Here is a 42,755-nt window from a genome sequence, read left to right as displayed (position 1 = left end):
GCGCCCGCGTCGAGGTAGGGGTCGGCCGCGGCCCAGGGCTCGGCCGTCGCGGTGTCCGGAGGGCCGGCTGTGGTCGCGGCCTCACGGCGCTCGCCAGGGAGGGCCAGCTTCAGGATCACCCCGAGGCCGAGGCTCACCAGCAGGATCGGCCAGGCCCAGCGCAGGCGCACCACGAGGTCGTCGTCCCCGAACAGGAACACCAGTCCGATCCCGATGAACGCGAGTCCCACGACCAGTGAGAACGGGTCGAGCGCATGCCGTCGCATCAGCCAATCTCCTGGATCTGGGGTTGGATCGGTGGTGTGGGTGTCCCTGGCGGGGGCGGCCACCTGAGCACGCGCACGGCGCCGTAGCCGGCGCTGAGGTCGAGCCTGAGGCGCCCGGCCCGCTCTGAGCCAGCCGTGATCTGGGTCAGCTCGACCTGGATGCCGTCCTCGACGCGGCCGAAGAGCTCCACCTGGCCGGCGCCGGTCCGGCCGTGGGCCTCCACGGGCACGCCTTCGGGCACGTACACGACCACCTCCCCCATGCCGACGCCGGCCCGGATCCGGGCTGGCTCCTCGCCGAACCTCACCTCGTGCAGGTCGACGGTCAGCCTGCCGAACGCGAGCTGGTAGTCGGGGCGGATCTCGGCTGCTGACCGCGGCTGGATCCAGCGGTCGCCGACGCCGCCGCGGAACGGCACGTCGGCGAGGCTGGCCGCGGCCACGGTCGGGACCATCAGCAGCCCGAGGATCACCAGCCCGGCCGACCAGCCCCGCCAGGCGCCGACCACGAGGCCGAGGCCGATCACCACGAGGAACAGCGCGAGCGACCGGCCGAGGGTCATCTCGACCGCCCCGAGGTTGTCGAGCAGGGCCGCCACCCCGACGGCGAGCACCGCCACCGCGACCGTCAGCAGGCCCAGGACCGACGGCGGCCGCCGGCTGCCCCGGCCGCCAGGGGGCGGCACGCCCCACGTACGCGGGGACGGGCGTGATCCGGCCGGAGGTGCGGGCGCCCATCCGGCCGCGGCCGCTCCCCCGCCCCACCCGGCTGGCGGCGGCGCGCCCCAACCGGCTGGCGGCGGCGCGCCCCAACCGGGCGGCGGCCCGCCGGCCGGGCCGGGCCGGTCTGTCTGCCCGGGTCCCATCTGGTCGGGGCGCGCCGGGTCGGACGGGCCAACCGGAGGCGGCCCGCCAGTCGCTTCCTGGCGGAACAGCAGCACTCCGATGGTGATCAGGGCCAGGGCCCAGACGATGCCCGGACGCTGGAACCCGATCGCGCCGGAGAGCAGGAGGGCGGCGAGGCCGAGCAGGGCGACGCCGACCCAGGCCCGGGCGCTCGGCCGGCGGAGCACCGTCTGACCGACCGACTCGGCGCCGGTTGCGGGAGGGAGGAGGATCCAGAGCGCCGCGTACAGCACCAAGCCGGTGCCCCCGGCCAGAGTGAGCACCACGAACATGACCCGGAACAGCAGCGGGTCGACGCCGAAGTACGCGCCGAGCCCGCTCGCCACCCCACCGAGCACCTGACCGTCCGTCCGCCGGGTGAGCCGCCGCTGGCCCGGCCCGGCGGCCGCCGGGCCCCACCCGGGCGGCGGACCGGGCGGCGGCGGACCGGGCGGCGGCGGACCGGGCGGCACGCCCGGCTCATCGCCACCACCAGGGGGCGGGGTCGGGCCCGGCCCACCGGCCTCGCCAGACGGCGGGATCGGGCCTGGTGGTGCGTCCGGGCCGCCGCCGCCCGGGGGCGGGCCTGGTGGTGCGTCCGGGCCGCCGGCACCGCCCGGTGGCGGGCCGGCGAACGCCCCACCGGCGGGCGCCTCCCGGGCCGGCAGCGATTCGCCGCCGAGTTGCTCGGTGTCGGCGGCACGCGCACCGCCGGGTCGGGGCTCCCGAGCGGCGATCCGCTCGGTCACGGCGTCCTCTTCGCTCATCCTTGCATCCTCGCTGCCGGGCGCACGGCCTAGCCGTGCGGCACTCTCATAGCGAGAGCTTCCGCCTCCGCGCGCGCCGCCACCATCGGGGATGTCCCCCGAGCATCCCGGATCCGCCGTGAAGCCGCTGGGGGTCATCACCGATGGTCCCGGGGAAGGCCCCGTGAGAACATCGTCAGGAACGTGGCGGCACCGTCGCCAGCCCCTGGCACCACCGAGGAGGGGCGCCATCAACCAGAACTCGTCACCGACCGCAGGGGTCACGAGACCGACCGCAGGGGTCACGAGACCGACCGTGGGCGTCACGAGCGGCGACTCCCCGGACCAGGACGCGGGCCGGGACGGCGCGCCGTCCCGCCGCCGTGACGCCCTGGTCTTCCAGCGCAGCGCCACCAACCGGGTGGTGGCCGGCGTCGCCGCCGGCCTCGGCGAGCGGCTGGGCATCGACCCGGTGCTCGTCCGGACCGCGCTGGTGGTGCTGGCCCTGGCCGGCGGCGCCGGGGTCGCCCTCTACCTGGCCGGCTGGGCGCTCAGCCACGAGCCCCAGGACGAGCCGGCCGCGGCGCCGGCCCGCCAGGAGCCGACGCTCAGGCAGGCGGTCGCCCTCGGGTGCATCGTGCTCGGGGTCCTGCTCCTGCTCCGCGAGGCCGGCCTCTGGTTCGGCGACGCACTGGTCTGGCCGGTCGCGCTGGCCGCGGCCGGGTTCGCCGTGATCTGGACCCGCAGCGGCTCGACCGACCGGGCGCGGTGGGCGGCGGTCGGCTCCCGCATCCCGGGCAACCCGCTCGAGTCGCTGTTCACCGGCCGGGTGTCGTTCCCCAGGATCGCCTTCGGCGGTCTGCTGGTCTGCAGCGGCATGGCCGTCTTCCTGGCCGCCAACGACGCCCTGACCCTGGCCGCGGTCCGCAACGTCACCCTGTCGGTCGCGGTCACCGCCGCCGGGATCGCGCTCATCTTCGGGCCGTGGATGGCCCGGCTCGCCCGCCAGGTCACCGACGAGCGGCGCGAGCGCATCCGCTCCGAGGAGCGGGCGGAGATGGCCGCCCACCTCCACGACTCGGTGCTCCACACGCTGGCCCTGATCCAGCGGGCCGACGCGCCGCCCGAGGTCGCCACCCTGGCCCGGCGCCAGGAGCGCGAGCTGCGCACCTGGCTGTACGGGCGCGACGCGCCAGCCGGCGAGGAGCGCCTGAGCGCCGCGGTGGAGGCGGTCGCGACCCGGGTCGAGCAGCTCCACAACGTCGTGGTCGACGTGGTGGTGGTGGGCGACGGCCCGATGGACGAGCGGGCCTGGGCGATCGTCCACGCCTGCCAGGAGGCCGCCATCAACGCGGCGAGGCACTCGGGCGCGCAGCTCGTCTCGGTCTACGTCGAGGCCGAGCCGGACACGATCACCGCGTTCGTCCGCGACCAGGGCAAGGGCTTCGACCCCGAGGCCGTGCCCGAGGACCGGCGCGGCATCGCCGAGTCGATCCGCGGCCGCATGCGACGGCATGGCGGGACCGCGGTGATCACCAGCGAGCCCGGGGAGGGGACCGAGGTCCACCTCCGCATCCCCAGGGAGACCCCATGACTCAGGAGGGCGGAGCCATCAGCCGGGAGGACCAGGCGGCCGGGGCTCCGAGGCCCGCCGGCCAGGGCGCGGCGTCAGCCTCGGGCCCTGCCCCGGGCCGCACGCGGGTCTTCCTCGTCGACGACCACCGCTTCTTCCTCTCGGGCCTGCGCGCCGAGCTGGGCGCGGAGTTCGAGATCGTCGGGGACGGCGGCGACGTGGACGCCGCGGTCGAGGGCATCGGGCGGACCGAGCCGGACGTCGTCCTGCTCGACGTGCACCTCCCAGGGGGCGGCGGGCGGTCGGTGATCGAGGCGGTCCAGCGCACCCGGCCGGAGGTCCGCTTCCTCGCCCTGTCGGTGTCCGACGCGGCCGAGGACGTCATCGCGGTGATCCGGGCCGGCGCCCGCGGCTACGTGACCAAGTCGATCTCCCCGGCCGACCTGGCCGCCGCCATCCGCCGGGTGCGCGACGGCGACGCGGTCTTCTCCCCTCGCCTGGCCGGCTTCGTCCTCGACGCCTTCCGGGGACGGCTCGACGGACCGGTCGACCCCGAGCTGGACCAGCTCACCGCCAGGGAGCAGGAGGTCCTGCGCCACATCGCCAGGGGCTACACCTACAAGGAGGTGGGTCGACGGCTGCACCTGTCGGTGAAGACGGTGGAGACCCACGTCTCCTCGGTGCTGCGCAAGCTCCAGCTCTCGAGCCGCCACGAGCTGACCCGCTGGGCGACCGACCGCCGCCTGGTCTGAGGGTCAAAAAGCACCACCCGGAGAGGCAACCGGGAATCCTCTGCCTGTGCTACAGGCACGGGAATCCTCTGCCTGTGCTACAGGCAGAGGAGGATCTCAGGTGTAGCGGGTGATGTAGCCGCGGCGGCGGAAGAGGCGGAGCATCCAGACCAGGAAGGCGAGGGCCGCGGCGGAGACCAGCACGGTGGTGGCGGTGGCGAGGCCCAGCGCGCCCCAGTCCATGCCGCGCCCGTCGACCAGCGCCCGGCCGGCCGCGAACGCGTGGGTGGTGGGGAGCAGCACGCTCACCGGCCGGAGGAACGCGGGCAGCGCGCTCAGCGGGTAGAACACGCCGGACAAGGGCATCACCACGAAGAAGATCCCCCAGGCGAACGCCTCGGCCCCGTTGCCGAAGCGGAGCACCAGCCCCATCACGAACAGCGCCACCGCCCAGCCGGCCACCAGCAGCACCGCGGCGATCGGCACCAGCCCGAGGCCGAGGCTGGTCACGTCGAACGCGTAGAACGCCAGCGCGCTGAGCGCGACCACGGCCACGCCAAGGACGAGCTTGATCAGCCCGAACAGGGCCACCCCGGCGACGAACTCGATTTCCCGGAGGGGCGTGACCATGAGGCTCAGGAGGTTGCGCGACCAGGTCTCCTCAAGGAAGCCGGTCGCGACCGCGATCTGGGCCTGGTAGACGACGTGCCACAGGACGATGCCGGCCAGCAGGTAGCCTGCGGCCGCCTGGGCGCCGCTGCTCGGGCCCCCCTGGCTGGCGAAGAAGATCCCGATCGAGCCGAACAGCACGGTGTCCACCAGCGGCCAGACGGTGACGTCGAACAGCCGGTGCGGGCTGCGCCACAGCGTGTAGGCGTGCCTGCGGGCGACCGCCCGGATGCGCAGCAGCGGGGCCCGCCGCCCGGAAACGCGGACCGCGCTCACGGGCGGGCCCCCTCCTGGTGCTCGCGCGCCTCGCGCTCCCTGGCCAGATGCAGGAAGACCTCTTCCAGGTCGCCCTGGCCGAAGCCGGCCGCCACCTCGGCGGGCGGGCCGTCGGCCACGATGCGGCCGCCGGCCAGGAACACGACCCGCTCGGCGATCCGCTCAACCTCGAGCATGTTGTGGCTGGTGACCAGCAGCGCCGTCCCCTCCTCGTCGCAGAGACGGGCCAGGCCGGTGCGCACCCGCCAGGCGACGTCAGGGTCCAGGGAGGCGGTGGGCTCGTCGAGCACCAGCAGCTCGGGGTCGTGCATGGTCGCCTTCACGATCCCGACCAGGGTCTTCTGGCCCGAGGAGAGCTCGGTGCCCATGGCGACGTCGAGGTGGCCGACGCCGAAGCGCTCGAGCCCCTTGGCGGCTAGCGCTTCGGGGTCGCCGAGCCCGTAGAGCTGGCCGTACATGCGCAGGTACTCCCGCACCCGCAGCCGCTCGGGCAGCGGCAGGTAGCCGGCGGCGAAGCCGACGTGGGTCATCGCCGCGCTGCGGCCCTTGGGCAGGCGGTGGCCGCAGATGACCACCGTGCCGGCGTCCGGCTCGATCACCCCGAGGCACATCAGCAGGGTGGTGGTCTTGCCGGCGCCGTTCGCGCCGAGCAGCGCGACGCGCTCGCCTTCTCGGACGGCGAGGTCGACGTGGTCGACGGCCCGGCCGCGACGGTACTCCTTCACCAGCCCCCGGGCGTCAAGGACATGGGTCATGGAGCCAGAGTGACAGCCATCCCCGGCAGTCCGCCAGGAGGTTTCCGGCCCGGCCGGGGCGACCGCCAGCCGGACCGCAGCGTGGCGGCCGGACCGCAGCGTGGCGGCTGGCCTCAGCGTGGCGGCTGGCCACCGGCGCGCGAGCGGCCCGGCCGGGGCGGACCCCCGGCCGGACCTCAGGGTGGCGGCTGGCCGTCGGCGCGCGAGCGGCCCGGCCGGGGCGGGAGCAGGGCGGTGCGGCCCTCGGGGTCGTCGGGACTGCGGTGGCGGGGCCGGACCGGCTCCACCCGCTGCTCGGAGCGGACGCTGCGGCGCTCGCCCGACCAGGGTGCTGGCACGGCCACGACCTGGTCGGCGAGGAAGTAGGCGGCCGGCTCGTAGTTCACCCGCCAGCCGCGGAAGTGCCGCCAGGCCAGCTCCCGCGGCCGCTCCACCGGGAACCCGACGGCCTCGAGCCGGTCGACCGCCTGGTCGAACTCCTCGTAGGTGAGCATGATGTCGTCGTCGGGCCGGGGGTCGGAGGACACCCTGAACCCGAACACGCCGGCCAGGGCTCGCAGGCCGAGGAAGCCGGTGCGCAGGCAGTGGCGGGCCGCCGAGGGCGCCGTGGACGGCGCCAGCGCGAGCTGGAGCGCGGCCGCGTCCATCACCGCGAGCAGGCTGACCACCCACGACCGGAGCGGGTACGGCGACCGGAACGACAGCAGCCAGGGGTAGTTCACGTGGGACTCGGTGAGGTCGGCGGCCCACCGCTCCCAGTCGGTGTAGAAGGGCCCGAGCGAGTCCAGGCCGCCGATGAGCTGCTCGCGGGCGAGCAGCTCGGCGCCCCAGGCCGGCTCGCCTGCCCGGCTCTCCAGCATGTTCACCAGGGTCTCGCGGCGGTTGTAGGCGCCGTAGATGGTCGGCAGGTAGCCGATCTCGAGGGCGACCACGATGAGCCCGGTGGCGGCGGCGACGAACGTCACCACGGTGGCCGCCCCCTTGGGCGAGGAGGCGATGCCGAGGGTGAACAGCGACGACCCGGCCAGCCGGAAGGCGGTCATGAGGTTGTCGCCGGTCAGCGGCCAGAACACCAGTGCGTAGCCGAGGAAGGCGAGCAGGAGCCAGACGGCGAGCAGGGTGAGCAGGGAGACGGGGCCGAGCAGGCCGAGCAGCCGATCCTTGGCCTCGTAGCTGCGCAGCCGGTCGGACACGGCCATGAACGCGTTGCTGGTCGCCCGCCAGACTGTGTAGGCGATGATCGACCTGACGCCCTTGGGCAGCACGATGGTGGCGACCACGCTGATGAACGTCCCGCCGACGAGCGCCAGGCCGAGCGCGAACCCTGCCCACCTGCCCAGCTCAGCCATGCCAGCTCCCCGATGTCAGCGCGGCTCGACCGGCACCTCGTCCTCGTAGCACCATAGCTGCTCCTCGCGGGGCTGGAACGACCGGACGACGGGGTGATGCTCGGCCCGCCAGTGCCGGGTCGCGTGCCGGTTCGTGGCAGGCATGCGCGCTCCTCTCGGCTGGCCCGTCGGCGGGGTATGGTCGCGTCCCCTCGAACGCCTCCTGGGGGCGTCCTGTTCCCTCTGCTGCGCCCTCCCGGTCGTGGCAGCGCGGCTCGGCTACAGTGCGTCGAGCCGGTTCCCCCGCAGCCTGGAGAGGAGCGTCCGGTGGCAGCAGGCAACCGTGGCGATCGGCCGACCAGCTATCTCATGGACATGGACGGGGTACTCGTCCACGAGGAGCAGCCGGTGCCCGGGGCGGACGAGTTCGTCGCCCGGCTCCGGAAGGCGGGCATCCCGTTCCTGGTACTGACCAACAACTCGATCTACACGCCCCGCGACCTCGCGGCCAGGCTGCGCCTGACCGGCATCGAGGTGCCCCCGGAGTGCATCTGGACTTCGGCGCTGGCCACCGCCAAGTTCCTGCACGACCAGCTGCCGGGCGGGACCGCCTTCGTGGTGGGTGAGTCCGGGCTGACGACGGCGCTCCACGCCATCGACTACGTCCTGAGCGAGCGCAACCCCGACTACGTGGTGCTCGGGGAGACCCGCATCTACAGCTTCGAGGCCATCACCCGCGCGATCCGGCTGGTCCACGCCGGGGCCCGCTTCATCGCCACCAACCCGGACCCCACCGGGCCCTCGCCGGCCGGCCTGCTGCCCGCCACCGGCGCGGTTGCCGCCCTGATCACCCGCGCCACCGGGGTGCAGCCGTACTTCGTGGGCAAGCCCAACCCGCTGATGATGCGGTCGGCGCTGCGTGCGATCGACACCCACTCGGAGTCCACGGTGATGATCGGCGACCGCATGGACACCGACATCGTAGCCGGCATGGAGGCGGGCATGGAGACGATCCTGGTGCTGGCCGGGGTCACCAGCCGGGCCGAGGCCGAGCGCTTCCCCTACCGTCCCTCGCGGATCGTCGACTCGGTGGCCGACCTGGTGGCCGACCTGGAGGTGTGAGCGCGCCGGCCCGCCGATCTCGCTGAAGCGCGCGAGGCCGGCCCGGGGAACCACACCGGATGCCGATATGATCCCGCCCATGGCAAGCGACACGATCGGAAGGGTGGAGACCACGGGCGCACTCGAGCGGCAACAGGGCCCCGAGACCGAGCTGCTCCTCCGCAAGCAGGTCGAGCTCAAGGTCGTGCAGGTGGAGGTGGCAGAGCGCGAGCTGGTGCTGGCCGTGTTCCAGGCCGAGCTGGCCGCGTTCGAGACGCAGTACCGGTGCGCGCTCGGCGCCCGCTACGCGCGGCTCGACGAGCTGACCGACCGGCTCGAGGCCGAGCGCGACGCCGACGCCCCGCCCCCGCTGGCCGAGGGCGAGGCCCCGTCCGCAGACCGCGACCAGGATGGGCAGTGCGGGGAGAACTGGGCCTGGGCGGGGGGCGAGCGCGGCGGCCCGGCCGAGCCGCCAAAGCGCTCGACGGTCGACGAGATCGCCAAGCGCCTGTTCCGCAAGCTCGCGCGGAGCATCCACCCCGACCTCGCCGCCAACCAGGCCGAGCGCGAGCGGCGCACGAACCTGATGGTGGAGGCCAACCACGCCTACGAGCGGGGTGACGTCGCCGCCTTGCGCCGCCTCCTCGAGCGCTGGGAGCGGAGCCCTGACGCGGTGGTCGGCACCACCACCCTTGCCGACCTGGAGCGCACCATGCGCACGATCGACCGGGCCAGGGAGCGCCTGGCCCAGATCGACGGCGAGCTGGCCACGCTGGAGGCCTCGGCCATGGGGTGGCTGCGGCGCCGGGTCCAGAAGGCAGCCGACGAGGGCTGGGACCTGCTGGGCCACATGGCCAGGGAGCTCGACCGCCAGATCGTCGAGGCCGAGGAGGAGCTGACGCGCCGCGCACTCGGCGTGTTGGCCTGACCGGTAGCCGGCAGCCGGGGCGAGGGAGCGAGCCCTCCACGGCCCGCCAACAGCGCCTGTGCCATCGTGTGGTGGATCCGCGGAGCTACCGGACAGGGACACCGATGAGCGACACAGGGGCACCGATGAGCGACGTCCGACTCGGGATCGACGTCGGGGGTACCTTCACCGACCTCGTCGCCCTGGTCGACGGCGGGATCGTCACCGCCAAGGTGCCGTCGACCCCCCGCAACCAGGCCGAGGGGGTGCTCAGGTCGGTCGAGGCGGCACGACTGGGTGACCCGGGTCGAGTGGCCGCGTTCGCCCACGGCACCACGGTGGCCACCAACGCGCTGCTCGAGCGGCGCGGGGCCCGCACCGCCCTGGTCACCACGGAGGGCTTCCGCGACGTGCTCGAGATCGGGCGCCAACAGCGGCCGTCGCTCTACGACCTGACCGCCGACCGCCCGCCTCCGCTGGTACCCAGGGAGCTGCGCTTCACCGTGGCCGAGCGCATGGGCCCGGACGGCGAGGTCGTCCCGCTCGACGAGGAGCGCCTGGCCGCCGCTGTGGCCGCCGTGCGTGACGCCGACGTCGAGGCCGTCGCCGTCTGCCTGCTCTTCTCCTTCCTGCATCCCGAGCACGAGCGCCTTGTCGGCCAGGCCCTGCGCGAGGCGGCGGACCTGGACGGGGTCGCCGTGTCGCTCTCCTCGGAAGTGCTGCCCGAGTTCCGGGAGTACGAGCGCTTCTCGACCGCCGTGGCCGACGCCTACCTGACCCCGCGCCTGGCCGCCTACCTCGAGCGACTGGCGGGCGAGGCGACCGGGCGGGGGCTGCCGGCACCGCTGGTGATGCAGTCCTCGGGCGGGGTGATCGAGGTCGGCGCGGCAGCCGCCCACGCGGCCAGCTGCGTGCTGTCCGGCCCGGCCGGCGGGGTGGTCGGGGCCGCCTACGTGGCCAAGCTGTCGGGCTACGACGACCTGCTCACCTTCGACATGGGCGGCACCTCCACCGACGTGGCGCCCGTGCTCGGCGGCGACGTGCAGACCACCACCGAGTCGGTCGTCGCCGGGGTGCCGATCAAGCTGCCCATGGTCGACGTGCACTCGGTCAGCGCCGGCGGCGGCTCGATCGCCTGGGTGGACGAGGGCGGCGCCCTGCGGGTCGGCCCCTGGTCGGCCGGCGCCGACCCCGGGCCGGCCGCCTACGACCAAGGCGGCGAGGAGCCGACCGTCACCGACGCCAACCTCTTCCTCGGCTACCTGGCCGACGGCGCCGAGCTGGGCGGAGAGCTGCGGCTCCAGCGGGCGCTGGCCGAGCGGGCGCTGGCCAGGGTGGGCGAGCGGCTCGGGGGGGACACCCTGGACGTCGCCCTCGGGGTCGTGCGGGTGGCCAACGCCGAGATGGTGCGCGCCCTGCGGGTCATCAGCGTCGAGCGGGGCCTCGACCCGCGCGAGTTCACCCTGGTCGCCTTCGGCGGCGCGGGTGGCCTGCACGCCTGTGCCCTGGCCGAGGAGATGGGCATGGGGCGGGTGCTCGTCCCGGCCGCGAGCGGGGTGCTGAGCGCCCTCGGCCTGGCAATCTCCGACCTGCGCCGCGACTACGTGCGGCCGCTGCTCGGCCCGCTCACAGAGGTGGACCCGGGCGAGGCCGAGCGGGCCTTCCGGGCCATGGAGGAGCAGGCTCGCCAGGACCTCGCCGGCCCCGACCTCGACCGCCAGGCCGACCTGCGCTACCGCGGCCAGTCCTTCGAGCTGACCGTCGGGGCCGGCGGATGGGAGGAGCTGGAGGAACAGTTCCACGTGGAACACGAGCGCCGCTACGGCTTCCGGATGGACGACGAGACCGTCGAGCTGGTCAGCCTCCGGCTGGTCGCCACCGTGCCCGGCGACAAGCCCGAGGTCCGGGCCGAGGCGCCAGAGAGCGGGCGCGAGCCCGGCCGCCGCGAGATCAACCTGGACGGCAAGTGGCGGGAGGTCGAGGTGGTGCAGCGCCGCAGCCTCGGCCCCGGCGCCAAGCTCGACGGCCCGGCCGTGGTCGAGCTCGCCGAGGCGACCCTCCTGCTGCGACCAACCTGGCGCGCCACCCTGGACGAGGTCGGCACCCTGGTCCTCGAGCGCACCGAGGAGGTCTGATGGACGGTGTGACGTTGTCGGTCCTAACGAGCGCGCTTACGACCATCGCCGAGGAGATGGGGTCGCTGCTGGTCCGTAGCGCCTACTCCTCCAACATCAAGGAGCGGCGGGACTGCTCGACGGCCCTGTTCGACGCCCGCGGGCGGATGGTCGCGCAGGCCGAGCACATCCCGGTCCACCTCGGCGCGATGCCGGAGGCGGTGGCCGCAGTGATGGCCCGCGACCCCGGGCCGGGCGACGTCTTCGCCGTCAACGACCCCTACTCGGGCGGGACCCACCTGCCCGACGTCACGCTGGTCTCCCCGCTCACCGTCGACGGTGAGGCCATGGGCTGGGCGGTGACCCGCGCGCACCACTCCGACATCGGCGGGATGCGGCCGGGGTCGATGCCGAGCGACTCGCGCGAGATCTGGCAGGAGGGGCTGGTCATCCCGCCCGTCCGGCTGGTCAGGGACGGCGAGTACGTGCGCGACGTGTTCGACCTCATCCTGGCCAACTCGCGCACCCCAGCGCTCCGCCGGGGCGACTTCCGGGCTCAGATCGCCGCCAACCGCCTGGCCGGCGAGCGCCTGGCCGAGCTGGTGGGCCGCCGCGGCAGAGACACGGTGCTGGAAGCCTTCGACGAGGTCATCGCCTACGCCGAGCGGCGCACCAGGGACGCGATCGAGGCCCTGCCCGACGGCGAGTACACCGCCGAGAGCGAGATCGAGGGCGACGGCGTGACCGACGACGACATCCCGATCAAGGTGACGGTGACCGTGGCGGGCGACGAGATGACCATCGACCTGGACGGCACGGCGGACGCGGTCGCCGGCAACGTCAACTGCCCGCTGTCGGTCACCCGCTCGGCCTGCTACTTCGCGCTCCGGGTGCTGCTGCCCGACGACGTCCCGGCCAACGCCGGGACCTACGCGCCACTCACCATCCTCGCCCCCGAGGGGAGCCTGGTGCACGCCGCCTCCCCGTCGGCGGTGGTGGCCGGCAACGTGGAGACCAGCCAGCGGGTGGCCGACACCGTGCTGGCCGCCCTGGCCCGCTGCGCCGACCTGCCCGCCCAGGGCCAAGGGACAATGAACAACCTCGTCATCGGCGGGCGGGGCTGGACGTACTACGAGACGATCGCTGGCGGGCAGGGTGCCTCCAGTGCCGGTCCCGGCCCTTCCGGCGTGCACGTCGGCATGACCAACACGCTCAACACGCCGATCGAGGCGCTGGAGCTCGAGTACCCGATGCGGGTCGAGCGCTACGAGCTGCAGTACGGGTCGGGCGGAGCCGGACGCCACCGGGGCGGCGACGGAGTCGTCCGGGCCGTGCGGGTCCTCGAGCCGGCCAGCCTCTCCCTGCTCACCGACCGGCGCCGCCACGCCCCAGCGGGCGCCCGCGGCGGCGAGCCGGGCGCGCCTGGCCGGAACCTCCTCGACGGCGAGGAGCTCCCCCCGAAGGCCAGCCGCGAGCTGGAGGAGGGCTCGGTGGTGACCGTCGTCACGCCGGGCGGAGGCGGCATGGGTGACGGATGACCGGCCCCGCTCATGGTGTGGTCACCGTGCGGCAGGAGCGCCCGCGATGGGCGTCGTGGCTTCAGCTCGGCCGTGGCCGCGCCGAAGCTGACCCCATCACCGCCGCACGTGCTGGGGTTCGGGGAGGTCGCAGGCGGGTATTCCGTAGCGATGCCGCTGTGGCCCGCTCACCGTGGTTCGCCCGGATCCGGAGGCTTACGCGCCCGTTCAGCGGTAAGACCGGCGGGAGCACGGCCGGCACGAGCAGCCGGGAGGAGCCAACCGTCAGCGCTTGGAGGTCATGATGAGCTTACCGACGATCGACACCGTCCGCGGCTGGCAGGACCTGACCCTGGTCGCCACCGACGGTTCGGTGATCGGCAGGATCGAGAGCATCTACGTCGACCGGGAGACCAGGCAGCCGGAGTGGGTCCTCGTGCGGACCGGCCCGACCGGCTCCATCAGGATGTTCGTACCGATCCAGAACGCCGCCCAGGAGGGCGACACGGTGCGTGTCCCCCACCAGGAGGACACCATCCGCACGGCCCCTGGCCTGGACCCGGACGGCGACCTCTCCGAGGACGAGGAGGCGCGCCTCTACGGCCACTACGGGGTCGAGTACTCCACAGCCGCGTCCCCGAGCGGTCTCCCGGCCGGCGAGGCCGACGCCTCCAGCCGCGACCACGACGTCGCAGCGGCCACCGGGACGTTGGCCGGCGCCCGGGGCCGGCTCACCCGGCACCAGGACGCCCCGGCGGCGGCCGCGACCGGGGACGCCGAGACCGTGACGCCCGCAGCGACCGCGCGCGGGGCCGAACCGCCGGCCGGGTCCTGGACCGACGCCACCCCCATTGTGGTCACGACCGCGGCCGGCCGCCGCGACGCCGAGGATGCCGACACGGTGGGCACCACCGGTGTGCTGCCGGAGCCCACGACCGTGCCGCAGGCCGGGACCGACACCGGCATGGCACCCGCCGACCAGCGCCCGGCGGGCCGTGGGAAGCTGGTGAAGGCGCTGGCCGGGGCTGGCGCGGCAGCCGCAGTCGGGAGCGTCGTGCTGAACCGGCGCAGGCAGGCCCGGCGCCGGCCCCGAGGGCTCGCCGCGGCGCTGGTCGCGCTCGGCCTGGCCCGGCCGCCCCGGCGGCGCGGGCTCGCGGCCGTGGTCACCCGCAAGCCGCGCCCCACCGGGGTCGCGGCGGCCCTGTCGAGCGCCGGGCAGGCGCTTGGCGAGGGCACGACCGCGGCGCGCCAGGCGCGGCAGGCGCTCGGCCAGGGGGCGAGTGGCGCGGCCCGTGAGGCCAGGAACCGGGTCGTGGTCGTCAGGCGGCGCATCGGCAGGCGGCCAGCCACGCGAGCGGGCAGGGCGAAGGCGACCGCGCTGGCGGTCGCCACGGCCGCGACGGTGCGGCTGCGGCGCCGCGGGCGGCGGCGCAACCGCGCCAAGGCGCGCAGGCAGGTGGCCGCTCGGCTGGCGGGCGCCCGCGGCGCTTGGGCCTGGGTGATCGGCGAGGCAGCCCGGGCAACCGAGCAGGCGGCCGAGGCGACCAGGCAGGCGACCCACACGGTGGAGAGCGCCGCCGAGTCGGCGCGCGGCGCGCCGGCCGTGGTCACGCGGAAGCTCAGGCGGGAGGCCCGCCGCGCGGACGTGCGGAGCGCCGCCGCACGGACGCGCGGGCGGATGCGGGAAGCTCTCCCGCGACGGCAACGGAGGTCGAGGAAGATGGGGAAGGTCACGGGCAGGCTCGGCTTGGCGCTCGGCGCGGCAACCGGCTACGTGCTCGGCGCCAAGGCGGGCCGGGAGCGGTACGAGCAGATCGTCGAGGCGGTCCGCCGGCTCACGGAGCGGCCTCAGGTGAAGCGGATCGTGGAGCAGGCTCCGAGCACCGTGACGTCAACGGTCGAGCAGGTGGCCGACAAGGCCGCGGACAAGGTGCGCCAGGCCGGCGACAGGGTCGCCGCCGGGAGCAACGGCGCCCCCGACGCGTCCGGGCCGCGCGTCGACGTCCGCGATGGCGCGCGGGCCGGTCGGCGCGGTGTCGTCGAGGACCCGGTCCCGCCACCGGCGCCGGCAGCAGAGGCGTCCAAGGCGCCCAACCCGGCCCCCGAGGAGATCGGCAAGCCGTAGGGCAGGGCGGCCTCGGCGCCGCCAACGTACCGGGCCGGGTGTCCGCGACCACCGCCGGTCGCGGGCACCCGGCCCGTACCCGTGCCGCCCACCCGTGCCGCCCACCCGTGCCGCCCACCCCGTGCCGCGACCACCGCCGGGGTCGCGGCCATCCGGCCCGGTCCCGCCCGCCCACCCCGGCCCCCCCCCCCCCCGGGGGGTCGCGGGCACCCGGCCCAGTCGCGCCTGCCCACCTTCCGCGCCAGGCGGGCGGTGGGAACGTAGACTCCCGGGAGGCGCCCGAGCCGCGCCGCTCGAGTGGAGGCGAGCAGCCATGTGGGAGTACGCGATCCGCGAGTACGCCCAGACGTGGGGGGTGAACGAGGCCGAGTCGGCCGCGGCGTTCCTCGCCGAGCTGAACGAGCTCGGGCGGAACGGGTGGGAGGCCGTGGGCATGACCCCCCGCACCCACTACGACCGCGGCGGAGGCCCGCCCGGGATCGACACCTTCACCTTCGTCGTGCTGCTCAAGCGCCGGGTCGTCACCGAGGAGCCGCTGCCCCCCCACGCCCTGCCGGTCACCCCGAGCCGCAACTGAAGCATCAACTGGCGAGGGAGCCGGGCCGAGCGGAGCTCCAGGCCTCGCGCGCTCGAGGCCAACGCGCCTCGCGCTTCAGCCGACAAGCCCCGGCTCAGCCGCCGGTCAGTTGACTCCCCTCGTTCCCACCGTTGCGCCCGGCTACGCGCGCGAGTAGCGATGTAGCCGACTCGCCCCGGATCGACGCGTCCAGCACCTCCACCACGTGCGCCATCGCGAGGTGCTCGCCCTTGCGCTCGAGGCTGGCCCGGATCTGCAGCAGGCACCCGGGGTTGGAGGTGACCAGCAGGTCGGCGCCGGTGGCGAGCACGTTGGCGGCCTTGCGGGCGCCCAGCTCGCGCGCTGGCTCGGGCTCGACCAGGTTGTAGATGCCGGCCGAGCCGCAGCAGATCTCGGCCTCGTCGATCTCGCGGATCTCGAGCCCGGGCACGGCGCGCAGGCCGTCCCGGGGCGGCTTGCGGATGCCCTGGGCGTGGGCGAGGTGGCAGGCGTCGTGGTAGGCGGCCTTGACCGGGAGCGGGTGGCGCTCGGCTGCCGGCTCCAGCTCGGCCAGGAACTCGGAGATGTCGCGCACGCTGGCCGAGAACCGGGCCGCCCGCTCGGCGTACCTCGGGTCGTCGCGGAGGAGGTGGCCGTACTCCTTCATGGAGGAGCCGCAGCCGGCCGCGTTGACGACCACGGCGTCGACCCCGGCCGCCTCGAACACCTCGATGGTCCGCCTGGCGAACCGCTGAGCCTCCGCCTCCCGGCCCGCGTGCATGCTCAGGGCGCCGCAGCAGCCCTGCCCGGGCGGGGCGACCACCTCGCAGCCGTCGGCGGCCAGGACCCTGGCGGTGGCCGTGTTGACCTGCGGGAAGAACACCGACTGGACACAGCCGACGAGGATGCCGACCCGGCCCCGGCGCTCGCCGCTGGCCGGCGTCACCTCCGGCACCTTCTCCATCGGTCCGAGGTCGGGCAGCAGGGTCTGCATCGACCCGAGGCGGCCGGGCAGGAGCCGCACCAGCCCGGCCCGCTCGACCAGCGTGCGCAGGCCGGCCTTCTGGTAGAGGCGGAGCGGCCCGCGCAGCAGCCGCAGGCGCCGGGGGTAGGGGAAGAGCTTGAACACCAGGGCGCGGAAGGCGCGGTCCCGCCTGGACCTGGGATAGCGCCGCTCGACCTGCTGGCGGGTGGCCTCGATCAGCTTGTCGTACTGGACGCCGGAGGGGCAGGCGGTGACGCACGCCATGCAGCCGAGGCACTGGTCGAAGTGGCGGGCCATCTCGTCGTTCAGGGGCCCGCCGGAGAGCCCGACGTCCATCAGGTAGATGCGGCCCCGCGGCGAGTCCATCTCCTCGCCCCACAGCAGGTAGGTCGGGCAGGTCGGCAGGCAGAAGCCGCAGTGCACGCAGTCGTCGATCAGCATCTTGTCGGGCGGGTGGTGGTCGTCGAAGGCGGGCAGGGCCTGCGCCCCGGACTCGGGCCGGCCATCCCCCATGGTGGCCCTGGCGGCCTGCCGGGGCTCGGCCCCGACCTCCTCGGCGATCCCGGCCGGGCGTGCCGCCCCGACCGCGGCGGCGGTGGCCCGATCGTGCGCGGGCTCGGGAGCGTGGTCGGCCATTCAGATCCCTCCGACGAAGCGCCCCGGGCTGAGCAGGCCCGAGGGGTCGAACCGTTGCTTGACCTTGCGCATCAGCGGCAGGGCGTCGCCGACCGGCCCCCAGGCGTCGACGCCCTGCTTGACCTCGAGCGGCGCCTCGGCAACGACCAGGCCCGCCTGTGCGGGCGCGAGCCGCTCGCGGGCCCCGTTCACGAAGGCGGCCAGGGTCGTCGCGTCCCCGCCGTCGAGGCCCGCCCGCAGCACCCCGGTGCCGGCGTGCGCGGTCGCCCGGGCGGCCAGCCCGTGGGCGGCGGCCACCTCCCAGACGGTGGCGAGCGCGCCCGGCAGCCCGCTCGGTCCCGTGGCCACCTTGACGCCGAGCTGGCCGGCCTCCCAGGGCAGGGCGCCGAGGGCGGCGGCCGCCCGGGTGGCCTCGCCGCCCCGGTCGGCCCCGCCGCCCAGGCCCGCCTCGCCACCCTGGCCGGGCTCGCCGTCGAGGAGCACGCGGGCGCCGGGCGTGCCGGCATCGGCGAGCAGCCGGGCCGTGTTCGCGGCCTGGGCGTCGACGCCCGGGCCGATGCCCTCGAACAGGACCGTGAGCGTGCCCGGCCCGTCCGGGCCGGGCCAGTCCAGCTCGATCGCGCTCGGGACCAGGGCAGAGGCGAGCAGGGCGCGCACCGCCGACCCGGCCTGCCCGGGGGCGGCCACCTCGGCGGTGGCCACGGCGGTGGCGGCCGGTGCCGGGTGCAGGCGGAAGATCGCCTCCACGATCACGCCCAGGGTGCCGAGCGACCCGGCGAACAGCTTGCCGAGGTCGTAGCCGGCCACGTTCTTGACCACCTTGCCGCCCGAGTGGGCCACGGTGCCGTCGGCCAGCACCACCGTGATCCCGATGAGCAGGTCGCGCACGGTGCCGTAGCGGAGCCGGCGCGGCCCCGACGCGTTGGCGGCCACGACCCCGCCGACCGTGGCCCTGGCCTCGGGCGGGTCCAGGCCGAGGAGCTGGCCGGCCGGGGCCAGCGCGGCCTGCAGGTCGGCCAGGCGCACCCCGGCCTCCACCCGGACGACCAGGTCGCCGGCGGCGTGCTCCAGCACGCGGCCGAGCCGCTCGGTGGAGAGGACCAGGTCGACCCCTGCCGGAGGGTTGCCCAACCCGAGCTTGCTGCCGCCGCCTCTCACCACCGTCCGGAACCCGCCCTCGTAGGCGGCCCGCAGGACCTCGGCCGTCTCCGTGGTCGAGCTGGGCGAGACCACCGCCCGCGGCTGCGCCCCGTCGACCGCGTCGGTCGGACCGGCTTCGCGCACCCGCCCTGGAAGGCTCAGGCCAGGCAGGCTCGTCCCATCGGGGGGGCCGCCGGGGGGATCGTTCACTGTGGCGCCCACGTCACACCGCCTCCACCAGTCCGGGCTGCTCGGCCGGGTGCACGTGGCGCTTGCCCGGGGTCTCGCCGCACAGGCGCGGGGTGGGGAACACCTTGCCCGGGTTGCAGCGGCCGTCCGGGTCGAAGGCGCACCGGAGGAGCTGCATGACGTCCAGGTCGTCGGCGGTGAACTGCTTCGGCATGTACTTCTTCTTGTCGGCACCGACGCCGTGCTCGCCGGTGATCGACCCGCCCAGGGCGAGGCAGGCGAACAGGATCTTGGCGGCCAGCTCCTCGGCACGCTCCTCCTCGCCTTCGACGTCGCCGTCGTAGAGGACCAGCGGGTGCAGGTTGCCGTCCCCGGCGTGGAAGACGTTGGCCACCCGCAGCCCGCGCTCCTCGGCCATGTCGGCGATCTCGCGGAGCACCGCGCCGAGCGCCGTGCGGGGGATGACCCCGTCCTGGACGTAGTAGTCGGGGCTGATACGGCCGACCGCAGCGAACGCGGACTTGCGGCCCTTCCAGAACAGCGCCCGCTGGTCGTCGTCCTCGGCGATCTGGATGGTGGTCGAGCCGGCCTCCTGGCAGAGCCGCTCGACCTCCTCGAACTGGTGCGTGCACTCGGCCTCGGGCCCGTCCAGCTCGACGATCAGGACGGCGCCGGCGCCCTCGGGGTAGTGGACGTGCACGGCGGCCTCGGCCGCCTCCATGGCCAGGGCGTCCATGATCTCGACGGCGGCGGGCACGATGCCGGCCGCGATGATCTTGGAGACCGCGTCGCCGGCGGCGTCGGCGCTCTCGAAGGCGGCCATGAGCGTGCGCACCGCCTCGGGCTTGCGCAGCAGGCGCAGGGTGACCTTGGTGGCGATGCCGAGGGTGCCCTCGGAGCCGACGAAGGCGCCGACCAGGTCGTAGCCGGGCGGGTCGGGCGCCTTGCCGCCCAGGTGGACCAGGTCCCCGTCGGGCAGCACGATCTCGAGCCCGGTGACGTGGTTGGTGGTGAACCCGTACTTCAGGCAGTGGGCGCCGCCCGAGTTCTCGGCCACGTTCCCGCCGATCGAGCAGATGAGCTGGCTGGACGGGTCGGGCGCGTAGTAGTAGCCCCTCGGGGCGACCTCCTTGGTCACCCACAGGTTGATCACGCCGGGCTCGACCACGGCGCGCTGGTCGTCGTAGTCGATCTCGAGGATGCGGCGCATGCGGGAGAGCACGATCAGCACGCCGTCCGAGACGGGCAGCGCCCCGCCCGAGAGGCCGGTGCCCGACCCGCGAGCCACGAACGGCACGCCCTCCTCGTGGCAGACGCGCACCGCGCCCTGGACCTGCTCGGTCGTCTCGGGCAGGACGACCAGGGCGGGCACGACCCGGAACGCGGCCAGCCCGTCGCACTCGTAGGTGCGGAGCTGGTTGCGCTCGGCGATCACCCCTCCGGGCCCGAGGACGGCCCGCATCCGCTCGATGAGCCGTTGCCTGTCGACCATGACCCCTCCTCGGGGAACGCGCTGACGGAGGGTGGACCTTTTTGGGAACGAGCTGACGGAGGCGAGACGGTGGGTTGCTAGTCGAGCAGCTCGTAGGCTGGCAGGGTGAGGAACTCGACGAACTCGTCGGACAAGGCGACCCGCTCGAACAGCTCCCTGGACTCCTTGGGGCGCCCCTTGCTGTAGAAGAACTCGTCGCCGACCTGCTCGCGGATCTTCTCCAGCTCCTCTCCTGCGATCTGGCGGACCAGCTCGGCGGTGACGGTCTGGCCCTCGGCCAGCTTCACCGAGTTGTGCACCCACTGCCACACCTGGGAGCGGGCGATCTCCGCGGTGGCCACGTCCTCCATCAGGTTGAAGATGGGCGCCGCGCCCTGGCCCCGCAACCACGAGGAGATGTACTGGATGCCGACGTTGACGTCGTTGCGCAGCCCCTCCTCGGTCGCCTCGCCCGGGGTGTCCTTGACGTTCAGCAGGTCGGCGGCTGCCACGTCGACGTCGTCGCGCCGCCGGTCTATCTGGTTCGGCCGGTCCCCCAGCACCGCGTCGAAGCAGGCCTTGGCCACCTCGACGAGGTCGGGGTGGGCGACCCAGGTGCCGTCGAAGCCGTCGCCCGCCTCGCGCTGCTTGTCCTCGCGGACCTTGGCGATGGCGGTCTTGTTGATCTCGGGGTTCTTGCGGCTGGGGATGAACGCCGACATGCCGCCCATGGCGAACGTACCCCGCCGGTGGCAGGTCTTGACCAGCAGCTGGGTGTAGGCCCGCATGAAGGGCACGGTCATGGTGACCTTGTTGCGGTCGGGCAGGATGAACTCGGGCCGGGTGCGGAACTTCTTGATGATCGAGAACATGTAGTCCCAGCGCCCGGCGTTCAGGCCGGCCGAGTGGTCGCGCAGCTCGTAGAGGATCTCGTCCATCTCGAACGCGGCCGTGATGGTCTCGATCAACACGGTCGCCTTGATCGAGCCGCGGGAGATGCCGAGCCGGTCCTGAGCGAACTGGAACACGTCGTTCCAGAGCCTGGCCTCCAGGTGGCTCTCGAGCTTGGGCAGGTAGAAGTAGGGGCCGCTGCCCCGGTCCAGGAGCCGCCGGGCGTTGTGGAAGAAGCAGAGCCCGAAGTCGACCAGGGAGCCGGCGGCCCGCTCGCCGTCGATCAGGATGTGCTTCTCGGGCAGGTGCCAGCCGCGGGGCCTGGGCATGAGCACCGCGACCACGTCGTTCAGCCGGTACTGCCTGCCGTCGGGGCTCTCGAAGCTGATCGTGCGCTCGATCGCGTCGGTCAGGTTGGCCTGGCCGCCGAGCATGTTCTCCCAGGTCGGGGAGTTGGCGTCCTCGAGGTCGGCCATGAACACCCGCGCCCCGGAGTTGAGCGCGTTGATCAGCATCTTGCGGTCGGTCGGCCCGGTGATCTCCACCCGCCGGTCGGCCAGGTCGTCGGGGTAGGGCGCGACCGTCCAGTCCCCCTCCCGGACCGACGCGGTCCCGGGCAGGAAGTCGGGCAGCTCGCCGGCCTCGAACTCGGCCTGGCGCTCGGCCCGCCGGGCAAGCAGGGAGGCCCGGGTCGGGCCGAACTCGCGCTGCAGGGCAGCCACGAACCCGAGCGCCTCGTCGGTGAGCACCTGCCCGTACTTCTCCCTGGACGGTCCGTGGACCTCGATGCCGTCAGTGGTTCCCATAGCCGCCTCCATCCAACGGACCGACCGGGTTGCCCAGACAGTCTCCTCCACCGTGCCCGGCCAAACACCCTCCTCGCAAGAGTGGGCCCGGACCCGCGGCGCGCAAGGGTACGGGCCCGGCCGGGGCGCCCGCCGGTCAGGGCACGGGCCTGGCCGGGGCGCCGGCCCGGTCAGGGCGCCAGGCGCGCCACCGCCCACTCCTGGCCGGACTGGTCGCGGCTGTAGCGGAACCGGTCGTGGAGGCGGTTCGGACGCCCCTGCCAGAACTCCACGGCGTCGGGCACCAGGCGGTAGCCGCCCCAGAAGTCGGGCAGGGGCACCTCCCCGCCCGGGTAGCCGGCCTCCAGCTCGGCGACCCGCTGGTCGAGGACCTCGCGGCCGGGGATCGGCTGGCTCTGGGCCGAGGCCGCCGCGCCCAGGCGGCTGCCGAGCGGGCGGGAGCGGAAGTAGGCGGCCGACTCCTCCCGGCTGGTCCGCTCCACCCAGCCTTCCACACGGACCTGGCGCTCGAGGGGCGCCCAGTAGAACACCAGCGCGGCCCACGGGTTGACGGCCAGCTCGCCGCCCTTGCGGCTGTCGTAGTTGCTGTAGAAGACGAAGCCGCTGGCGCCGAACTCCTTCAGGAGCACCACCCGGGCCGACGGCCGCCCCCTGGCCGTCGCGGTCGCCAGCGTCATCGCGTTCGGCTCGGGCAGGCCGGCCCGCGCGGCCTCGTCGAACCAGCGCCCGAACTGCACCACCGGGTCGGGGTCGAGGTCGGCCCGGTCCAGGCCGCCCATCCGGTACTCCTTGCGCAGGCTCGGAATGTTCATCTGGGACGCCTCGGGGCTGCTCGCAGTAGACGGGACGCCTCCACTGTGGCAGCCGGCCGGGACGCCGGCCAGCACCGCCACCGCGAAGCGGCGGCGGCCCCGGAAGGCTGGGGCCGGTGCCTGCGGGGACCGACCCGGCCGGTGCCTGCGGGGACCGACCCGGCCGGTACCAGCGGGGACCGGCCTGGTCGGTGCCCGACGTTGACGAGGAGGCTCTACTCCGGAAGCATCGACGCATGCGCGCAGCGGCTGGGATCGACCTCGGCGGGACCAAGGTGCAGGGCGTCGTCGTCGACGACAAGGGCAACCTGCTCGGCCAGGCCAGGGCCAGGACGCCCGCCAAGGGCGGGCCCGGCGCCGTGGTCGACGTCATCGCCGACGTGGTGAAGACGGCGGCCAAGGACGCCAAGCTGTCGAGCGGCAAGCTCGACGGGGTCGGCGTCGGCACCCCGGGGCTGGTCGACGGCACGGCGGGCACCGTCCACGGGGCGGCCAACCTCCCCGGCTTCGACCAGGCGGTCCCACTCGCCAGCCTGGTCGGCCGCGCCCTGGACGTCGACCGGGTCGTGGTCGACAACGACGTGAACGTGAGCACCGTGGCCGAGCACCGGCTCGGCGCCGGCCAGGGCTTCGACGACCTCCTGGTCGTGTTCGTCGGCTCGGGCGTTGGCGGCGGGCTGGTGCTCGGCGGCCGCCTCCATCAAGGCGCCCACGGCGCAGCCGGCGAGATCGGCCACCTGGTGGTCGTCCAGGGCGGCGAGCTGTGCCCGTGCGGCCGGCGCGGCTGCCTCGAGGCCTACGCCGGGCGGGTCGCGCTGGAGCGGGCGGCCAGGATGGCTGCTGAGGCCGGCCGGCCCACCGAGCTGCTCGCCATCCAGGAGCGTTCCGGCCGGCCCCGCATGACCAGCGGGGTGTTCGCCGAGGCGCTCGACGCCGGCGACCCGCTCGCCCACGAGCTGATCGAGCGGGCCGTGCAGGCCCTCGGCACGGGCATCGCCTCGGCCGTGAACCTGCTCGACGTGCAGGCGGTGCTGATCGGCGGCGGCCTCGGGGACAAGCTCGGCGAGCCGTTCGCACGCCGGGTCCAGACCGCGATGGTCCCCCACCTGTTCATGGCTCCCTCCCCGGTCAAGGTGCTGACCTCGGCCCTGGGCGACCTGGCCGGCGCGATGGGCGCGTCGCTGCTGGTCCACCAGGACGCGGCCTGAGCGGGCGGGAAACCCCGCCGATACACGCTCGAAACAGCGGCGCCATGCGCCGCCCCTATGCTCTGAGATCGGGCCGCCGCCGGTAGGAGCGGAGCAGACTGAAGCGGAGGAGGCCCGAGGAGTCGCCATGCCCATCGACGCCAGCACCGGGCTGCGAACCGAGCTGCTCGCGCTTCTGCGCGGCGGGACGGCCGCGTCGTGGGCCGCGTTCGAGCGGACCGGGGCGCTCGCCTGCCACCTCCCCGAGCTGGCCCGGCTGCGCGAGGAGGGCCGCGACCGCCAGGGCGACCACCCGTGGGAACGGCTGGCGGCGCTCGCGGGGCGCCTCGACCCTGGCTCCGACCAGGCCGCCGCGGCGGCCTGGTCGGCCCTGCCCGACCCGGACAGCCTGCTTCTCGCATGCCTGCTGCGGGCGGTCGGCGAGCGGGCCGGCGCGGAGCGCGTGCAGGCGGTTGCCGGGCGGACCGCCGAGCGGCTCGGGCTTGGCGCCGCCGCGGAGCGGGCGGTGGTGGAGCTGGCGGGCGAGGAGGCCGACCTGGCCGAGGTGGCGATGGACACCGACCCCCACGACGAGGAGGAGGTCCTGCGTCTCGCCGCGCGGCTCGGCAGCCCCGAGCGGGCCCGCACCGCCTACCTGCTCGCCCTGGCCGAGCACGACGGAGGTGACCTGGCCGAGCGCGACGGGGACGACGGCTGGCGGGGGTGGCGGCGGGCCCAGCTCGACGAGCTGCTCCGGGTCGTGCTGGCCGCCCTGGCCGAGCCCGGCCTCACCGACCGCGCCGCCGAGGACCTGCTCGGCCAGCGCCGGGCCGAGGTCGAGCGCGTCCTGCGCGACAGGGGCGGCCGCCCCGCCGCCCGGCTTGCCGCGGCCCCCCGCCGCTACCTGCTCGCTCAGCCCGCCGACGCGATCGTCCGTCACCTGGTCATGGCCGAGCCGGCCCCCGCCAGGCGCGAGCTGCGCCTGGCGATCGCGCCCGAACAGCCCGGGGCCTGGCGCATCGACGTCGTCACCCGCGACCGGCCCGGGCTTCTGGCCAGCCTGACCGGGGCGCTCTGCGCCGCGGGCGTCGACATCACCCGGGCACAGGCGTCGACCTGGCCGGACGGCCTCGTCGTCGACGTGTTCCACGTCGCCGGGCCGTCCCCGGACGTGGAGGCGGGCTTCCCGGACCGGGTCGAGCGCATGCTGCGCCGTTCGACCACCGGACGCCTCGACCCGGCCCGCCGGCTCGCCGGCCAGCCCGACCAGACCCGGCCAGGCGCCGGCCCGGTCGTGGTCAGGGTCGACGCCGACGCCTCGCCGTGGCACTCCACGGTCCGGGTGGAGGCCCCGGACCGGCTGGGTCTGCTCTACGAGATCCTCCTCGAGCTGGCCCGCCACCACGTCGACGTCCAGGTGGCCCGGGTCGGGAGCGAGGCGGGTCGGGCCGTCGACCTCTTTCTGGTCGCCGACATGGGCGGGCAACCGCTCGAGCGGGCGGCCGCCGACCGCCTGGGCACCGCCCTGGCCGCCCGCCTGACCGCCTGGGCACCGCCCTGACCACCCGCCCCTGGCCGCCTGGCCGCCCGCCCGGCCGCCCGCCCGCCTGGGCGGCGGTCAGGTCAGCCGGTAGACGCCGCCGTTGAGGGAGAGGGCGTACAGCTCGCCGGACTGGTCCACGCCGAACGAGGAGAGCCCCGGCAGGTTCAGGCCGAAGTCGCGCCGGTCGGCCACAGCGCCGCCCCGTAGGCGCACCCCCCGGATCCAGCCGGCGCAGTAGTCGCCGTAGACGTAGGCGCCGCGCAGGCCGGGCGCGCGCGACCCGCGGTAGACGTAGCCGCCCGTCACCGAGCAGGCACCACCGCTATGGTCGTACTCGAGGACCGGGTCGACCAGGCCGGACCGGGACCCCCCGGCGAACGGGTGCGCCCCCTCGCGCCGGTTCCAGCCGTAGTTGCGCCCGCCCCCGGACCCGCCGGGCTCGTGGTCGATCTCCTCCCAGGTGCCCTGGCCCACGTCGCCGATCCACAGGTCGCCGTTGGCCGGGTCGAACGAGAAGCGCCAGGGGTTGCGAAGCCCGTACGCCCAGATCTCCGGCCTGGCCCCGGCCCGCCCGACGAGCGGGTTCCCCCGCGGGATGCCGTACGGCCGGCCGCCCGAGGGGCGGGGGGTGATCCGAACGATCTTGCCGAGCATCGTCGTGAGGCTCTGGCCGCTGCCGAACGGGTCGCCACCCCCGCCCCCGTCGCCGATCCCGGCCCAGAGGGCGCCGTCGCCGGTCATGACGAGCTGGCCGCCGTTGTGGTTGGAGAACTGGCTGTGCTCGACCTGGAACAGCTGCCGGCGGGACCGAGGGTCGGCCCGCCCGCCGCGCATGGCGAACTCGACCACGCGCACGTCACCGTGGAGGTCGGTGTAGTAGACGTACAGGAACCGCCGGTCGGGCGAGAACGCGAGCCCGAGCAGCCCCTGCTCCCCGCCGCCCGAGACCTCGGAGGACAAGTCGAGCACGGGCGCCGGGTCGACGCGACCCTTGCGGATGGCGCGCACCCGGCCGGTCTTCTCGGCCACGTACAGCGCCGTGTCGCCCGCTGGGGCGGCCATGGCCACCGGCTGCTCCACAGCCGCCACCTTGGCGAGGCGGAGCCGCACGGCCGCGAAGTCGGCCGCGCTCGCGGTCGTGGGCGGGGCGGTGGTGTCGGGCGGGGCGGTGGTCGGGGCCCGGGCGGTCGTGCTGGGCGGCGTGGTGGTGCCCTGGGCGTTCCCCGACCCGGAGGCGGTACCGGAACCGCTTGAGCAGGCGACGAGGAGGAGGCCGGCCGCGAGGGTTGCCGCGGCCCGGCGGGCGGATGTGGGCCTCAGGCGGGCGGATGTGGGCCTCAGGCGAGCAGGCATGGATCTCAGGCGGGCAGGTCAGGTATGGACCTCATTGGTGCATTCTCACCGGACGCAGCGGATTGTGCGCGGCCGCCCGGTGCCCGGCTGCCCGGTACGCGCCCACCCGGTGCACGCCCACCCGGTGCCCGGCTGCCCGGCTGCCCGGTGCACGCCCACCCGGTGCACGGCTGCCCGGTGCACGGCCGCCGGTGGGCACGACGGGCCGCGCCAGCCTTGCGCCGGTTGCCGCCCGCGTCTCCCGGTTCAGCCCTCGCCCGCACCCCAGCGCTGGTGCCCGTCGACCTCGAAGCGGGTTGCCCCCGGCCCGGCGGTGGCGACGCCGAGGCGGTGCAGGAGCTTGCCGACCCTGCGGTCGATCGCGTCCCGGATGTATCGGACGGTGGCCGCGTCCTTGCCGGTGGGGTCGTCGATGCACCAGTCGTCGAAACGCGACAGCCAGCCTCTACATAGAGGACGCCTGAGAGGGCCCACTGGTTCCGCCGGGCACCGAGATTTCGCCGGAAGTTCAACCACCGGTGGGTCTGTCCCTCTGCTCGGCCTTGATGCCGCATTGTGCAAGCTCGGCCCCTCTGGCCTGGGCAGGCTCCTTCTGAGGTGCCATCGTTGCTGAGCGGCAAGCCCTTGGGCTCGGGACCGGCAGGCTCGAAGACCGGCGCTCCGCCGTGAGGCGACCCCGCCAGACCCGCTCAGGACGTCGGCTGGGACTCCAGGACCCTCCGGGCGATCTCGGCCAGGGGGAGCTGGCGGTCCATGGCGGCCCGGCGCATGCGGGTGAACGCCTGCTCCTCGGTGAGCCCGAACTGCTCCATCAGGCGGCCCTTGGCCCGCTCGATCACCTTGCGGGCGGCCAGCTTGGCCTCCAGGTCCTCCACGGTGTGCTGCAGGCCGCGGTGCTCGGCCGCCCTGGCCAGGGCGACGCTCACCGCGGCCAGGAGCTGCGCGGGCTGGAAGGGCTTGACCAGGTAGCCGATCGACCCGGCCTTGGCCGCCTCCTCGACCAGCTCCTTGTCCGAGAAGGCAGTGAGGACGAGCACGGCCGAGAGTCCCTCGCCGATGATCCGCCTGGCCGCCTCCACCCCGTCCAGCCTGGGCATCTTGACGTCCATGACGACCAGGTCGGGGGCCAGCTCCCGGGCCAGCTGCACGGCCTGCTCACCGTCGCCGGCCTGGCCGACGACGGTGTGGCCACCCTCCTCCAGGGTCTCGACGACGTCCACCCGGATCAGGACCTCGTCCTCTGCCACGAGCACCCGCGCCATGTCGCTCCGATCGCCGGACCTGAACAACCATGAAGCTCTCATGGTAGCGGTCTGCCTGCGCTCCGACGAGGACGGAGGCGGGACCGCGGCGCGAGGGCGCGCCGTGCTGAGCGGCCTCCCGGAGGTTCTGCACGTAACCCTCGGGTAGCCAGGGTGACCTGGGAGCTCCATACGCGACGAAGGCAAGCTCGCCAGTCCGGCTCCACCTGTTGGCGCAGCCTGTTAGTTCCACTTGCGGCAGCCGCTCACCCGCCCAGATGCTGGCGACCGCCGCGCCGAGCGCTCACCGTGGCTGCCCGAGGTTACGTGCAGAATTTCCGGGAGGCCGCTCAGGCCGAAGCCATGGACCGGGAGGGATGCCATGTCCAGCCGGCCGCCGGCCGCGCGGCCACCGGGCGAGGCCCACGGCACGCCGGGCCGGACACCCCAGGCCGTCCGGCGCGCCCGGTTCGCGGTCGCGTGCGCGTTCGGCGTGAACGGGGCGGTGATCGGGAGCTGGGCCGCGCGGGTCCCGGCGGTCAAGGACAGGCTCGGGCTCAGCCCTGGCGTGCTCGGGCTGGCGCTGGTCGGGCTGGCCGCCGGCGGCATCCTTGCGATGCCGGCCGCGGGGGCCCTGGTCGCCCGGCGCGGCAGCCGGCCGGTGACCCGGGCCGCCCTGGCCGCCTGCTGCCTCGCGCTGCCGCTGCCCGCGCTCGCCCCGGGCGTGCCCGTCCTGGGGCTCGGGCTGCTGCTGCTCGGGGCGGGCAACGGCGCCGTGGACGTGGCCATGAACGCCCACGGCGTCACGGTCGAGGAGCGCTACGGCCGCCCGATCCTGTCGTCGTTCCATGGCGTGTGGAGCCTTGGCGCGCTGGCCGGCGCGGCCGGCGGTGGGCTGGCTGCCGGGGCCGGGATCCCCGTCGGCGCCCACCTGGCTGCCGCCGGCGGGGTGCTCCTAGCCGTCGCGCTGGCCGCCACCAGGTGGCTGCTGCCGGCCGGGGCCGACCGGCGGCCCGCCGGGCCGGTCTTCGCCCGGCCGACCCGGCCGCTGGCCATGCTCGCGGTGATCGCCTTCTGCGGGCTGCTCGCCGAGGACGCCGCCGCCCAGTGGAGCGCGGTCTACCTGCGGGACGCGCTCGGCACCTCGGCCGGGGTGGCCGCCACCGGGTACGCGGCCTTCTCGCTGGCCATGACGGCCGGACGGCTCACCGGCGACCGGCTGGTGGCCCGCCTGCAGCCGGCCCGGTTCGTCCGCCTGGCCGCGGTGCTGGCATCGGCCGGGCTCGGGCTGGGGCTCGCGATCGGGCGCCCGGCTGCCGCCGTGGCCGGGTTCGCGCTGCTCGGTGCGGGCATCTCGTGCATCGTGCCGGTGACGTTCAGCGCGGCGGCCCGCGCTCGGCGGTCCACCACGGGTGGGCCGGCCATCGCCGCGGTCTCGACCGCCGGCTACTTCGGCGGCACCGTCGGGCCGCCCGCGGTCGGCGGGCTCGCCGAGCTCGCGGGCCTGCCGGCCGCCCTCGGCCTGGTCGCCGCGCTCACCGGCTTGGTCGCGTTCCTGGCCGGCGGGATCCCGCCGGCCTCCGGCAAGGCGTCCCCTTCGTCATGAAGGGCGGTCGCGTGCCCGAGCAGCCTGCCGGGTGACACCTTCGCCATCCCAGGGTGGGGTGCTTCCCACCCCTAGGATGGCTAGCCCGCCACGCCCGCCTCGGCCATGCTCGCCGTGTGGTGATGGTCTGCTCCAGAGACCGCTCAGGGGGTGAGCAAGATGCTCGAGCAGGTGACGACAGCGCTCCCGACGTCCGTCGAGGGCGGGAGCGGGGCCGCGCCCGACAACGCCCGGGCCACCGAGGTCTGCCGCTTCGTCAACGAGCGCTACCAAGCCTTCGGCGACCTGCGACGCAGGGCCGAGGCGAGGTCGGTCAAGTTCCACAAGCGCGCGGTGTTCTGCAAGGTCGTCCTGATCGTCCTCGGCGCCTTGTCGGCCACCAACGCTGGCAACCAGCTGATGGCCCCCCAGGGCAGGGCAGGCACGCTCGGCGTCGCGCTCCTGGGCGTGGCGATGGCCGTCGCCGCCGGCCTGGACGCCGCCTTCAAGCCCGAGAAGATCGGGGGCGAGCTGGCCGGGCTGGCCGCTGAATGCGTCTCGACGCGGGGACTCATCGAGCTGACCTGGGACAAGGTGCTGCTCGAGCACGCCAGGGCAGCCAGCGGTGACGGCCGGGAGCGCGCCCTCAAGCGCGCCGAGGACCTGCTCGAGCGGCTCAGCATCAAGCTCAACGAGATGTATGCCCGGGCGGCGACGCTCGGGGTGCAGACGGGCCAGGGCGACCACAGCCTCCGCCAACTGCGCGGGCAGAACCCCGGCAGCCGGGGTGCCGGCCGGCGGGCGGCCGACACAGGGACGCCGGCTCGCCAGGCGGTGTAGCCCCGCAGCCGATCCCCTCCCACCTGGAGCTGCCGCCTCACGGCCGCAGGCCCCAGACCCGGTATCTGAGCTGGCGGCCGCAGGCCCCAGACCCGGTGCCGGAGCTGGCGGCCGCAGGCCCAGACCCGGTGCCGGAGCTGGCGACCGTAGGCCCAGACCCGGTGCCGGAGCTGGCGGCCGTAGGCCCTGCGGTACTGAGCTGGCGGCTACAGGCCCCGGACCGGTGGCTCAGGCGGTGCCCTCGTGGGCCTCCTCGATGGCGGCGACCTCCGAGCGCGGCGCGATCCGCCAGAACCAGCCGGCCGCCTCCTCCCAGCCCGCGAGCAGGCGCTCGGCAAGCGGCGAGCCGGTCAGCTCGGCGTGGGCCACGACGAGCTCGCGCAGGAAGACCAGCTCGATCTCGTCGGGCCGGTGCGGCAGCACCAGCTCGTCGTTGAGCCGGCCCAGGGCGCCGCCTGCTGCATCGAGGAGGAACAGCTCGCCGCCGGTCATGCCGGCCCCCACGTTGCGGCCGACCGGGCCGAGCACGATCACGGTCCCGCCCGTCATGTACTCGCCGCAGTGGTCGCCGGCGCCCTCGACCACGGCCGTGGCGCCCGAGTTGCGTACGGCGAAGCGCTCGCCGGCACGGCCGGCGCAGAACAGCTCGCCCCGGGTCGCCCCGTACAGGGCGGTGTTGCCGACCAGCACCGGGTCGCCGGCGTCGTTGGCGGGCGGGCGGATCACGATGCGGCCACCGCCCATGCCCTTGCCGACGTAGTCGTTGGCGGTGCCGGTGAGCCGGAAGTCGACCCCGGGCGCGAGGAAGGCGGCGAAGCTCTGGCCGGCGACGCCGTCGAACTCGACCCGGGCCCGGCCGGCCGGCGGCCGGGAGCCGTAGGCGGCGCCGACCGCGACGCCGAGGCGGGCGCCGACCGCCCGGTCGGTGTTCGCGATCGGGTAGTCGAGGTGCACGAGGTCGCCGGCGAGCAGGCCGGGCAGGACGTCGTCGTGCACCCGGTCGCCAAGGGCCGAGCGGGCCCGGTGGGTCGGGTCGGGCGTGATGAACCGGCGCGGCTCGGCCTCGGCCGCCCCTGGCTCGAGGAGCGGGGAAAGGTCGAGGCGGTCGGCCCGGCCGCCGACGGTCCGCTGCTCGAGCAGGTCGACCCGGCCGACCGCCTCGGCGAGGGTGCGCAGCCCGATGCCGGCCAGCAGGCGGCGGACCTCCTCGGCGACGTACTCCAGGTAGTGCACGACCATGTCGGGGGTGCCGGTGAACTTGGCCCGCAGGTCGGGCCGCTGGGTCGCGATCCCGACCGGGCAGTTGTCCTGGTGGCAGGTGCGGACCATGAGGCAGCCCTCGGCGAGCAGCGCGGCGGTGCCGAAGCCGTACTCGTCGGCCCCGAGCAGCGCCGCGAGCAGCACGTCCCGGCCAGTCTTGAAGCCGCCGTCCACCCGCACGCGCACCCGTGACCGCAGCCCGTTGGCCCGCAGCGCCTGCTGGGTCTCGGCCAGCCCGAGCTCCCACGGCGAGCCGGCGTGCTTGATCGACGACAGCGGGCTCGCCCCGGTGCCGCCGTCGGCCCCGGAGATCGTCACCACGTCGGCGAGCGACTTGACCACTCCGGCGGCGACCGTGCCGACCCCGGCCTCGGCGACCAGCTTGACGGTCACGTCGGCGCCCGGGTTGGCCTGCTTGAGGTCGAACACGAGCTGGGCCAGGTCCTCGATCGAGTAGATGTCGTGGTGGGGCGGAGGCGAGATCAGCGCCACGCCCGGCTGGGTATGGCGCAGGCGGGCGATCTCGGCGCTCACCTTGTGGCCGGGGAGCTGCCCGCCCTCACCTGGCTTGGAGCCCTGGGCGATCTTGATCTGCAGCTCGTCGGCGCTGGCCAGGTACTCGGGGGTGACCCCGAACCGGCCCGAGGCGACCTGCTTGATGGCCGAGTTCCGCTCGGTGCCGATCCGGGCCGGGTCCTCGCCCCCCTCGCCGGAGTTCGACCGCCCGCCGACCCGGTTCAGGGCGACGGCCAGGGTCTCGTGCGCCTCGGGGGAGAGGGAGCCGAGGCTCATCGCCGCGGTGGAGAAGCGGGCGAGGATGTCGGCGGCCGGCTCCACCTCCTCGAGCGGCAGGGGCGGGCCGGCCGGGAGCAGCTCGAGCAGGTCGCGCAGGGCGGCCGGGGGCCGCTCGTTGACGAGCTTGGCGAAGTGCTCGTAGCGCTCGTAGCCGCCGCCCTTGACCGCCTGCTGGAGCAGGTGGGCGCCGCGCTTGGAGCCCTTCATCTCGGCGTCCTCGCCGCGGACGGCGAAGTGCAGGGCCTGCATGACCTGGGGGTTGGTGGCGTGGTACTCGCCGCGCGGGCGGTGCTTGAACCAGCCCGGGTTGTCGAGCCGGGCCACCTCGGCCCGGCCGGCGCGGTGGCGGGCGAGCACGTCGGCGGCGAGGTCGTCGAAGCCGACGCCGCCGAGCGGGGACGCGGTCCCGGCGAAGCAGGTGTCGACCACTTCGGCGTCCAGGCCGTTGGCCTCGAAGATCTGCGCCCCCCGGTAGGAGTCCAGGGTCGAGATCCCCATCTTCGACATGACCTTGAAGACGCCCTCCTCGAGCGCGAGCATGTAGCGTGCCTGGGCGCCGTCCGGGTCGCCCTCGACCAGTTCGGCCACCGTGGCCAGGGTGAGCGCCGGGCAGATCCCGTCCGCGCCGTAGCCGAGCAGGGCGGCTGCCTGGTGGGAGTCGCAGGGCTCGCCGGTGGCCGCGACCAGGCTGGTGTGGGTGGCCAGGCCGGCCCGGAGCAGGTGGTGCTGGACCGCTCCGACCGCCAGCAGCGACGGCACCGGCACCCGGCCCGGGCACCCCTGGCCGCTCCCGTCCCGGTCGCCAGGCACGGCCACGCCGCTCGTCCAGCGCGGTCCATCGGCGGTGCCGCTGGCCCAGCCCGGCCCGCCCACGCCGCTGGCCCAGCCCGGCCCGCCGGCGGCACCGTCCCACACTACGACGAGGCCGGCCCCGGCCCGCACGGCCGCCTCGGCCTGCTCGCCCAGGCGCTGGCAGGCGGCCAGCAGGCCGGCCTCGCCCTGTTCGACCGGCCAGGTGGCGTCCAGCACGCAGGCGTCCAGGCCGAGCGCCGGGTCGAGCAGGCGCTCGAGGCCGGACGGGGTGAGCACGAAGGTGGGCAGCTCCACCATGTCGGCCACCTCCGGCCCCTCGGAGAGCAGCGGCGCGCGGCCGCCGAGCAGGGTACGCTTGGACAGCACGTGCCGCTCGCGCAGGTGGTCGATGGGCGGGTTGGTGACCTGCGCGAACCGCTGGCGGAGGTAGTGCGAGACCGGGCGCAGGGTGATGCCGAGCACCGCCGGCGGGGTGTCGTCGCCCATCGACGCGGTGGGCTCCCGGCCGCCAGTGGCCATGGGTCGGAGCACGGTGGAGACCAGCTCGCGGGTGAACCCGAAGACGACCTGGTCGGCGGTGAGGTCACACTTGGCCGCCGCGTCCGGCAGGCCCATGCCGGTCCGGCCCGGCTCCGGCAGGCCCATGCCAGTCCGGCGCGGCTCCGGCACGCCCATGCCGGTCCGGCCCGCGTCCGGCTCTGGGGGCGCGGCCGGGTCGCCCGGGTCGGCGGTGCGCAGGCGCTCGCCGAGCCAGGCGCTCCAGGGCCGGGCGCCGGCCAGCCAGGACTTGATCTCGCCGTCCTCCTGCAGCCCGCGCTCCGGGTCGACGCAGAGCATCTGGCCGGGACCGAGCCGGCCCCGGCGCACCCGGCCGTGGCCCCTGGTGTCGACCGCCCCGACCTCCGAGGCGCACACGACGAGGCCGTCGTCGCACACCTCGTAGCGCATCGGGCGCAGCCCGTTGCGGTCCAGGGCGGCGCCGACCAGGCGCCCGTCGGTGAACACCAGGCCGGCAGGGCCGTCCCAGGGCTCGGTCAGGCAGGCGTGGTAGCGGTAGAAGTCCCGCACGGCCGGGTCGGCCTCGCGGTCGTGCTCGACGGCGGCGGGCACCAGCATGGCCAGGGCGTGGCGGGCGTCGCGGCCCCCGCGGACCAGCAACTCGACGGCGTTGTCGAGCTTGGCCGAGTCCGACCCCTGGGGGTCGAGCACGGGCCGCAGCAGCTCCTCTGGGGCGAGCCCGTCCGCGCCCAGGTGCCCCTCGCGCGCGCGCATCCAGGCCACGTTGCCGTCCAGCGTGTTGATCTCGCCGTTGTGGCAGAGGAAGCGGAACGGCTGCGCCCGCTCCCACGAGGGCGTGGTGTTGGTCGAGTAGCGCTGGTGGAACACGGCGAACGGGGCGCTCAGGGCCGGGTCGGCCAGGTCGGGGTAGAACGCGGCGAGCTGGTCGGCCGCGCACAGGGCCTTGTAGGTGACAGTCCGGGTCGAGCAGGAGGCCAGGTAGAGGTCGGCGCCTGCCGCGCGCGCGGCGGTCACGGCCCGCCGCCCGGCGCGGAAGCAGCGCCGCTCCGCCTCCTCGTCCTCGCCCGCGGGGGCGAGGAACACGGCCTGTTCCACGCGCGGGGCGCTGGCCCGGGCGCGCTCGCCCAGGGCAGCCGGGTCGACCGGCACGGCCCGCCAGCGCTCGAGCCCCAGGCCCTCGGCGGCGAGCGCCTCCTCCATGGCAGCCCTGGCCGCCGCGGCCAGGTCCGGGTCGGCGGGCAGGAACGCCATGGCCAGCCCGAGCCGGCCCGGCCCGTCCTCTCCCGGTCCGGCCAGCCAGGCCCGGTCGATCGGCAGCAGCAGCCCGGCGCCGTCGCCGGTGCGCGCGTCGGCCGCGACCGCGCCGCGATGCCTGAGCCGCTCGAGCCCGCACAGGGCGTGCTCGACGATGGCGCGGCTCGGGCGGCCGTGCAGGTCGGCCACGAAGCCAATGCCGCAGGCGTCGTGCTCGTCGCGCCTGGCGTCGTACAGGGGTGGAGTCTGGTCGCCCATCTCGCCTCCGTTCGCAATGCTGCGGGCGGGTGCCGAAGAGGCGGCCAGGCGACGGTGTCCAGGAACACGAAGACGGCGCCCGCGGGGCGAGCGCCGTTGCTCATGCGGGGCCCACGTTACGGACGTGTGACGGCCTCGTCAACGGGCCGTCCAGCTTGTCCGTGCGGACGGGAACCGGCGGGGCCCGGTCCGCGTCCAACCCGCATCGACCAAACGGCTCACAGCCACGGAGGTGCTCGATGACGCGGCGACGGACGCGACTCGGTCTCGGGGGGCTCGTCGCCCTCTCCATCCTGCTGCTCGCAGGGGCGGCCCCCGCGGCCGCCTGCGGCGGCCTGGTGGGCGCGGGCGGCACGGTCAAGCTGTCCCGCACCACCACGCTGGCCGGCTACCACCACGGCGTCGAGCACTACGTCACCTCGTTCTCCTACGCGGGCGGTGGCGCGAAGTTCGGGTCGATCGTCCCGCTGCCCGCCGTCCCCACCAAGGTCGAGAAGGGGGGCGCCTGGACGCTCCAGCGCCTGGTCAGGGAGACCCAGCCGCAGTTCACGGGACTCGCGGCGGCGAGGTCGGCGCCGGAGGCGGACCAAGCCGAGGTGCTGTCCAAGACCCGCATCGACGCCCTCGACGTGACCATCCTGCGCGGCGGCGGCACCGCGGTGGCCACCTGGGCCCGCAAGCAGGGCTTCTCTCTCACGGTGGACGCGCCCGAGGTGCTCGACTTCTACGCGGCCCGCAGCCCGATCTTCATGGCGGCCGCCTTCGACGCGACCGCCGCCAGCACCCGGGGCCAGCAGTTCGGCGAGGGCACGCCCGTGCACCTCACGATCCCGACCCCGAACCCGTGGGTGCCGCTGCGCATCCTCGGGCTGGGCCACCAGCCCCAGGAGCGGATCGAGGCCGACCTGTACCTGCTGACCGACCGCGCCCCGGCGATGCTGCCCGGCCCGGCACGGGCCGGGGCCAGCGGGATCGCGCTCGACCGCAGCGAGCCGGCGTCGCCCGGCCTGGTCAGCGACCTGCGCTCGGACCGGGGCATGGAGTGGATCCCGGCCACCGGCATGCACCTGTCCTACCTGCGCATCGACACGACCGCGGGTCGGCTCACCCACGACCTGGCTCTCGACGCCAGCGGCCGGGGCACCCCCTCGCCGGTCGCCGCCGGCCTGGTGGCCCCTTCCCCTTCGGCGGCCCGTCCCGCCCGGGCGGCGGTGCCGGGTCCGGCGCCTGCCCCGCCGGGTGTCCTGGGGTACTGGGCCTGGTATGCCGTTGTCCTGGCCGGCGCGGCCGGCCTGGTCTTCGCCCTGCGGCGCTCCCGGCGCACCCGACGATGAGGGCGGGCGCATCCGGCGTGATGAGGGCGGGCGCATCCGGCGCCGCCCGGCCACGGGCGGGGCGCCGGAGCAGGGTCCGGGTGGTGGCCGCGAAGACCGGCTGGCGCCCGGCCGCCGGCCTGGCCGCCGTGCTGCTGCCCGGCCTGCTGGCCGGGGGCTGCTCGGGCCGGGCCGAGGCTGGGGGCGGGGAACGGACCGTGGTCATCACCATGCACCACTCGCGCTTCGAGCCACGGGAGATCACCGTCGAGCCCGGGAGCACGGTGCGCTTCGTGCTCCGCAACACCGACCCGATCGACCACGAGCTGATCCTCGGCGACGACGCGGTGCAGCAGTGGCACGAGCGGGGCACCGACGCCCACCACGACGGGCCGGGCCAGGTGTCGGTGCCTGCCGGCGCGGAGCGCGCCACCACGTTCACCTTCAACTGGACCGGCGTCGGCCAGCTCGAGTACGCCTGCCACCTGCCCGGCCACTACGCCTACGGCATGCGCGGCGTGGTGCACGTGCGGCCGGGGTAGCCCGCGAGCGGCTACGCTTGGGCCATGCAGTCCACCCGCACGGCACGGCGCGCGCTCGACAAGGCCGCCGCCGACCACCTGCACGGCCTCATGGCCGACTGGCAGCTTGTCGCCGACCTGTCCTTCGCCGACCTGCTGCTGTTCGTGGCGGTCGGCGGGACCGACGAGTTCCAGATCGTCGGGCAGCTCCGTCCCTACACCGCGCGCACGCTCTACCCGGCCGACCTGGTCGGTGACGTGGTCGAGCCCGGCTGGCACCCGTATGTGGAGCGGGCCTGGCGGGAGGGCCGGCGCCTGCGCTCGCCCGAGCCGGTGTTCATCGACGCCGAGCCGGTCCGGGTGGAGGCGGTGCCCGTCCGCCACAAGGGCGACGTCGTCGCGGTGATGTGCGTTGAAGCGGCCGAGCAGCCCGACCGCCCGACCGGCCGGCTCGAGACCGCCTACCTGCGGGCCGCGGACGCGCTGCTGGAGATGATCGCCAAGGGCACCTTCCCGTTCCAGGAGGGCCACGACCTGATCTCCTCGCCGCGGGTCGGCGACGGCCTGGTCGTGCTCGACGGCAGCGGGCGGGTCGAGTTCGCCAGCCCCAACGCGACCTCGGCGTTCCGGCGGATGGGGATCAACGCGCTCCCGTTCGGCCAGCCCGTGCCCGGCCGGGTCGGGGTGCTGGTGGCCGAGTCGATGGCGGGCCGGCGCCCGGTCGAGGCCGACGTGGAGCTGGGCGGGGCCGTGACCCACGTCCGGGTCGTGCCGCTGCTGCGCGGCGCCGGCCACCGCCGGGGCGCGCTGGCTCTGTGCCGGGAGGTGACCGAGCTGCGCGGGCGCGAGCGGGTCATCACCCGCAGGGAAGCGACCATCCGGGAGGTCCACCACCGGGTCAAGAACAACCTGCAGACGGTCGCCTCCCTGCTCCGCCTGCAGGCCAGGCGGCTCGGCGACCACCCGATGGCGGTCGCCGCGCTGGAGGAGTCGGTGCGCAGGATCGCCTCGATCGCGCTGGTCCACGAGACGCTGACCGAGGAGCTGGAGGGCGCCGTCGACATGGCCGACGTGGCTCGCCGGGTGGTGCGCATGCTGGAGAGCTCGCTCGGGCGGGAGGACGTGCGCATCGCGCTGTCCGCCGGGTCGGTCAGGGTCGACGCGGCCGTGGCGACCCCGTTTGCGGTGGTCCTGACCGAGCTGGTGCAGAACGCCATCGAGCACGGCCTCTGCGAGGGACCGGGCCTGGTCACGGTCACTCTGCGGGGCGGCGACGGCAAGCCGATCGAGCTGGAGGTGGCCGACGACGGCTCCGGACTGGCCCCGCCCACCTCGGGCGAGACGGCCCCGCCCGCCTCAGGCGAGACGGCCCCACCCACCTCGGGCGAGACGGCCCCACCCACCTCAGGCGAGACGGCCCCACCCACCTCAGGCGTCCGGGGTTCGCGGCCTCCGGGCGTCCATGCCTCCCCCGCTTCAGGGGAAGCGGCCGCCGGGTCGGACCGGCGCCCGGGCGGCGGCCTCGGCCTCCGCCTGGTCCGCGCGCTGGTCGAGGAGGAGCTGGGCGGCCAGTTCACCCTGATCCTCCGCCCTGGCCAGGGCAGCCTGGCCGTGGCCGCCGTCCCGCCCGGCGAGGGCCCGGGCTGACCCGGCAGCGGGTGGCATTGCCCGGTCCGAGTTGGCACTCTGGGGGGCGACCCTTGCCACCCGCCAGGTACTCAGGAGAGGGGGTCGAGCACATGGGACGGTTCTTCCGCCTGGAGGTCGACCAGGAAGCCCTGACCGACGAGGTGTTCGCGTTCGTGACCGACCCGAAGGCAACCCGCAACCAGCGGCCGGTCGTCGGCGAGCTGCAGGACTTCGTGCCCGACATGATCCCGGTGCTCGAGCACATGTGCATCGACGGGGTGGACGAGCGCCGCCACGTGGCCACCTACGTCGACGCGGTGGTCGGCGAGCTGACCCGCTGACCGCTTCCTCGTAGGACCGCCACGGCAGCGGTCATGCCTCGGGTGGGGCGACCCCGGGGACGTGGCGGGCGGCGAAGCCGAGCTCCACCTCGGCCTGGCGGATGCGCTCGTCGACCACGAGCGCGCCGTGGCCGGCGTCGAAGCGGTCCAGCTCGAACTCCTTGCCCAGCTCCCGGAGCCGGCCGGCGTAGTTGAGGACCTGCTGCAGCGGGCAGCGGGTGTCGTTCTCGCCGACCATGAGCAGCACCGGGACCTTGACCTGGTCGGCGTGGGTGATCGGCGAGCGCTCGGCGAACAGCTCCGGCTTCTCGTCCGGGCCGCCGCCGAACAGGGACCGGTCCAGGGCCTGCAGGCCTTCGGACTCCTCTGCGTAGGCGGCCACGTAGTCGGCCACCGGCACGACGGCAAGGGCCGCGCTCCAGCCGTCGGGCATGGTGCCGATCGCCTGGAGGGTGACGTAGCCCCCCCAGGAGGCGCCGGCGATCACCACCCGCTCCGGGTCGGCGACCCCCCGGGCGACCAGGTCCTCCCGGCCCGCCACGACGTCCTCGACCTCGGGGCGGCCGGGGTCCCCCTCGAGCACGTCCAGCCAGGCCTTGCCGTACCCGGTCGAGCCGCGGTAGTTGACCAGGGCGACCGCCCAGCCGTGGTCGACCCAGGCCTGGACCTCCGGGCTGAAGCTGTCGGCGTCGTGGTGGTGGGGGCCACCGTGGACGAGCATCACGGTGGGGTGGGGGCCGGTGCCCGCCGGGGCGGCCAGGAAGCCGTGAACCTGGTCGCCAGCCGGGTTGGTGAACGTCCAGCTCTCGTAGGCGACACCCGGCGGCGGCGCCTCGCCCGGGGGCCGCAGCACCACGCCGTCGGCGCCGAGCGCGCGCACCTCGGGGGCGGACGCCCCGGACGACCAGCGGTACCACACCGCGCCGTCCGGGCGGACGCTGGCGCCCCCGATCGAGCCGGTCGGGTGGTCGAGCCGCTGCAGCGTCCCGCCGGGCAGGTCGAGCCGGTACAGCTCGTCCCTGCCGAGATGGGTGTGGACGAGCAGCAGCGCCGACGCGTCCGGCCACCAGTCGGCCACCTCGACGTCGCCGGGCAGGTCGACGTCGTAATCGGTGCGCTCGCCGCTGCGCGGGTCCCACAGGGCGGGCCGGAGCCGCCCGGTCCGCTCGTGCAGGACCGCGACCCGGTTGTCCCCCGCGACCGGGGAGAAGCCGGCCGCGTACAGGCCGAAGCCCTTGCCGTCCCACAGGTCGGCCTCTGGCGCCCTGCGCGCGGTGTCGAACGCGCGCAGGGCCGGGTGGAGGTTGTCGCCGTGCTCGGCGTGGTGGACCACGAGCAGGCCGCCGTCGCGCGACAGGTCGGCCACGTCGACCATCTGCTCGTGGCGGTACAGCTCCTCGGTCCCCTCGCCGATGCGGCCGACCCGGACCTGGAAGCCCTCGCGGCTGGCCAGGCCCACGGCGGCGAGCCCGCCCGGCCCGAGAGCGAGCCCGGCGCTCCAGGCCGGCTCCGCGTCAGGCAGCAGGGGCGCCACCTCGCCGCCGGCGAACGGCTGCGTGAGCCAGCGGCCGATCTCGTCGCCCTTGGAGTCCTCGAACCAGACCACGCTGGCGCCGTCCGGCGTGGCCCCGCCCGACCGCACCCCGGTCGGGTGGTCGGTCACCTGCCGGTGGCGGTCGGTTGCCCGGTCCCAGGCGTGGACCTGCCAGGTCCCGGACAGGTTGGAGGCGTAGACGAGGTGGTCGGGTGCGTCGAGCCCCCAGCGCGGCAGGGTCAGCGAGGGGGCACGGTAGCGCTGCTTCCAGCGAGGCTCTGTCATGCCGAGATCCTACCCGCGGCACGATCTCGCCGGCCGCCCCTGATCGATGGGCCTGTGCTGATCGTCACACCCGCTGGTGCCGCACGTCACAGCCAACCGCACCGCGTGCTGCGATGCTGGCGTTGCACCCAGGCGCCGCTACCCATCACCTTCGGTCGCGGCCCAGGGGCCGGCCCCTGCTCCAGGCCGGGCTGTACGCCGGTCCGGAGTGGGCGGTCGCGCCACCGGGGGGGAGGAGGCGGCCGCCAGGCGACGGGGGGCCCAGGCGCCGCCTCCTCACGGCGCGACCCGCTGCCCGGCGCCGCTGCCCACCCGGCGCCGGGCAAGGCCAGACCGCCCGGAGTACCCAAGGCCGGCTTGCCTGCGGCGCCAGGCCCGTTCACCCGTCGAATGGAGCCACCTCCACCAGGAAGTTGACGGTGAAGCAGCCCGGCTCCCCGTGGCTCGGAGCCTGCGGGGCGAAGTCGGCGGCCTCGCCGGCCGGGAGCCGGCTGCGGTAGACGTGCACGCCAGCGCCCCACTCGACAGTGCTCGGCCAGCGCTCCTTCACCGTCCCGCCCGGCTCGCCGCCGTCGCCCGTGCCAGCGACCGCGACGGCGAGCACCGACGCTTCCTCGAGCACGGTCACGAAGCGGAGGTCGACGTCGAACGTCTTGCCGTCCTCGACCTCGACCGAGCCAACCGGCGGCCAGCGGGCGGCCTGGCCGTTCACGTCGAAGCTGAGCGCGAGCCGGCCGCCGAGGCCGGCCTGGGCGTCGACGGTGACGTGGGTGAAGATGACCCGGACGGAATGGGACCGGGCGGGCGGGGCGACCGTCACGCTGACCCGGTTGGAGGTGCCCGGATCGCCCGGGGGGAGGCTGACCCAGCGACCCTCACGGGTCCGGTAGCCAGCGGCGACCGCGTGGCTGCCGGTGACGTCCCCGAACGACGAGCTCGCCTTGAACATCGCCCGCTCCTGGCCGGGCGCCAGGGGCCGCGGGTTGCCGTCCGCGCCGAGCAGGTGACCGAGGTCCTGGCCGGCCGGTCCGCGCACCGACAGCTCGAGCCCGGCCAGGTGGGCCCGGTAGTCGCCGTAGTTGCGGGCGGTGTACTGGGCCACGAACGGGCTTCCCAGCCGCGGCGTCCACGAGTTCACCCAGATCCCGTTGGAAACCGCCAGGTCGACGTAGCCGGGCCGCTCGTACACGTGCTCTTGGACGAACAGCCCTCGGTAGGGACCGGCGCTCGCGGTCGAGTCGACCCCGGGATGGTCGGCGCCGACCGTCAGCACGACCTCCTGCTCGGGGCAGTCAGGGTCGTACACCAGCACCCTGGTGGCCCCTTTGGCCTCGTCGTGCTCGTAGCCGTAGGCCACGACCTGGTGGTTGATGCCGAGGTCCTCGACCCAGCGCGACCGCACCAGCCCGAGCACGACCGGCACCCCGTCGTCGATGGACCGGCGCAGCTTGGGCAGCTCCTCCTCGAGGGTCCACCAGAACACACCCTGATACGACCAGGTCGGGTGGTCCGACGCCAGCGTCCAGGTGACGAACTTGCGGGCGCTCCCGGCTGCGAAGCTGTCGACCAGCCGCTTGTAGAGGTAGTCGGCCAGGCGGGTGCCGTCCTCGGGCACCAGGCGGTCGGGGAAGTCCTCGGGCTGGTGGGTGGGGATGGGCAGGCCGGCGAGGTGGTAGTCGAGCGCGGCGAAGGCCATGCCGCCACCGCGCCCGTGGGTGGCCACCTCTCCGTAGCCCGGGATGGTCGCGGTCCGGTCCGGGAACGAGTTCGCGAAGTGGAACCCGTGCACGGCCGGATCGAACCCCGTGTTCGGCACAGGCCCCCCCTGAGTCGAATCGGCTCGGCGCCCGGAGCCCGCCAGGTCTCGCGGACCCCCCGGCCGACTCGATCCTCGCCCTCGCGACCGCATGGAGGCAATAGCCCGATGGTCCTGGTCCCCTCGGGCCAGTCAGGCGGGCCAATCAGGCGGACCAATCAGGCGCACGGGTCCGGCGGGCCAGTCCGG

The 42,755-nt window shown here is 74.8% G+C and carries 33 protein-coding genes; 16 read left to right on the top strand and 17 right to left on the bottom strand.

The window, feature by feature from the left end; genetic code table 11:
• On the bottom strand, positions 1-266 hold a 266-nt coding region (locus tag VG276_01115), incomplete at its 3' end, for a hypothetical protein (protein HEV8648014.1).
• Positions 266-1,918 (bottom strand): PspC domain-containing protein, encoded by a 1,653-nt coding sequence (locus tag VG276_01110; GenBank protein HEV8648013.1) that lies wholly within the window; start codon positions 1,916-1,918, stop codon positions 266-268. The genes VG276_01115 and VG276_01110, both read right to left, overlap by 1 nt.
• A gap of 295 nt (positions 1,919-2,213) precedes the next feature.
• Here VG276_01110 and VG276_01105 point away from each other — a divergent pair, with 295 nt between their 5' ends.
• Complete coding sequence (locus tag VG276_01105) at positions 2,214-3,491, top strand: PspC domain-containing protein (GenBank protein HEV8648012.1); 1,278 nt, start codon at positions 2,214-2,216, stop codon at positions 3,489-3,491.
• Entirely contained in the window at positions 3,488-4,222 is a 735-nt protein-coding gene (locus tag VG276_01100; protein ID HEV8648011.1) for a response regulator transcription factor, read from the top strand. The genes VG276_01105 and VG276_01100 overlap by 4 nt, the downstream gene beginning before the upstream one ends.
• Before the next feature lie 96 nt (positions 4,223-4,318).
• On the opposite strand, the gene VG276_01095 is transcribed toward VG276_01100, so the two are convergent.
• From VG276_01095 to VG276_01080, 4 genes are all read right to left on the bottom strand, one after another.
• On the bottom strand, positions 4,319-5,146 hold the full coding sequence (locus VG276_01095) for an ABC transporter permease (protein ID HEV8648010.1): 828 nt from the start codon (positions 5,144-5,146) through the stop codon (positions 4,319-4,321).
• A complete protein-coding gene (locus tag VG276_01090) occupies positions 5,143-5,901 on the bottom strand; it encodes an ABC transporter ATP-binding protein (protein ID HEV8648009.1) in 759 nt (252 codons plus the stop codon). Before VG276_01090 ends, VG276_01095 begins: the two co-directional genes overlap by 4 nt.
• A 176-nt stretch (positions 5,902-6,077) precedes the next feature.
• Positions 6,078-7,250 carry a hypothetical protein gene (locus VG276_01085; GenBank protein HEV8648008.1) on the bottom strand — a complete coding sequence of 391 codons (1,173 nt, stop codon included), beginning with the start codon at positions 7,248-7,250 and terminating at the stop codon, positions 6,078-6,080.
• Positions 7,251-7,265: 15 nt separating this feature from the next.
• On the bottom strand, positions 7,266-7,394 hold the full coding sequence (locus tag VG276_01080; protein HEV8648007.1) for a UBP-type zinc finger domain-containing protein: 129 nt from the start codon (positions 7,392-7,394) through the stop codon (positions 7,266-7,268).
• Between the two features lie 204 nt (positions 7,395-7,598).
• Between VG276_01080 and VG276_01075 the strand changes: the two genes are divergently transcribed.
• From VG276_01075 to VG276_01050, 6 genes are all read left to right on the top strand, one after another.
• Positions 7,599-8,351: an HAD-IIA family hydrolase gene (locus VG276_01075; protein ID HEV8648006.1), complete on the top strand. Its 753-nt coding sequence runs from the start codon at positions 7,599-7,601 to the stop codon at positions 8,349-8,351.
• Between the two features lie 79 nt (positions 8,352-8,430).
• Positions 8,431-9,258, top strand: a complete 828-nt coding sequence (locus tag VG276_01070) for a J domain-containing protein (protein HEV8648005.1) — start codon at positions 8,431-8,433, stop codon at positions 9,256-9,258.
• Positions 9,259-9,383: 125 nt separating this feature from the next.
• Positions 9,384-11,372 (top strand): hydantoinase/oxoprolinase family protein, encoded by a 1,989-nt coding sequence (locus tag VG276_01065; protein HEV8648004.1) that lies wholly within the window; start codon positions 9,384-9,386, stop codon positions 11,370-11,372.
• Positions 11,372-12,889, top strand: a complete 1,518-nt coding sequence (locus VG276_01060) for a hydantoinase B/oxoprolinase family protein (GenBank protein ID HEV8648003.1) — start codon at positions 11,372-11,374, stop codon at positions 12,887-12,889. Before VG276_01065 ends, VG276_01060 begins: the two co-directional genes overlap by 1 nt.
• 280 nt (positions 12,890-13,169) lie before the next feature.
• Positions 13,170-14,993, top strand: a complete 1,824-nt coding sequence (locus VG276_01055) for a PRC-barrel domain-containing protein (protein ID HEV8648002.1) — start codon at positions 13,170-13,172, stop codon at positions 14,991-14,993.
• Positions 14,994-15,306: 313 nt separating this feature from the next.
• On the top strand, positions 15,307-15,570 hold the full coding sequence (locus tag VG276_01050; protein ID HEV8648001.1) for a hypothetical protein: 264 nt from the start codon (positions 15,307-15,309) through the stop codon (positions 15,568-15,570).
• Between the two features lie 94 nt (positions 15,571-15,664).
• Here VG276_01050 and VG276_01045 read toward each other — a convergent pair whose 3' ends face one another.
• The 5 genes from VG276_01045 to pdxH form a co-directional block, all read right to left on the bottom strand.
• Entirely contained in the window at positions 15,665-17,047 is a 1,383-nt protein-coding gene (locus VG276_01045; GenBank protein ID HEV8648000.1) for a heterodisulfide reductase-related iron-sulfur binding cluster, read from the bottom strand.
• Positions 17,048-17,170: 123 nt separating this feature from the next.
• Positions 17,171-18,454 (bottom strand): FAD-binding oxidoreductase, encoded by a 1,284-nt coding sequence (locus VG276_01040; protein ID HEV8647999.1) that lies wholly within the window; start codon positions 18,452-18,454, stop codon positions 17,171-17,173.
• A gap of 79 nt (positions 18,455-18,533) precedes the next feature.
• Entirely contained in the window at positions 18,534-19,991 is a 1,458-nt protein-coding gene (locus VG276_01035) for an FAD-linked oxidase C-terminal domain-containing protein (protein HEV8647998.1), read from the bottom strand.
• 77 nt (positions 19,992-20,068) lie between these two features.
• The gene (gene aceB, locus VG276_01030; GenBank protein HEV8647997.1) at positions 20,069-21,667 is read right to left on the bottom strand and encodes a malate synthase A; all 1,599 of its coding nucleotides are present in this window, start codon (positions 21,665-21,667) and stop codon (positions 20,069-20,071) included.
• A gap of 170 nt (positions 21,668-21,837) precedes the next feature.
• On the bottom strand, positions 21,838-22,479 hold the full coding sequence (pdxH, locus tag VG276_01025) for a pyridoxamine 5'-phosphate oxidase (GenBank protein HEV8647996.1): 642 nt from the start codon (positions 22,477-22,479) through the stop codon (positions 21,838-21,840).
• Positions 22,480-22,715: 236 nt separating this feature from the next.
• Between pdxH and VG276_01020 the strand changes: the two genes are divergently transcribed.
• On the top strand, positions 22,716-23,687 hold the full coding sequence (locus VG276_01020; protein ID HEV8647995.1) for an ROK family protein: 972 nt from the start codon (positions 22,716-22,718) through the stop codon (positions 23,685-23,687).
• A 127-nt stretch (positions 23,688-23,814) separates the two neighbouring features.
• Positions 23,815-25,227, top strand: a complete 1,413-nt coding sequence (locus VG276_01015) for a hypothetical protein (protein HEV8647994.1) — start codon at positions 23,815-23,817, stop codon at positions 25,225-25,227.
• A gap of 57 nt (positions 25,228-25,284) precedes the next feature.
• On the opposite strand, the gene VG276_01010 is transcribed toward VG276_01015, so the two are convergent.
• From VG276_01010 to VG276_01000, 3 genes are all read right to left on the bottom strand, one after another.
• Positions 25,285-26,562: a PQQ-dependent sugar dehydrogenase gene (locus tag VG276_01010; protein HEV8647993.1), complete on the bottom strand. Its 1,278-nt coding sequence runs from the start codon at positions 26,560-26,562 to the stop codon at positions 25,285-25,287.
• Between the two features lie 246 nt (positions 26,563-26,808).
• Positions 26,809-27,036: a hypothetical protein gene (locus VG276_01005; GenBank protein ID HEV8647992.1), complete on the bottom strand. Its 228-nt coding sequence runs from the start codon at positions 27,034-27,036 to the stop codon at positions 26,809-26,811.
• 215 nt (positions 27,037-27,251) lie between these two features.
• Positions 27,252-27,824 carry a response regulator gene (locus VG276_01000; protein ID HEV8647991.1) on the bottom strand — a complete coding sequence of 191 codons (573 nt, stop codon included), beginning with the start codon at positions 27,822-27,824 and terminating at the stop codon, positions 27,252-27,254.
• 361 nt (positions 27,825-28,185) lie between these two features.
• Between VG276_01000 and VG276_00995 the strand changes: the two genes are divergently transcribed.
• Together VG276_00995 and VG276_00990 are read left to right on the top strand one after the other, a co-directional pair.
• Positions 28,186-29,409, top strand: a complete 1,224-nt coding sequence (locus VG276_00995) for an MFS transporter (GenBank protein HEV8647990.1) — start codon at positions 28,186-28,188, stop codon at positions 29,407-29,409.
• Positions 29,410-29,568: 159 nt separating this feature from the next.
• Positions 29,569-30,228: a hypothetical protein gene (locus tag VG276_00990; protein HEV8647989.1), complete on the top strand. Its 660-nt coding sequence runs from the start codon at positions 29,569-29,571 to the stop codon at positions 30,226-30,228.
• Between the two features lie 228 nt (positions 30,229-30,456).
• On the opposite strand, the gene VG276_00985 is transcribed toward VG276_00990, so the two are convergent.
• Positions 30,457-35,127 carry a glutamate synthase-related protein gene (locus VG276_00985; protein HEV8647988.1) on the bottom strand — a complete coding sequence of 1,557 codons (4,671 nt, stop codon included), beginning with the start codon at positions 35,125-35,127 and terminating at the stop codon, positions 30,457-30,459.
• A 239-nt stretch (positions 35,128-35,366) separates the two neighbouring features.
• Between VG276_00985 and VG276_00980 the strand changes: the two genes are divergently transcribed.
• From VG276_00980 to VG276_00965, 4 genes are all read left to right on the top strand, one after another.
• On the top strand, positions 35,367-36,461 hold the full coding sequence (locus tag VG276_00980) for a DUF2330 domain-containing protein (GenBank protein HEV8647987.1): 1,095 nt from the start codon (positions 35,367-35,369) through the stop codon (positions 36,459-36,461).
• 80 nt (positions 36,462-36,541) lie between these two features.
• Entirely contained in the window at positions 36,542-36,982 is a 441-nt protein-coding gene (locus VG276_00975) for a plastocyanin/azurin family copper-binding protein (GenBank protein ID HEV8647986.1), read from the top strand.
• 24 nt (positions 36,983-37,006) lie between these two features.
• Positions 37,007-38,608, top strand: a complete 1,602-nt coding sequence (locus VG276_00970) for a histidine kinase N-terminal domain-containing protein (protein ID HEV8647985.1) — start codon at positions 37,007-37,009, stop codon at positions 38,606-38,608.
• A gap of 92 nt (positions 38,609-38,700) precedes the next feature.
• Complete coding sequence (locus VG276_00965; GenBank protein HEV8647984.1) at positions 38,701-38,931, top strand: hypothetical protein; 231 nt, start codon at positions 38,701-38,703, stop codon at positions 38,929-38,931.
• Between the two features lie 31 nt (positions 38,932-38,962).
• On the opposite strand, the gene VG276_00960 is transcribed toward VG276_00965, so the two are convergent.
• Together VG276_00960 and VG276_00955 are read right to left on the bottom strand one after the other, a co-directional pair.
• Complete coding sequence (locus VG276_00960; GenBank protein HEV8647983.1) at positions 38,963-40,750, bottom strand: prolyl oligopeptidase family serine peptidase; 1,788 nt, start codon at positions 40,748-40,750, stop codon at positions 38,963-38,965.
• Positions 40,751-41,129: 379 nt separating this feature from the next.
• A complete protein-coding gene (locus VG276_00955) occupies positions 41,130-42,566 on the bottom strand; it encodes a hypothetical protein (protein ID HEV8647982.1) in 1,437 nt (478 codons plus the stop codon).
• Between the last annotated feature and the right edge of the window lie 189 nt (positions 42,567-42,755).

The sequence above is a fragment of the Actinomycetes bacterium genome, from assembly GCA_036000965.1.
Taxonomy (GTDB): Bacteria; Actinomycetota; CALGFH01; order CALGFH01; family CALGFH01; genus DASYUT01.
The sequence above is the reverse complement of the archived record's forward strand: the minus strand, read 5'-3'. Positions and strand labels throughout refer to the sequence as shown.

Bases quoted from the DNA above. Each gene is read 5' to 3' on its own strand.
- VG276_01050 (HEV8648001.1), top strand. From the start codon at position 15,307: ATGTGGGAGTACGCGATCCGCGAGTACGCCCAGACGTGGGGGGTGAAC.
- VG276_01065 (HEV8648004.1), top strand. From the start codon at position 9,384: ATGAGCGACGTCCGACTCGGGATCGACGTCGGGGGTACCTTCACCGAC.
- VG276_01070 (HEV8648005.1), top strand. From the start codon at position 8,431: ATGGCAAGCGACACGATCGGAAGGGTGGAGACCACGGGCGCACTCGAG.
- VG276_01035 (HEV8647998.1), bottom strand. From the start codon at position 19,991: ATGGTCGACAGGCAACGGCTCATCGAGCGGATGCGGGCCGTCCTCGGG.
- VG276_01045 (HEV8648000.1), bottom strand. From the start codon at position 17,047: ATGGGGGATGGCCGGCCCGAGTCCGGGGCGCAGGCCCTGCCCGCCTTC.
- VG276_01080 (HEV8648007.1), bottom strand. From the start codon at position 7,394: ATGCCTGCCACGAACCGGCACGCGACCCGGCACTGGCGGGCCGAGCAT.
- VG276_00970 (HEV8647985.1), top strand. From the start codon at position 37,007: ATGCAGTCCACCCGCACGGCACGGCGCGCGCTCGACAAGGCCGCCGCC.
- VG276_01085 (HEV8648008.1), bottom strand. From the start codon at position 7,250: ATGGCTGAGCTGGGCAGGTGGGCAGGGTTCGCGCTCGGCCTGGCGCTC.
- pdxH (HEV8647996.1), bottom strand. From the start codon at position 22,479: ATGAACATTCCGAGCCTGCGCAAGGAGTACCGGATGGGCGGCCTGGAC.
- VG276_01055 (HEV8648002.1), top strand. From the start codon at position 13,170: ATGATGAGCTTACCGACGATCGACACCGTCCGCGGCTGGCAGGACCTG.
- VG276_00995 (HEV8647990.1), top strand. From the start codon at position 28,186: ATGTCCAGCCGGCCGCCGGCCGCGCGGCCACCGGGCGAGGCCCACGGC.
- VG276_01075 (HEV8648006.1), top strand. From the start codon at position 7,599: ATGGACATGGACGGGGTACTCGTCCACGAGGAGCAGCCGGTGCCCGGG.
- VG276_00990 (HEV8647989.1), top strand. From the start codon at position 29,569: ATGCTCGAGCAGGTGACGACAGCGCTCCCGACGTCCGTCGAGGGCGGG.
- aceB (HEV8647997.1), bottom strand. From the start codon at position 21,667: ATGGGAACCACTGACGGCATCGAGGTCCACGGACCGTCCAGGGAGAAG.
- VG276_01090 (HEV8648009.1), bottom strand. From the start codon at position 5,901: ATGACCCATGTCCTTGACGCCCGGGGGCTGGTGAAGGAGTACCGTCGC.
- VG276_00985 (HEV8647988.1), bottom strand. From the start codon at position 35,127: ATGGGCGACCAGACTCCACCCCTGTACGACGCCAGGCGCGACGAGCAC.
- VG276_01000 (HEV8647991.1), bottom strand. From the start codon at position 27,824: ATGGCGCGGGTGCTCGTGGCAGAGGACGAGGTCCTGATCCGGGTGGAC.
- VG276_01060 (HEV8648003.1), top strand. From the start codon at position 11,372: ATGGACGGTGTGACGTTGTCGGTCCTAACGAGCGCGCTTACGACCATC.
- VG276_01020 (HEV8647995.1), top strand. From the start codon at position 22,716: ATGCGCGCAGCGGCTGGGATCGACCTCGGCGGGACCAAGGTGCAGGGC.
- VG276_01110 (HEV8648013.1), bottom strand. From the start codon at position 1,918: ATGAGCGAAGAGGACGCCGTGACCGAGCGGATCGCCGCTCGGGAGCCC.
- VG276_01015 (HEV8647994.1), top strand. From the start codon at position 23,815: ATGCCCATCGACGCCAGCACCGGGCTGCGAACCGAGCTGCTCGCGCTT.
- VG276_01100 (HEV8648011.1), top strand. From the start codon at position 3,488: ATGACTCAGGAGGGCGGAGCCATCAGCCGGGAGGACCAGGCGGCCGGG.
- VG276_01010 (HEV8647993.1), bottom strand. From the start codon at position 26,562: ATGCCTGCTCGCCTGAGGCCCACATCCGCCCGCCTGAGGCCCACATCC.
- VG276_00980 (HEV8647987.1), top strand. From the start codon at position 35,367: ATGACGCGGCGACGGACGCGACTCGGTCTCGGGGGGCTCGTCGCCCTC.
- VG276_00965 (HEV8647984.1), top strand. From the start codon at position 38,701: ATGGGACGGTTCTTCCGCCTGGAGGTCGACCAGGAAGCCCTGACCGAC.
- VG276_00960 (HEV8647983.1), bottom strand. From the start codon at position 40,750: ATGACAGAGCCTCGCTGGAAGCAGCGCTACCGTGCCCCCTCGCTGACC.